The sequence below is a fragment of the Frigidibacter sp. genome, assembly GCF_030695035.1.
Classification (GTDB): Bacteria; Pseudomonadota; Alphaproteobacteria; order Rhodobacterales; family Rhodobacteraceae; genus Frigidibacter.
Map to the genome: position 1 here is coordinate 1 of NZ_JAUYTT010000015.1, position 54,521 is coordinate 54,521.

The 54,521-nt window shown below is 67.9% G+C and carries 54 protein-coding genes, 1 tRNA gene, 1 pseudogene and 1 riboswitch (1 of these 57 running past the window's edge); of the genes and pseudogenes, 35 read left to right on the forward strand and 21 right to left on the reverse strand.

The window, feature by feature from the left end; translation table 11 throughout:
- Positions 1-456: 456 nt before the first annotated feature.
- The 4 genes from mtgA (at position 457) to Q8S30_RS15420 (ending at position 3,268) form a co-directional block, all read left to right on the forward strand.
- Positions 457-1,197 (forward strand): monofunctional biosynthetic peptidoglycan transglycosylase, encoded by a 741-nt coding sequence (mtgA, locus tag Q8S30_RS15405; protein ID WP_371135533.1) that lies wholly within the window; start codon positions 457-459, stop codon positions 1,195-1,197.
- A gap of 53 nt (positions 1,198-1,250) precedes the next feature.
- The gene (locus Q8S30_RS15410) at positions 1,251-1,916 is read left to right on the forward strand and encodes a glutathione S-transferase family protein (RefSeq protein ID WP_305666915.1); all 666 of its coding nucleotides are present in this window, start codon (positions 1,251-1,253) and stop codon (positions 1,914-1,916) included.
- Positions 1,897-2,958, forward strand: coding sequence for a tRNA epoxyqueuosine(34) reductase QueG (queG, locus tag Q8S30_RS15415; RefSeq protein WP_305666916.1), 1,062 nt, complete (start codon positions 1,897-1,899; stop codon positions 2,956-2,958). The genes Q8S30_RS15410 and queG overlap by 20 nt, the downstream gene beginning before the upstream one ends.
- 112 nt (positions 2,959-3,070) lie before the next feature.
- Positions 3,071-3,268 (forward strand): hypothetical protein, encoded by a 198-nt coding sequence (locus Q8S30_RS15420; protein ID WP_305666917.1) that lies wholly within the window; start codon positions 3,071-3,073, stop codon positions 3,266-3,268.
- On the opposite strand, the gene Q8S30_RS15425 is transcribed toward Q8S30_RS15420, so the two are convergent.
- Complete coding sequence (locus Q8S30_RS15425; protein ID WP_305666918.1) at positions 3,259-3,708, reverse strand: MarR family winged helix-turn-helix transcriptional regulator; 450 nt, start codon at positions 3,706-3,708, stop codon at positions 3,259-3,261. The two genes, Q8S30_RS15420 and Q8S30_RS15425, sit on opposite strands and share 10 nt — an antisense overlap.
- Positions 3,709-3,810: 102 nt before the next feature.
- Between Q8S30_RS15425 and Q8S30_RS15430 the strand changes: the two genes are divergently transcribed.
- Positions 3,811-4,239 carry an organic hydroperoxide resistance protein gene (locus Q8S30_RS15430; RefSeq protein WP_305666919.1) on the forward strand — a complete coding sequence of 143 codons (429 nt, stop codon included), beginning with the start codon at positions 3,811-3,813 and terminating at the stop codon, positions 4,237-4,239.
- Between the two features lie 61 nt (positions 4,240-4,300).
- On the opposite strand, the gene Q8S30_RS15435 is transcribed toward Q8S30_RS15430, so the two are convergent.
- Positions 4,301-5,170 (reverse strand): branched-chain amino acid aminotransferase, encoded by an 870-nt coding sequence (locus tag Q8S30_RS15435; RefSeq protein ID WP_305666920.1) that lies wholly within the window; start codon positions 5,168-5,170, stop codon positions 4,301-4,303.
- A 173-nt stretch (positions 5,171-5,343) separates the two neighbouring features.
- On the opposite strand from Q8S30_RS15435, the gene Q8S30_RS15440 reads away from it, so the two are divergent.
- The 6 genes from Q8S30_RS15440 to Q8S30_RS15465 all read left to right on the forward strand — a co-directional run bounded on the left by Q8S30_RS15440 (position 5,344) and on the right by Q8S30_RS15465 (position 11,130).
- Positions 5,344-5,856, forward strand: coding sequence for a MarR family winged helix-turn-helix transcriptional regulator (locus tag Q8S30_RS15440; RefSeq protein ID WP_305666921.1), 513 nt, complete (start codon positions 5,344-5,346; stop codon positions 5,854-5,856).
- Positions 5,853-6,569 (forward strand): response regulator, encoded by a 717-nt coding sequence (locus tag Q8S30_RS15445; RefSeq protein WP_305666922.1) that lies wholly within the window; start codon positions 5,853-5,855, stop codon positions 6,567-6,569. The genes Q8S30_RS15440 and Q8S30_RS15445 overlap by 4 nt, the downstream gene beginning before the upstream one ends.
- Before the next feature lie 164 nt (positions 6,570-6,733).
- A complete protein-coding gene (locus Q8S30_RS15450) occupies positions 6,734-6,970 on the forward strand; it encodes an exodeoxyribonuclease VII small subunit (RefSeq protein WP_161346409.1) in 237 nt (78 codons plus the stop codon).
- The gene (locus Q8S30_RS15455; RefSeq protein ID WP_305666923.1) at positions 6,971-7,837 is read left to right on the forward strand and encodes a polyprenyl synthetase family protein; all 867 of its coding nucleotides are present in this window, start codon (positions 6,971-6,973) and stop codon (positions 7,835-7,837) included.
- A gap of 56 nt (positions 7,838-7,893) precedes the next feature.
- A complete protein-coding gene (dxs, locus tag Q8S30_RS15460; RefSeq protein WP_305666924.1) occupies positions 7,894-9,813 on the forward strand; it encodes a 1-deoxy-D-xylulose-5-phosphate synthase in 1,920 nt (639 codons plus the stop codon).
- A gap of 102 nt (positions 9,814-9,915) precedes the next feature.
- Positions 9,916-11,130: an MFS transporter gene (locus Q8S30_RS15465; RefSeq protein ID WP_305666925.1), complete on the forward strand. Its 1,215-nt coding sequence runs from the start codon at positions 9,916-9,918 to the stop codon at positions 11,128-11,130.
- A gap of 61 nt (positions 11,131-11,191) precedes the next feature.
- Here Q8S30_RS15465 and Q8S30_RS15470 read toward each other — a convergent pair whose 3' ends face one another.
- Together Q8S30_RS15470 and Q8S30_RS15475 are read right to left on the reverse strand one after the other, a co-directional pair.
- On the reverse strand, positions 11,192-12,058 hold the full coding sequence (locus tag Q8S30_RS15470; protein WP_305666926.1) for an SDR family oxidoreductase: 867 nt from the start codon (positions 12,056-12,058) through the stop codon (positions 11,192-11,194).
- A 69-nt stretch (positions 12,059-12,127) separates the two neighbouring features.
- Positions 12,128-12,448, reverse strand: coding sequence for a SelT/SelW/SelH family protein (locus Q8S30_RS15475; RefSeq protein ID WP_305666927.1), 321 nt, complete (start codon positions 12,446-12,448; stop codon positions 12,128-12,130).
- A 177-nt stretch (positions 12,449-12,625) separates the two neighbouring features.
- Here Q8S30_RS15475 and ade point away from each other — a divergent pair, with 177 nt between their 5' ends.
- From ade to Q8S30_RS15495, 4 genes are all read left to right on the forward strand, one after another.
- On the forward strand, positions 12,626-14,431 hold the full coding sequence (gene ade / locus Q8S30_RS15480) for an adenine deaminase (RefSeq protein WP_305666928.1): 1,806 nt from the start codon (positions 12,626-12,628) through the stop codon (positions 14,429-14,431).
- Complete coding sequence (locus Q8S30_RS15485; protein WP_305666929.1) at positions 14,428-15,912, forward strand: AMP nucleosidase; 1,485 nt, start codon at positions 14,428-14,430, stop codon at positions 15,910-15,912. The genes ade and Q8S30_RS15485 overlap by 4 nt, the downstream gene beginning before the upstream one ends.
- 127 nt (positions 15,913-16,039) lie before the next feature.
- On the forward strand, positions 16,040-16,327 hold the full coding sequence (locus tag Q8S30_RS15490) for an HU family DNA-binding protein (protein ID WP_161346423.1): 288 nt from the start codon (positions 16,040-16,042) through the stop codon (positions 16,325-16,327).
- A gap of 121 nt (positions 16,328-16,448) precedes the next feature.
- The gene (locus Q8S30_RS15495; RefSeq protein WP_305666930.1) at positions 16,449-17,330 is read left to right on the forward strand and encodes a DMT family transporter; all 882 of its coding nucleotides are present in this window, start codon (positions 16,449-16,451) and stop codon (positions 17,328-17,330) included.
- Between the two features lie 24 nt (positions 17,331-17,354).
- Here Q8S30_RS15495 and Q8S30_RS15500 read toward each other — a convergent pair whose 3' ends face one another.
- Complete coding sequence (locus Q8S30_RS15500; RefSeq protein ID WP_305666931.1) at positions 17,355-17,969, reverse strand: glutathione S-transferase family protein; 615 nt, start codon at positions 17,967-17,969, stop codon at positions 17,355-17,357.
- Positions 17,970-18,033: 64 nt separating this feature from the next.
- Here Q8S30_RS15500 and Q8S30_RS15505 point away from each other — a divergent pair, with 64 nt between their 5' ends.
- Positions 18,034-18,726 (forward strand): YafY family protein, encoded by a 693-nt coding sequence (locus Q8S30_RS15505; RefSeq protein ID WP_305666932.1) that lies wholly within the window; start codon positions 18,034-18,036, stop codon positions 18,724-18,726.
- Here Q8S30_RS15505 and aroC read toward each other — a convergent pair.
- Positions 18,723-19,826: a chorismate synthase gene (gene aroC / locus Q8S30_RS15510; RefSeq protein ID WP_305666933.1), complete on the reverse strand. Its 1,104-nt coding sequence runs from the start codon at positions 19,824-19,826 to the stop codon at positions 18,723-18,725. The two genes, Q8S30_RS15505 and aroC, sit on opposite strands and share 4 nt — an antisense overlap.
- 91 nt (positions 19,827-19,917) lie before the next feature.
- A riboswitch (TPP riboswitch) is annotated at positions 19,918-20,020 on the forward strand.
- Between the two features lie 39 nt (positions 20,021-20,059).
- Here aroC and Q8S30_RS15515 point away from each other — a divergent pair.
- The 4 genes from Q8S30_RS15515 to Q8S30_RS15530 are packed head-to-tail and all read left to right on the forward strand — an operon-like array spanning position 20,060 to position 24,267.
- On the forward strand, positions 20,060-21,058 hold the full coding sequence (locus Q8S30_RS15515; protein ID WP_305666934.1) for a thiamine ABC transporter substrate binding subunit: 999 nt from the start codon (positions 20,060-20,062) through the stop codon (positions 21,056-21,058).
- Entirely contained in the window at positions 21,055-22,041 is a 987-nt protein-coding gene (gene thiB, locus Q8S30_RS15520; protein ID WP_305666935.1) for a thiamine ABC transporter substrate binding subunit, read from the forward strand. Before Q8S30_RS15515 ends, thiB begins: the two co-directional genes overlap by 4 nt.
- Positions 22,017-23,585, forward strand: coding sequence for a thiamine/thiamine pyrophosphate ABC transporter permease ThiP (locus Q8S30_RS15525; protein ID WP_305666936.1), 1,569 nt, complete (start codon positions 22,017-22,019; stop codon positions 23,583-23,585). The genes thiB and Q8S30_RS15525 overlap by 25 nt, the downstream gene beginning before the upstream one ends.
- Positions 23,572-24,267, forward strand: a complete 696-nt coding sequence (locus tag Q8S30_RS15530; RefSeq protein WP_305666937.1) for an ATP-binding cassette domain-containing protein — start codon at positions 23,572-23,574, stop codon at positions 24,265-24,267. Before Q8S30_RS15525 ends, Q8S30_RS15530 begins: the two co-directional genes overlap by 14 nt.
- Positions 24,268-24,366: 99 nt before the next feature.
- On the opposite strand, the gene Q8S30_RS15535 is transcribed toward Q8S30_RS15530, so the two are convergent.
- From Q8S30_RS15535 to dapF, 6 genes are all read right to left on the reverse strand, one after another.
- Positions 24,367-25,170, reverse strand: coding sequence for a cytochrome c1 (locus Q8S30_RS15535; RefSeq protein WP_305666938.1), 804 nt, complete (start codon positions 25,168-25,170; stop codon positions 24,367-24,369).
- 17 nt (positions 25,171-25,187) lie between these two features.
- Complete coding sequence (petB, locus tag Q8S30_RS15540) at positions 25,188-26,525, reverse strand: cytochrome b (protein ID WP_305666939.1); 1,338 nt, start codon at positions 26,523-26,525, stop codon at positions 25,188-25,190.
- 11 nt (positions 26,526-26,536) lie between these two features.
- Positions 26,537-27,103 carry a ubiquinol-cytochrome c reductase iron-sulfur subunit gene (petA, locus tag Q8S30_RS15545; RefSeq protein WP_305666940.1) on the reverse strand — a complete coding sequence of 189 codons (567 nt, stop codon included), beginning with the start codon at positions 27,101-27,103 and terminating at the stop codon, positions 26,537-26,539.
- A 179-nt stretch (positions 27,104-27,282) separates the two neighbouring features.
- Positions 27,283-27,894 carry a glutathione S-transferase gene (locus tag Q8S30_RS15550; protein WP_305666941.1) on the reverse strand — a complete coding sequence of 204 codons (612 nt, stop codon included), beginning with the start codon at positions 27,892-27,894 and terminating at the stop codon, positions 27,283-27,285.
- Between the two features lie 188 nt (positions 27,895-28,082).
- The gene (gene mtaB / locus Q8S30_RS15555) at positions 28,083-29,336 is read right to left on the reverse strand and encodes a tRNA (N(6)-L-threonylcarbamoyladenosine(37)-C(2))-methylthiotransferase MtaB (protein ID WP_305666942.1); all 1,254 of its coding nucleotides are present in this window, start codon (positions 29,334-29,336) and stop codon (positions 28,083-28,085) included.
- The gene (gene dapF, locus Q8S30_RS15560; RefSeq protein WP_305666943.1) at positions 29,333-30,172 is read right to left on the reverse strand and encodes a diaminopimelate epimerase; all 840 of its coding nucleotides are present in this window, start codon (positions 30,170-30,172) and stop codon (positions 29,333-29,335) included. Before dapF ends, mtaB begins: the two co-directional genes overlap by 4 nt.
- A 205-nt stretch (positions 30,173-30,377) precedes the next feature.
- On the opposite strand from dapF, the gene Q8S30_RS15565 reads away from it, so the two are divergent.
- Positions 30,378-30,454: transfer RNA gene (locus Q8S30_RS15565), tRNA-Lys, on the forward strand.
- A 40-nt stretch (positions 30,455-30,494) separates the two neighbouring features.
- On the opposite strand, the gene Q8S30_RS15570 is transcribed toward Q8S30_RS15565, so the two are convergent.
- The 3 genes from Q8S30_RS15570 to Q8S30_RS15580 form a co-directional block, all read right to left on the reverse strand.
- Positions 30,495-30,806, reverse strand: coding sequence for a DUF1992 domain-containing protein (locus Q8S30_RS15570; protein WP_305666944.1), 312 nt, complete (start codon positions 30,804-30,806; stop codon positions 30,495-30,497).
- Between the two features lie 97 nt (positions 30,807-30,903).
- The gene (locus Q8S30_RS15575; RefSeq protein WP_305666945.1) at positions 30,904-31,296 is read right to left on the reverse strand and encodes a RidA family protein; all 393 of its coding nucleotides are present in this window, start codon (positions 31,294-31,296) and stop codon (positions 30,904-30,906) included.
- Positions 31,297-31,349: 53 nt separating this feature from the next.
- Positions 31,350-31,742: a VOC family protein gene (locus Q8S30_RS15580; protein WP_305666946.1), complete on the reverse strand. Its 393-nt coding sequence runs from the start codon at positions 31,740-31,742 to the stop codon at positions 31,350-31,352.
- A 248-nt stretch (positions 31,743-31,990) separates the two neighbouring features.
- On the opposite strand from Q8S30_RS15580, the gene Q8S30_RS15585 reads away from it, so the two are divergent.
- Positions 31,991-32,419: a carboxymuconolactone decarboxylase family protein gene (locus Q8S30_RS15585; RefSeq protein ID WP_305666947.1), complete on the forward strand. Its 429-nt coding sequence runs from the start codon at positions 31,991-31,993 to the stop codon at positions 32,417-32,419.
- A complete protein-coding gene (locus Q8S30_RS15590) occupies positions 32,416-33,399 on the forward strand; it encodes a quinone oxidoreductase (protein WP_305666948.1) in 984 nt (327 codons plus the stop codon). Before Q8S30_RS15585 ends, Q8S30_RS15590 begins: the two co-directional genes overlap by 4 nt.
- A gap of 3 nt (positions 33,400-33,402) precedes the next feature.
- On the opposite strand, the gene Q8S30_RS15595 is transcribed toward Q8S30_RS15590, so the two are convergent.
- A complete protein-coding gene (locus Q8S30_RS15595; protein WP_305666949.1) occupies positions 33,403-33,972 on the reverse strand; it encodes a TetR/AcrR family transcriptional regulator in 570 nt (189 codons plus the stop codon).
- 112 nt (positions 33,973-34,084) lie between these two features.
- On the opposite strand from Q8S30_RS15595, the gene Q8S30_RS15600 reads away from it, so the two are divergent.
- The 8 genes from Q8S30_RS15600 (at position 34,085) to Q8S30_RS15635 (ending at position 45,476) form a co-directional block, all read left to right on the forward strand.
- On the forward strand, positions 34,085-35,254 hold the full coding sequence (locus tag Q8S30_RS15600) for an efflux RND transporter periplasmic adaptor subunit (RefSeq protein ID WP_305666950.1): 1,170 nt from the start codon (positions 34,085-34,087) through the stop codon (positions 35,252-35,254).
- A gap of 10 nt (positions 35,255-35,264) precedes the next feature.
- Positions 35,265-38,345 carry an efflux RND transporter permease subunit gene (locus tag Q8S30_RS15605; protein WP_305666951.1) on the forward strand — a complete coding sequence of 1,027 codons (3,081 nt, stop codon included), beginning with the start codon at positions 35,265-35,267 and terminating at the stop codon, positions 38,343-38,345.
- Positions 38,346-38,497: 152 nt separating this feature from the next.
- The gene (locus tag Q8S30_RS15610; protein WP_305666952.1) at positions 38,498-39,349 is read left to right on the forward strand and encodes a flagellar motor protein MotB; all 852 of its coding nucleotides are present in this window, start codon (positions 38,498-38,500) and stop codon (positions 39,347-39,349) included.
- 85 nt (positions 39,350-39,434) lie between these two features.
- Complete coding sequence (locus Q8S30_RS15615; protein ID WP_305666953.1) at positions 39,435-40,739, forward strand: flagellar hook protein FlgE; 1,305 nt, start codon at positions 39,435-39,437, stop codon at positions 40,737-40,739.
- Positions 40,740-40,836: 97 nt separating this feature from the next.
- Complete coding sequence (gene flgK / locus Q8S30_RS15620; protein ID WP_305666954.1) at positions 40,837-42,291, forward strand: flagellar hook-associated protein FlgK; 1,455 nt, start codon at positions 40,837-40,839, stop codon at positions 42,289-42,291.
- A gap of 3 nt (positions 42,292-42,294) precedes the next feature.
- Positions 42,295-43,308: a flagellin gene (locus tag Q8S30_RS15625; protein WP_305666955.1), complete on the forward strand. Its 1,014-nt coding sequence runs from the start codon at positions 42,295-42,297 to the stop codon at positions 43,306-43,308.
- Positions 43,308-44,408 carry a flagellar basal body P-ring protein FlgI gene (locus Q8S30_RS15630; protein WP_305666956.1) on the forward strand — a complete coding sequence of 367 codons (1,101 nt, stop codon included), beginning with the start codon at positions 43,308-43,310 and terminating at the stop codon, positions 44,406-44,408. Before Q8S30_RS15625 ends, Q8S30_RS15630 begins: the two co-directional genes overlap by 1 nt.
- A gap of 669 nt (positions 44,409-45,077) precedes the next feature.
- Positions 45,078-45,476, forward strand: a complete 399-nt coding sequence (locus Q8S30_RS15635; RefSeq protein WP_305666957.1) for a DUF2177 family protein — start codon at positions 45,078-45,080, stop codon at positions 45,474-45,476.
- Positions 45,477-45,527: 51 nt separating this feature from the next.
- Here the strand turns inward: Q8S30_RS15635 and Q8S30_RS15640 are convergent.
- The 3 genes and pseudogenes from Q8S30_RS15640 to ubiA all read right to left on the reverse strand — a co-directional run.
- Positions 45,528-45,860 (reverse strand): annotated as a pseudogene (locus tag Q8S30_RS15640) (hypothetical protein); the annotation flags it as partial.
- A 68-nt stretch (positions 45,861-45,928) separates the two neighbouring features.
- The gene (locus tag Q8S30_RS15645) at positions 45,929-48,190 is read right to left on the reverse strand and encodes an OmpA family protein (protein WP_305666958.1); all 2,262 of its coding nucleotides are present in this window, start codon (positions 48,188-48,190) and stop codon (positions 45,929-45,931) included.
- Between the two features lie 61 nt (positions 48,191-48,251).
- Positions 48,252-49,232: a 4-hydroxybenzoate octaprenyltransferase gene (gene ubiA, locus Q8S30_RS15650; protein ID WP_305666959.1), complete on the reverse strand. Its 981-nt coding sequence runs from the start codon at positions 49,230-49,232 to the stop codon at positions 48,252-48,254.
- Between the two features lie 12 nt (positions 49,233-49,244).
- On the opposite strand from ubiA, the gene Q8S30_RS15655 reads away from it, so the two are divergent.
- The 4 genes from Q8S30_RS15655 to Q8S30_RS15670 are packed head-to-tail and all read left to right on the forward strand — an operon-like array spanning position 49,245 to position 52,742.
- Positions 49,245-49,970 (forward strand): 16S rRNA (uracil(1498)-N(3))-methyltransferase, encoded by a 726-nt coding sequence (locus Q8S30_RS15655; RefSeq protein ID WP_305666960.1) that lies wholly within the window; start codon positions 49,245-49,247, stop codon positions 49,968-49,970.
- Positions 49,967-50,824, forward strand: a complete 858-nt coding sequence (locus Q8S30_RS15660; RefSeq protein ID WP_305666961.1) for a GNAT family N-acetyltransferase — start codon at positions 49,967-49,969, stop codon at positions 50,822-50,824. Before Q8S30_RS15655 ends, Q8S30_RS15660 begins: the two co-directional genes overlap by 4 nt.
- Positions 50,821-51,339 (forward strand): hypothetical protein, encoded by a 519-nt coding sequence (locus Q8S30_RS15665; RefSeq protein WP_305666962.1) that lies wholly within the window; start codon positions 50,821-50,823, stop codon positions 51,337-51,339. The genes Q8S30_RS15660 and Q8S30_RS15665 overlap by 4 nt, the downstream gene beginning before the upstream one ends.
- Before the next feature lie 56 nt (positions 51,340-51,395).
- Positions 51,396-52,742: a glutamate--cysteine ligase gene (locus tag Q8S30_RS15670; protein WP_305666963.1), complete on the forward strand. Its 1,347-nt coding sequence runs from the start codon at positions 51,396-51,398 to the stop codon at positions 52,740-52,742.
- Positions 52,743-52,754: 12 nt separating this feature from the next.
- Here Q8S30_RS15670 and plsY read toward each other — a convergent pair whose 3' ends face one another.
- Entirely contained in the window at positions 52,755-53,363 is a 609-nt protein-coding gene (plsY, locus tag Q8S30_RS15675; protein ID WP_305667035.1) for a glycerol-3-phosphate 1-O-acyltransferase PlsY, read from the reverse strand.
- Positions 53,363-54,521: the 3' portion of a dihydroorotase gene (gene pyrC, locus Q8S30_RS15680; protein WP_305666964.1), read on the reverse strand. It continues 134 nt past the right edge of the window; the window shows 1,159 of its 1,293 coding nt (coding positions 135-1,293); its start codon lies off the right edge, out of view; its stop codon occupies positions 53,363-53,365. Before pyrC ends, plsY begins: the two co-directional genes overlap by 1 nt.

Here is a 54,521-nt window from a genome sequence, read left to right on the forward strand (position 1 = left end):
CCTGACCAACTGGGCCGAGGAGCGGGCGAATTTCGTGCAGATCTGCCCGCGCGAGATGCTGGCGCGCTTGCCGCACCCGCTGTCGGACGAGCTGCAGGCGATGCCGGCGGAGTGAGTCTGCGGGGGTGACGGGAGGGGCCCTGCCGGGGACGGCGGGGCCTTTGCCTTCGCACCCGTCTCCTTGGCGAAGGCCATCGCCTTCGCCACGCGGTCCATGTGCATCTTGCACCGGACGGGCCCCCAAAGGGCCCGGCCAGCGCCCGCCCCGCCCCCGGCGGGCGCTGTCCTCATCCGGTCTCTCGCTGTGGGGGCACCGGGTGACATGTCCCGCACGGGCGGGGCGAGGCAGTGCCTCGCCTTTTTCCGCCCGAACTAAGCGGTGACAGGTTTGCTGGGGTAGGGACAGCGGGCGGGTTGACCGGCCACAGCAGCCTGTGACTTATGCGAAGGATGGCAATGGCACCCGGATCCAGATCAGCGCCGAAGCCCGGCACGGGGCGCGGCAAGCGGCGCGCGGCGCCGCAGCCGCTGCGGGCCCGTGCGCTGCGCTTCGCTCTGCGCTGGCTGGGGCGGGCGGGGATGGCGCTTGCGGCGCTGGTGGTGGCCTTCACCATCATAAACCCGATCTGGACGCCCTACATGATCTCGGAACGTCTGCGGCTGGGAAGCCTGCAGCGCGACTGGGTCAGCATGGAGGGCATCGCGCCGGTGATGGCGCGGGCGGCGGTGGCGGCAGAGGACGCGAATTTCTGCCTGCACTGGGGCTTTGACATGGCCGCGATCCGCAAGGCGCTGGACGAGGGGCGCCAGCGCGGCGCCTCGACCATCAGCCAGCAGACCACCAAGAACGTGTTCCTGTGGCAGGGCCGCAGCTGGCCGCGCAAGGCCGCAGAGGCGGTGCTGACCCCGGCGGTGGAGCTGGTCTGGTCGAAGCGGCGGATCCTCGAGGTCTATCTGAACGTCGCCGAGATGGGCGAGGGCATCTTTGGGGTGGAGGCGGCGGCGCAGGCCTATTTCGGCGTGGCGGCGGCGGATCTGACGGCGGTGCAGGCGGCGCGGCTGGCGGCGGTGCTGCCCAATCCCAAGGCCCGCGACGCCTCGGCCCTGCCGCAGGGGCTGCGGCAGCGGGCGGCGGGAATCGCCGATGGGGCGGCGACGATCGGCGCGGACGGGCGCGCGGACTGTTTCGAGGATTGAACCCAAGGTCCCCGGGGTCTATCACCCGGGGACCCACAATTCAGAGTATCCCTATGGTCCGCCTCTATCATGTTGCGCTGTCGCCCTTTTGCCGCAAGGTCCGCCTGACGCTTGCCGAGAAGAAGATCGAGGTGGAGCTGGTCGAGGAACGCTATTGGGAGCAGGGGCCGGATTTCCTGCGCCGCAACCCGGCGGGCAAGGTCCCTGTGATGAAGTGGGACAACCGCACCATGTCGGAAAGCCAGGCGATCTGCGAATGGCTGGACGAGACGATCCCGCAGCCGCAGCTGGTGCCGCGCGATCCCGATGCAAGGTACGAGGTGCGGCGGCTCTGTGCGTGGTTCGACGACAAGTTCCATGGCGAGGTGACGACCAAGCTGCTCTATGAGCGGGTGAACAAGAAGATCATGGGTCTGGGCTACCCCGACTCCAAGGCCGTGAAGGCCGGGGCGACGCGGATCAAGTATCACCTCGATTACATGGGCTGGCTGCTGGAGCAGCGGCGCTGGCTGGCTGGCGATGCGATGACGCTGGCCGATTTCGCGGCGGCGGCGCATCTGAGCTGCCTCGACTACAACTCCGATGTCGACTGGAACCGTTCTGCGGCGGTGAAGGAGTGGTACGCCAAGATCAAGTCGCGCCCCTCGTTCCGGTCGCTGCTGGCCGATCAGGTGCCCGGCTTCCCGCCGCCGGCGCATTATGCCGATCTCGACTTCTGACCACCCCGGCGCTGCGCTGAAAGCGCGGTTGCAGGCGCAGGCGCTGGCCGAGGGCTTCGCCAAAATGGGTGTCTGTGCGCCCGATGCGGTGCCAGAGGCTGCGGGGCGGCTGGCGGCTTTCGTGGCCGAGGGGCGGCATGGGCAGATGGGCTGGATGGCCGAGCGGATGGGCTGGCGCGGCGACCCGGCGGCGCTGTGGCCCGAGGCGCGGTCTGTCGTGATGCTGGCCGAGGTCTATACGCCCGGCCATGACCCGCTGGCGGTGCTGGAGCGGCCGGAGCGCGGGGCGGTCAGTGTCTATGCGCAGGGCAAGGATTACCATGATCTGGTGAAGCGGCGCCTGAAGCGGGTCGGGCGCTGGCTGCTGGATCAGGGCAGCGAGGGCGAGGCGATCAAGGTCTTCGTCGATACCGCGCCGGTGATGGAAAAGCCGCTGGCACAGGCGGCGGGGCTTGGCTGGCAGGGCAAGCACACCAATGTTCTGGGCCGTGATCTGGGCAGTTGGTTTTTTCTGGGTGCGATCTTCACGACGGTCGACCTGCCCAAGGATGCGGCCGAGGCGGAGCGTTGCGGCAGTTGCACCGCCTGCCTCGACATCTGCCCGACGCGGGCCTTTCCGGCCCCCTTCCAGCTCGACGCGCGGCGCTGCATTTCTTACCTGACGATTGAACACCGGGGCCCGGTGGACCCTGAATTGCGGGCGCTGATGGGCAACCGGATCTATGGCTGTGACGATTGCCTTGCCGTCTGCCCTTGGAACAAGTTTGCCCAGGGGGCCACCGAGATGGGCTATGCGCCGCGCGAGGCAGAGCCGCCGCTGCTGGCTGATCTGGCGGCGCTGGACGATGCGGCGTTCCGCGCGCGCTTTGCCGGCAGCCCGATCAAGCGCATCGGGCGGGACCGGATGGTGCGCAACGTGCTCTATGCCATTGGAAATTCGGGCGATGTTGGCCTTGTGCCGGTGGCGGCGGGGCTGACCGGGGATGCCGATGAGGCGGTGGCGGATGCTGCGCGGTGGGCGCTGGCGCGGCTTGGTGCATAGCGGCCATAACCTGCCGATCGTGGCAATCGGGCAGGCAGGCCTAGGCACGAAGGCGATTCGGCCCCATCTTCGGGATGTGGCCGATCCGGCTGCGAGCCCAAAGGAAAAGACCATGACCCGTCATATCGCCGATCACCGCAGCCCGCCCGAAGCGGGCCGGACCAAGAAATTCATCGAGCTTGCGCGCCGCGAAGGCAACGAAGGCTCGCATCCCTCCACGCAGGCCCTGCTGCGCCGCCCGCGGCTTGGCGGCGAGACTGCCCGGCGCGTGAAGGAATTCCTGCGCATCGAGCGCGGCCATCAGGCCTGACCGTTCTCGCCCTCGCGCAGGATATCGCGCAGGGTGACGATGCTGGCGCGCAGGGCGTCCAGCGCCTCGCTCGTCATTTTGGTTTTCTCGCCGATGACGCGGGAGAACCCTGCCGTTTCCAGCCGTAGCGCACTCCCCGCCTCGGTGAGCGTCAGACGCACCTGACGCTCGTCTTCCGGGTCGCGGTTGCGCACCACAAGGCCCGCAGCCTCCATCCGCTTGAGCATGGGCGTCAGCGTGTTGCTTTCCAGATGCAGCGCGGCGCCGATCCTGCTCATCGTCTGATCGTCCTCGGCCCAAAGGAGGGTCAGGACGAGGAATTGCGGATAGGTGAGCCCCGCGGCGTCCAGCATGGGCTTGTACGCCGCCTGCATGGCGTGATTGGCCGAATAGAGCGCAAAGCACAGCATCTGCGGCAGGGGGGGCGGGGTGTCTTTCATCTTGCCAAGATAGATCGCTCACGATTCTTTCGCAAGGGATTGACTCACCGACGCCCATCTATATCGTGCACGATACAATCGCAGACGATAAGGAGACATCACATGGTCAAGGACGTGGTTTACCGTACGGTGGCGGAAGCGAAGGGTGGCGGGCGCAATGGCACATCGGCGACGCTGGATGGCGCACTGGCCGTCACGCTGAGCGTGCCGGTGGAAATGGGCGGCGACGGCAAGGGCAACAATCCCGAGCAGCTGTTCGCGGTGGGCTATGCCGCCTGCTACATGGGCGCGATGCGCTTTGCCGCCAGCAGCGAGAAGATCGGCGAGGTTCCGGCCGATGCCACGGTGCAGGCGCAGGTCGGCATCGGCCCGCGCGCCGAGGGCGGCTTTGGCATTGCGGTGACGCTGAAGGTCAGCCTGCCGGGCGTGGACCGGGCGGTGGCCGAGCGCATGGTGGAACGCGGGCATTTCATCTGCCCCTATTCCAACGCGATCAGCGGCAATGTGCATGTGGTGACCATTCTGGAATGACCAGAACGACACAGGCCCGGATCCTTGCGGAGCCGGGCCTGCTGTTGTTCTGGAAAGGCCCTCAGGCGCGGACCAGCTTCTCGTAGCTTGCCGCAACGTCCAGCGTCAGCGCCCCGACCTCGAAGCTGAAATCGCCGATCTGGCCAACGGGGGTAACTTCCGCCGCGGTGCCGGTCAGCCAGCACTGCTCGAACCCTTCAAGCTCCTCGGGCATGATGTGGCGTTCGTGGACGGTGACGCCTTTCTCCTTCAGCATCCCGATCACGGTCTGGCGGGTCAGGCCGTTCAGGAAGCAATCGGCCAGCGGAGTGTGAACCTCGCCATCCTTCACGAAGAAGATGTTGGCGCCGGTCGCCTCGGCCACGTAGCCGCGATAGTCGAACATCATCGCATCCGAGCAGCCCTTGGCCTCGGCTGCGTGCTTGGACATGGTGCAGATCATGTAGAGCCCGGCAGCCTTGGCGGCACTGGGGATGGTCTCGGGCGAGGGGCGCTTCCACTTGGCGATGTCGAGCTTGGCGCCCTTGGTCTTGGCGTCGCCGTAGTAGTTGCCCCATTCCCAGCCGGCGATGGCCAGGCGGACTGGGTTGCGCTTGGCCGAGACGCCCATATCCTCGCCCGAGCCGCGCCAGGCGACTGCGCGGACATAGGCGTCGGTCCAGCCATTGGCCTTCAGCATCGCGTATTTGGCGGCCTCGATCTCCTCGACCGAGAACGGGATCTCCATGTCGAGAAGTTCAGCGGATCGGCGCAGGCGCTTGCTGTGCTCCACCCCCAGGAAGATGCGGCCATTGTAGCAGCGCTCGCCCTCGAACACCGAAGAGGCGTAGTGCAGCGCGTGGGTCAGGACGTGGACGGTGGCGTCGCGCCACTCGACCATCTTGCCGTCCATCCAGATCTTGCCGTCGCGGTCATCATAGGCCCCGGCCATGTCGAACCCTCCTTGCGGCACCTGCCGCTTTGTCGAATGTTGCGTGCGCAAGGTCCGCTTCGGACATAAAGTTGCGCAAATTGCCGGGTTGAGCTACCAATTGATTCTTGGAAAGTCAACAAGGCTGACTTAAAACAGAGGCAATCAGAAAAAACGTGAACCGGAGGAGCGTGATGGCGGAAGGTGGAGGCGCGGCCAGCCCGGGCGGCGAGAGCCTGCTGTTCCTGACCGACGAGCAGCTGCGCAAGGGCATCGAGGCGATGTTCTTCGCCTATCGCGGCTTCACGGCCGATCCGGACCGGATTCTGGAAACCCGCGGCTATGGGCGCGCGCATCACCGCGCCATCCATTTCATCAACCGCCAGCAGGGCCAGACCGTCAACACGCTGCTGGCGATGCTGGGGGTGACGAAGCAGAGCCTGAACCGGGTGCTGCGCACGCTGATCGAGGACGGGCTGGTGGAAAGCCGGGTCGGCCGCAAGGACAAGCGCGAGCGGCACCTGTTCCTGACCGAGGATGGCAAGGCGCTGGAACGCTCGCTCTCCGAGGCGCAGCGGGTGCGGATGCGCGCCGCCTACCGCGCGGCGGGGCCGGCGGCGGTGGCGGGGTTCCGGCAGGTGCTGGAGGCGATGATGGACCCGGATCTGCGGCGGCATTACCAGGCGATGAAGGATAGCGGGACATGAATGCTGGGAATCCCCCCGACGCCCATCTGCTGATCGTCGATGACGACGAGCGCATCCGCGGGCTGTTGCAGAAGTTCCTGGCGCGGAACGGCTTTCTGGTGACGGCGGCGCGGGATGCCGCCCATGCGCGGCGGCTGCTCTCGGGGCTCGACTTTGACATGATCGTGCTTGACGTGATGATGCCGGGCGAGGACGGGATCAGCCTGACCCGCGACCTGCGGCGCAAGATGACCGTGCCTATCCTGCTGCTGACCGCCAAGGGCGAGACGGCGGAGCGGATCGAGGGGCTGGAGGCGGGGGCGGATGACTACCTTGCCAAGCCATTCGAGCCCAAGGAGCTGCTGCTGCGGATCAACGCGATCCTGCGCCGCGCGCCGCAGGTGCAGGGCAAGGGGCCGAAGTTCATCCATCTGGGCCCGGTGCGCTATGACCTTGACCGGGGCGAGCTGTGGCAGGGGGATGCGCTGGTGCGGCTGACCGCGACCGAGGCGGCCCTGATGCGAATCTTTGCCGGGCGGGCCGGCGAGCCGATCTCGCGCCAGACGCTGGTCGAGGAGCTGGGGCGCGACAAGGGCGGCGCGGCCGAGCAGGCGCAGGAACGGGCGGTGGATGTGCAGATCACCCGGTTGCGGCGCAAGATCGAGGGCGACCCGAAGGAGCCGCGCTATCTGCAGACGGTGCGGGGCGCGGGATACATGCTGATGCCGGAGTAGGGGCTGCCGGAGCAGGGGGCGCGGCCCACGAGGGTAGAATGGGGGCTCCGCCCCCGCCCGCCTTTGGCGGACTCCCCCGGGATATTCGGAAAAGGCAAAGGGGCAGGTGGCCCTGCGGGGGGCGGGGCGCTATATCGGGGCGGCATGAGGTAAGGAGCGGCGGCATGGGCGAGATTGCAGCGATGAGCTTCGAGGAAGCGATGAAGGAGCTTGAGGCAGTGGTCGGCAAGCTGGAGCGGGGCGATGTGCCGCTGGAGGATTCGATCAAGCTTTATGAGCGCGGCGCGGCGCTGAAGGCGCATTGCGATGCGCGGCTGAAGGCGGCGGAAGAGAAGGTGGCGCGGATCACCCTTGGCGCCGATGGCCAGCCTGCGGGGCTGACGCCGGTCGAAGGGCTGTAAGTGTTTCCGGAGCGGCTGGCACAGGCGGCGGCAGAGATCGGCGCGGCGCTGGAGGCTGCGCTGGCGGGCAAGGCCGACCAGCCGGTGGTGGAGGCGATGCGCTATGCCCTGCGCGGCGGCAAACGGCTGCGGGGGTTCCTGGTGCTGGAAAGCGCGGCGCTGCACGGCATCAGCCGCGCGGCGGCGATGCCAGCGGCGGCGGCGGTCGAGGCGCTGCATGCCTACAGTCTGGTGCATGACGATCTGCCCTGCATGGATGACGATGACCTGCGCCGAGGCCATCCCACGGTGCATGTGAAATGGGACGAGGCGACGGCGGTGCTGGCCGGGGATGCGCTGCAGACGCTGGCCTTCGAGCTGTGCTGTGACCCGGTGCTTGGCCCGGCCGAGCGGCGGGTGGCGCTGGTGGCGGCGCTGGCGCGGGCCTCCGGTGCCGAAGGCATGGTGTTGGGGCAGGCGCTGGACATTGCCGCCGAAAGCGCCGCCGCGCCGCTGACGCTGGAGGAGATCACCGCCCTGCAGGCCGGCAAGACCGGCGCGCTGATTGGTTTTGCGTCCGAGGCGGGGGCGATCCTCGCGGGGGCGGACCGGGGGCCGCTGCGCGCCTATGCCGAGGCCTTCGGACTTGCCTTTCAGATCGCCGACGACATCTTGGATGTGGAGGGCGACCCCGAGGCGGCAGGCAAGCGGCTTGGCAAGGATGCCGGCGCGGGCAAGGCTACCTTCGTATCGCTGCTGGGGCTGGAGGGTGCGAAGGCCCGCGCTAAGGACCTGGTAACCATGGCCGAGCTAGCCTTGGAGCCCTATGGTGCGGCAGCGGAGACCTTGCGGGACGCGGCGCGCTTCGCTATCGCCCGGCAAAGCTAGATCCCTACCCGCCGGCGGAGGCCGGCAACGCTGAGACCTCGCGTGAAAGGGCCGTGATGACCGACCGACCGAAGACCCCGATGCTGGACCGCGTGCATGTGCCCAGCGACCTCAAGGTGCTGTCCGACCGGGAGCTGCGGCAACTGGCCGATGAGCTGCGGGCCGAGACCATCTCGGCCGTGTCGGTGACGGGCGGGCATCTGGGCGCGGGGCTGGGGGTGGTGGAGCTGACCGTGGCGATCCACGCGGTGTTCGACACGCCGCGCGACAAGCTGATCTGGGACGTGGGCCACCAGTGCTATCCGCACAAGATCCTGACCGGGCGGCGCGAGCGGATCCGGACGCTGCGGATGAAGGACGGGCTGTCGGGCTTCACCAAGCGGTCGGAATCGGCCTTCGATCCGTTCGGGGCGGCGCATTCCTCCACCTCGATCAGCGCGGCGCTTGGCTTTGCGGCGGCCCGCGATCTGGGCGGGGATGCCGGCGACGCCATCGCGGTGATCGGCGATGGCGCGATGAGCGCGGGCATGGCCTATGAGGCGATGAACAACGCGGGGCATTTGAAGAAGCGGCTGTTCGTGGTGCTGAACGACAATGAGATGTCGATTGCCCCGCCGGTGGGGGCCATGTCGGCCTACCTGACGCGGCTTTACTCCGGGGCGCCGTTCCAGGAGCTGAAGGCGGTGGCCAAGGGCGCCGTCAGCCTGCTGCCCGAGCCTTTGCAGGAAGGCGCGCGGCGGGCGAAGGAGATGCTGAAGGGCATTGCCGTGGGCGGCACCCTCTTTGAGGAACTGGGCTTCAGCTATGTCGGCCCGATCGACGGGCATGATCTGGACCAGTTGCTGCCCTTGCTGCGCGCGGTGAAGGCGCGGGCGACGGGGCCGATGCTGATCCATGTCATCACCCGCAAGGGCAAGGGCTATGCCCCCGCCGAGCGCGCTGCCGACAAGGGCCATGCGACCGCCAAGTTCGATGTGGTGACCGGGGCGCAGGTCAAGGCGGCGTCGAATGCGCCGGGCTATACCAAGGTCTTCGCGCAATCGCTGGTCCGCGAGGCGGAAGCGGATGCCCGCATCGTGGCGGTGACCGCGGCGATGCCGGATGGCACCGGGCTGAACCTCTTCGCCGAGCGCTTCCCGCGGCGCTGCTTTGACGTGGGGATCGCCGAGCAGCATGCGGTGACCTTCGCGGCGGGGATGGCAGCGGGCGGGATGAAACCGTTCTGCGCGCTCTATTCCACCTTCCTGCAGCGCGGCTACGATCAGGTCGTGCATGACGTGGCGATCCAGCGCCTGCCGGTGCGCTTTGCCATCGACCGCGCGGGGCTTGTGGGCGCGGATGGCGCCACCCATGCCGGGGCCTTCGACGTGGCCTTCCTGGCCAACCTGCCCGGCTTCGTGGTGATGGCCGCGGCGGATGAGGCGGAGCTGGTGCATATGGTGGCGACGGCGGCGGCGCATGACGCGGGCCCCATCGCCTTCCGCTATCCGCGCGGCGATGGCACCGGGGTCGAGATGCCGGAGCGCGGCGTGCCGCTGGAGATCGGCCGCGGCCGGATCATCGCGGAAGGCGGGCGCGTGGCGATCCTGTCCTTCGGCACGCGGCTGACAGAGGTGATGGCGGCGCGCGAGGCGCTGGCGGCGCGGGGGCTTGCGCCCACGGTCGCCGATGCCCGCTTTGCCAAGCCGCTCGACCGTGAGCTGATCTTGCGGCTGGCGGCCGAGCATGAGGCGCTGATCTGTGTCGAGGAGGGCGCGGTGGGCGGCTTTGGCAGCCATGTCGCGCAGCTGCTGGCCGAAGAGGGCGTGTTCGACCGCGGCCTCAAGTTCCGCTCGATGGTGCTTCCCGACACCTTCATCGACCAGATGAGCCCCGAGGACATGTATGCCGTCGCCGGCATGAACGCCCCGCAGATCGAGGCAAAGGTTCTGGAAGTGCTGGGGGTTGCTGTGGCGGGCGCGCGCAGCCGCGCCTGAAACCCGCATCCGGGATGTTGCATTCCGCCGCGCGCCGGGCCACATCTGCCGCGGGGAGGGACCGGGTGCGCGATGCCGTATCCGCCGCAAGGAGCATCCGACTTGGCCGATCCGACCTGCCCCACCCTCGACGAGGCCCTGAGTGCTGCGCCCACCGTCAATCCCCGCATCGTGCTGTTCGCGCTCGCCATGGGCGGCTTCACCATCGGCACCACCGAGTTTGCGGCGATGGCGCTGGTGCCCTATTTCTCCGCCGGGCTTGGCATTGACGAGCCGACGGCCAGCCATGTGATCAGCGCCTATGCGCTTGGCGTCGTGGTCGGCGCGCCGCTGATCGCGGTGTTCGGCGCAAGGGTGGCGAGGCGCAGCCTGCTGATCGGGCTGATGGTGATCTTTGGCCTGTTCAACCTGATGGCGGCGATGGCGCCGACCTATGGCACGATGCTGGCGGCGCGGTTCCTGGCCGGGCTGCCGCATGGCGCCTATTTCGGGGTGGCGGCGCTGGTCGCGGCCTCGGTCGTGCGGCCGAACCAGCGGGCGCAGGCGGTGGCGCGGATCATGGTCGGGCTGACGGTGGCGACGGTGATCGGGGTGCCCTTCGCAAGTTTCCTTGGCCAGACAGTGGGTTGGCGCTGGGGCTTTGCGCTGGTGGGGGTGCTGGCGGCGACGACGGCGGTGCTGATCTGGGTCTATGCGCCGCGCGATGCGGGTGATCCGGGCGCGCGCCCGATGCGCGAGCTGTCGGCGCTTGGCAATCGGCAGGTCTGGCTGATGCTGGCGGTGGGGGCGGTCGGGTTCGGCGGCTTCTTTGCGATCTACACCTATACCGCCTCGACGATCCTCGAGGTGACGCAGGCCAGCCCGGTGATGGTGCCGGTGGCGCTGGCGGTGTTCGGGGTGGGGATGACGCTGGGAACGCTGGCGGCCGGTTGGGCCGCAGACCGCGCGCCGGTCAGGACCGGGTTTTTCCTGCTGCTGTCGAGCGCGGCGCTGGCGGCGATCTATCCGCTGACGACGGGCTCGCTGGCGACCCTGCTGCCGATGCTGTTCCTGATCGGGATGACCGGCAGCCTTGGCACGGTGATCCAGACCCGGCTGATGGATGTGGCGGGGGATGCGCAGACGCTGGCGGCTGCGCTGAACCATTCGGCCTTCAACGTGGCGAATGCGCTTGGCCCCTGGCTCGCGGCGCAGGTGCTGCTGGCGGGCTATGGGTTGCCGGCCACCGGCTATGTCGGCGTGGTGCTGTCACTGGCTGGGGCGCTGATCTTCGCCGCCGCGGTGCTCGACGCGCGGCGCGGCAAGGGCTGGGGCTAACTCCTTTCCCTCTTTGCCTTTTTCAAATATCCTCGGGGGTGCGGGGGCAGAAGGCCCCCGCTTATCCCTCGGCCGCCAGCAATGCCGCCAGCCCCTCGCGGTAGCCCGGATAGAGCAGCTTCACCCCCAGCCCCTCCTTGATCCGGTCGTTCCGCACCCGTTTGGACTCGGCATAGAAACTGCGGGCCATCGCCGTCATCTCGGCCTCGTCATAGCGCAGGGCCGGGGGCAGGGGCAGGCCGAGGAGGGTGGCGGCATGGGCGATCACATCCTCGGGCGGGGCGGGGTCGTTGTCGCAGACATTGTAGGCGGTGCCGGGAGCGGGACGCGCGATGGAGGCGGCGAGGACCTGGGCTATGTCATCCACATGGATGCGGCTGAACACCTGCCCGGGCTTGATGATGCGGCGGGCGGTGCCGTCGCGGACCTTGGCGAAGGGACCGCGGCCGGGGCCGTAGATGCCGGCGAGGCGGAAGATGTGCAGCGGCAGGCCGGAGGCGGCGGCGAGCGCCTGCCACTCGGATTCGGCCAGAACGCGGGCCTTGCCGCGGCGGGTGGTGGGGGCGAGCACGCAATCCTCATCGACCCAGCCGCCGGCATGGTCGCCGTAAACCCCTGTCGTGGATAGATAACCTGCCCAGGTGATGTTCCGGGCGGCGGCGATTTCGCCCCTGTGCGCGGCCAGAACCGGGTCGCCGTCTTCCTCCGGCGCGATGGAGGTCAGGAGGTGAGTCGCCTCTGCCAGCGCGGGCGCGAGGGGGGTGCCGGGCCAGATCAGCGGCTCGACGCCGGTGGCGCGCAGGGCCTCGGCCTTGGCGGCAGAGCGGGTGGTGCCGATGATGCGCCAGCCTTGCGGCAGCAGCAGGCGGGCGAGGGCCTGCGCCGAATAGCCGTGGCCGAGGGAAAGGAGGGTGCCGGAGGCAGTCATGGATACACCCGGGGGACGCTGGAAAAGTCTAGGTTGGTCAATGCTCTGTCCCCTGTTGCTGCGCTTAGCCTACGCCTCTGTGGCGCTGCGGTCGAGATGGCCAAGGTCACGGTCCGGTGCTATCACGTCGCGGACACGTTGTTTCAGGGCGCGGGCATCGGGGAAGCCGCCGTCGCGCTTGCGCTCCCACACAAGGGTGCCGTCCACGTGAATCTCGAACATGCCGCCGGTGCCGGGGATGAGGGCGACGGAGCCGAGATCATGACCGAAGGTTTGCAGCAGTTCCTGTGCCATCCACCCGGCGCGGAGCAGCCAGTTGCACCGGGTGCAGTAGGTGATGGTGACAGCTGGGCGGGGGGCTTCGGGCATCGGCAGGGCTATCCGTTCCATGGGCCTGCCGGGGCGTTGTTGCTGTTCGGCGGCGATATGGAAACCATGCAGAACCCATACAGATGTCATATGTAAAGAAAATCTGTCGGGCTTTGGCCGGCCGGTCCCTTGGCCGCACGCTGCGTCCGTCGTCAGATCGTCACTTGCAAGCCTTGCTGCGGTGAGAGAGGTTTCGTCATGGAACAATCGAACTTTCCCCTGAAGAGCTGGGCCGACGCCGCCCCCCGCCTGATCGCCATTGCTGCCGGACGCGAGGCCGCCGATCTGGTGGTGCGCGGCGGGCAATGGGTCAATGTCCACAGCCGCGAGGTGCTGCCCGGCCATGACATCGCGATGGCCGATGGGCGCATCGCCTATGTCGGCCCGGATGCCAGCCATTGCATCGGGCCCGAGACCGAGGTGATCGAGGCGGAAGGGCGCTTCATGATCCCGGGCCTGTGCGACGGGCACATGCATATCGAGAGCGGGATGCTGACGCCGGCGGAGTTTGCGGCGGCGGTGATCCCGCATGGCACAACGACCATGTTCACCGACCCGCATGAGATTGCGAATGTGCTGGGACTGGCCGGTGTGCGGATGATGCATGACGAGGCGCAGATGCAGCCGGTGAACATCTTCACCCAGATGCCAAGCTGCGCGCCCTCGGCGCCGGGGCTGGAGACGACGGGCTTCGAGATCACCGCCGATGATGTGTCGGAGGCGATGCAATGGCCGGGCATCATCGGGCTGGGCGAGATGATGAACTTTCCGGGCGTGATCGCCGGCGACCGCAAGATGCTGTCGGAGCTGAGCGTGACCCAGCGGGCGGGCAAGACGGTGGGCGGGCATTATGCCAGCCCCGACCTTGGCAATGCCTTCTCGGCCTATGTCGCGGGCGGCGCGGCGGATGACCATGAGGGCACATCCGAGGCGGATGCGATTGCGCGGGTGCGGCAGGGGATGCGGGCGATGCTGCGGCTGGGATCGGCCTGGTATGACGTGGAAAGCCAGATCACGGCGATTACCCAGAAGGGGCTGGACCCGCGGAACTTCATCCTGTGCACCGACGATTGCCATTCGGGCACGCTGGTGAATGAGGGGCACATGAACCGGGTGGTCCGCCATGCCATCGCCTGCGGCTGTGACCCGCTGATCGCGCTGCAGATGGCGACGATCAATACCGCGACCCATTTCGGGCTGGAGCGGGATCTGGGCAGCCTGACGCCGGGGCGGCGGGCGGATATCATCCTGACCTCGGACCTGACCACGTTGCCGATCGAGCGGGTGATCGCCCGCGGGCGCACCGTGGCGATGGATGGCAAGCTGCTGGTGGAATGCCCGCATTACGACTGGCCGGATGAGGCGCGGGCGACGGTGAGGCTGGGCAAGGCGCTGGAGGCGGCGGATTTCGCGATTGCGGCGCCCGAGGGGGCGAACACCGTCACCGCCAAGGTGATCGGCGTGGTGGAGAATCAGGCGCCGACCAAGGCGCTGACGGCCGAGCTTGCAGTGGTGGACGGCTATGCGCAGCCCGATGAGGGCAAGGGCGTGGCGCAGATCGCGCTGGTCGAGCGGCACCGGGGCACGGGCAAGGTGGTGAACGGGTTCGTGTCGGGCTTTGGCTATACGGGGCGGATGGCGATTGGCTCGACCGTTGCGCATGACAGCCACCACATGATCGTGGTTGGCACCGATGCCGAGATGATGGCGGCGGCGGCGAACCGGCTGGGCGAGATCGGTGGCGGGATCACCGTCTGGAAGGACGGGGCAGAGATCGCGCAGGTGCCGCTGCCGATTGCGGGCCTGATGAGCGACAGCCCCGCGGCGGAGGTTGCGGCCAAGGCGGGACGGATGGTCGAGGCGATGGCGACGTGCGGCTGCACGCTGAACAACGCCTATATGCAGCATTCGCTGCTGGCGCTGGTGGTGATCCCCGAGCTGCGAATCTCCGACCTTGGCCTTGTGGATGTGACGAAATTCGAGCTGACGGGGCTGTTTGAATGACCGCGCTGGACCCGACCCTTCCCGTCGAAACCGCCCCGGTGCGCGCGGCCGAGAAGTTCACCGACCCCGAGGCGGCGGTGGCGCGGCTGGAGGAGCTTTATGCAGAGGCGACGGCGTTCCTGCTGGACGGGTTCAACCGCACGCTGACCGGCGGGCGGCCGGGGGCGCGGATGCGGGCCTTCTACCCGGAGGTGCGGATCACCACCTCGAGCCATATGAAGGCCGACAGCCGGCTGAGCTTTGGCCATGTGGCGGTGCCGGGGACCTATTCGGCGACGATCACGCGGCCCGATCTGTTCCGCAACTATCTGGTGCAGCAGCTTGGGCTGTTGATCCGCAATCACGGGGTGCCGGTGAGCATCGGCCCTTCGACCACCGCGATCCCGGTGCATTTTGCGGTGGCGGGGAACCCGTCGGTCGCGGTGCCGCAGGAAGGGGTGCTGAGCTTCTCGCTGCGCGATGTGTTCGACGTGCCGGATCTGGCGACGATGGATGATGACATCGTGAATGGCACCAACCTGTCGCATCCTGACGGGTCGGGCCATCTGGCGCCGTTCACGGCGCAGCGGGTGGATTACTCGCTGGCGCGGCTGTCGCATTACACCGCGACCACGCCCGAGCATTTCCAGAACCACGTGCTGTTCACCAACTACCAGTTCTATGTCGACGAGTTCGAGGCTTTTGCCCGGTCGGTACTGGCCGACCCGGACAGCGGCTATGAAGCCTTTGTCGGTCCCGGCAACATCTCTGTCACCACGCCGGGCGGGGCGATGCCGCTGCTGCCGAAGATGCCGCAGATGCCGGCCTATCACCTGAAGCGCAAGGACGGGCAGGGGATCACGCTGGTGAATATCGGCGTCGGCCCCTCGAACGCCAAGACGGCGACCGACCATATCGCGGTGCTGCGGCCCCATGCCTGGCTGATGGTCGGCCACTGCGCCGGGCTGCGCAACAGCCAGAGCCTGGGCGATTTCGTGCTGGCCCATGCCTATCTGCGCGAGGATCATGTGCTGGATGCCGATCTGCCGGTCTGGGTGCCGATCCCGGCGCTGGCGGAAATCCAGATCGCGCTGCAGGAGGCGGTGGCCGAGGTGACCGAGCTGGACGGGTATGAGCTGAAGCGGATCATGCGCACCGGCACCGTCGCCACCATCGACAACCGCAACTGGGAGCTGCGGGACCAGTCGGGCCCGGTGCAGCGGCTGAGCCAGTCTCGCGCCATTGCGCTGGACATGGAAAGCGCGACCATCGCCGCCAACGGATTCCGGTTTCGCGTGCCCTATGGCACCTTGCTCTGCGTCAGCGACAAGCCGCTGCATGGCGAGCTGAAGCTGCCGGGGATGGCGACGGAGTTCTACCGCACGCAGGTCAGCCGGCATCTGCTGATCGGGGTGCGGGCGATGGAGCGGCTGCGCGAAATGCCTCTGGAACGCATCCATAGCCGCAAGTTGCGCAGTTTCGAGGAAACTGCGTTCCTGTGACGCCGGGAAAACTGGGCAAACAGGGCGAAAAACGCTTGCCTTGCTGGCCGAAAACCTGTGTAGCAGCCGAATATGCCGAATAAGGCGCAGATGACCCTGAAATCGGGGCGCATGTGAGGAGATTCAAATGTCGAAACCGATGACGAAAGCGCAGCTGGTTGCCGCTGTGGCCGAGGCTATGGGCTCGGACAAGAAAACCGCCACCGCCGCGCTGGACGCGATCGGAACGGTTGTTGCCGCTGAAGTGACCAATGGTGGCGCCGTGACCATTCCGGGCATTGGCAAGGTGGTCTGCAAGGCCCGCCCCGAGCGCCAGGTGCGCAACCCGGCCACCGGCGAGACCATGACCAAGCCGGCCGACAAGGTCGTCAAGGTGACCATCGCCAAGTCGCTGAAAGACATCGTGAACGGCTAAGCCGTTTGCCGAAGGTTATGTGAACGGCTGAGCCGTTCATTGCGGGGCTTGCGGCCCCGCACGCATTGGATAGGGTCGCGGTCCGGTCGGATTCGCGGCCTTTTCCGTTTGAGGTGCAGGCATGGATATCCGCGCGATCCTGATGGGGCTGGCCTTTGCCTTCATGTGGTCCTCGGCCTTCACCTCGGCGCGGATGATCGTGGCGGATGCGCCGCCGCTGACCGCGCTGGCGGCGCGGTTCCTGCTGTCGGGCGTGATCGCCTGCGGGCTCGCGCTGGCGATGGGGCAAAGCTGGCGGCTGAGCCGGGCGCAGTGGCGGGCGGTGGTGATCTTCGGGATCTGCCAGAACGCGCTGTATCTGGGCCTCAACTTCGTGGCGATGCAATGGGTGGAGGCGTCGCTGGCGGCGATCATCGCCTCTTCCATGCCGCTGCTGGTCGCGGGCTTCGGCTGGGCGCTGTTCGGCGACCGGGTGCGCCCGCTGGGGATCGCCGGGCTGGTGGCCGGGATGGCCGGGGTGGCGCTGATCATGGGATCGCGCCTGTCGGGCGGCACCGATCTGGGCGGGGTGGCTTTGTGCCTGCTGGGATCGCTGGCGCTGACCGTTGCCACGCTGTCGATGCGCGGGGCGACGGGCGGCGGCGGCAATGTGATGATGGTGGTGGGGCTGCAGATGTTCGTGGGATCGGCCGCGCTGGCCGTGGTGGCACTGGCGACGGAGCCCTTCGTGGTGAACTGGACGCCGCGGCTGGGGTGGGCGTTCCTTTACACGACGCTGGTGCCGGGTGTGCTGGCAACCTGGGTCTGGTTCCTGCTGGTGGGGCGGATCGGGACGGTCCGCGCCTCGACCTTCCATTTCCTCAACCCGTTCTTCGGCGTCGCCGTGGCGGCGGTGCTGCTGGGGGAACGGCTTGGCTGGGCCGATGTGATCGGCGTGCTGGTGATCGCGGGCGGCATTCTGGCGGTGCAGCTGTCGCGGCAGGCGGACAGGCCGGCCGCGTAGCCTGCCCGCCAGAACCGATCCCGATCAGGCCGCTTCGTGCAGGGCCGCTGCGTCAGAGGTCTTTGTCCGCGCCGCCGCCGGGCGGGCCATACAGCGCGCGACCCAGTCGCGGATCAGCGGATCGTCGGGCGTCGCCTCCTGAAACCAGGCATAGGGTGAGTGGCACAGCAGATCGGCGGCGCTGTAGCTGTCCCCCAGCAGCCACGGGCCCCGTTCCAGCGCGGCGCGCAGCCGGGCCACAACCTCGGGATGGCCGCGAAAGGTGGCATGCAGATGCGGATGGCTGAGGCCCGCGGCCTGCAGCACCAGCACCGGCTCCATCACGTTTCCATACCAGAACAGCCAGGTCAGGTAGGTGCCATAGCGCGGATCGTCGGCCTTGGGGGCCAGCCCCGCCTCGGGGAACAGGGTGGTCAGGTAGAGGATGATCGCGGCGGTTTCGGTGATGAGCGTGCCATCGTGCATGAGGGCGGGCACCTTGGCTTCGGGATGCGGGTTGGCGGCATCCGGCATGCCGCTGCCATCCATGCGCGGGATGGTGACGGTGTGGATCTTCACCCGGTCCTGCAGGCCCATCTCGTCAATCAGCGTGACAAGGCGGGAGGAGCGGGACTGGGGCGCGTGGAACAAGGTGAGCATCTGGGTTCTCCATGGTTGAGGCCCATGGTATGGCTGGGTCCTCCTGTCAGAACCTGTCAGCATCATGTCCCGATCCGACCGCCTGTTCCGCCTGCTCGATGCCCTGCGCCGGCTGCCCGCGCCGGTGACGGGCGCACGGTTGGCCGAGGAGACCGAGGTGTCGCCCCGCACGCTCTACCGCGACATCGCGGCGCTGCGGGCGGGCGGGGCGCTGATCGACGGGGCGGCGGGGGTTGGCTACAGGCTGACCGAAGACCCGGCTTTGCCGCCGCAGATGTTCACGCGGCTGGAGGTCGAGGCGCTGGTGCTGGGGCTGGCCGAGGTGCGGATGGCGGGCGATCCGGCGCTGGTGCGGGCGGCGGAACTGGCGCAGGCCAAGATCATCGCCACGCTGCCCGAGCGGGTGCAGCGGCAGGCGCTGCATGCCGTGCAGCAGATCTACCGCTTCGAGCGGCGGGCGGTGCCGCCGCCGCATCTGGCCCTGATCCGCGAGGCCTGCTGGGAGGAGCGGGCGCTGGACATCCGCTATACTGATCGGGAGGGCGGCGTCACCGCCCGTCGTATCCTGCCGCTGTCGGTGGTGTTCCTCGACCGCAGCCTGATGCTGCTGGCCTGGTGCTGCCTGCGCGAGGATTTCCGGCGTTTTCACATCGGGATGATGGCGGAGGTCACGCCGACCAGTGAGAGCTTCCGCCCGCGCAGGGTGCCGATGCTGCGCGATTTTCACGCGCAGCTGCGGCAGGGGCCGCGCGTTTAGCCGATCTGGCCGCGCACTCCGCCGGTCTGGCCGCGGTCGAGCAGCAGGTGGTCGAGCAGCACGCAGGCCATCATCGCCTCGCCCACCGGAACGGCGCGGATGCCGACGCAGGGATCGTGGCGGCCCTTGGTGATGAGGTCGGTTTCCTTGCCCTCCACCGTGATCGTGCGGCGGGGGGTGAGGATCGAGGAGGTCGGCTTGACGGCGAAGCGCACCACGACCTCCTGCCCGGTGGAGATGCCGCCAAGGATGCCGCCGGCGTGGTTCGACAGGAACAGCGGCTTGCCATCGTTGCCCATGCGGATCTCGTCGGCGTTATCCACGCCGGTCAGCATCGCGGCGGCCATGCCGTCGCCGATCTCGACTCCCTTGACCGCGTTGATCGACATCATCGCGGCGGCAAGGTCGGTATCCAGCTTGCCATAGACCGGGGCGCCAAGACCGGCGGGAACGCCGCTGGCCACCACCTCGATGATGGCGCCGACGGAGTTGCCGGATTTGCGCAGCCCGTCGAGATAGGTGGCCCATTCGGTCGCCGCCTGCGCGTCGGGCACCCAGAACGGGTTCTGCGCGATCTGGGTGGCGTCGAACCGGGCGCGGTCGATCCGGTGCGGGCCGATCTGCACCATGTAGCCGGTGATCGCCAGATCCGGCACAAGCGCTGCCAGTGCCGCGCGCGCCACGCCGCCCGCCGCCACCCGCGCCGCGGTTTCCCGCGCGCTGGAGCGGCCGCCGCCGCGATAGTCGCGCAGCCCGTATTTCTGGTGATAGGTGATGTCGGCATGGCCGGGGCGGAAGGCCTGCGCGATCTCGCCATAATCCTTGGACCGCTGGTCGGTATTCTCGATCATCAGCTGGATCGGGGTGCCGGTGGTCAGCCCGTTGAAGACGCCCGACAGGATGCGCACCTGATCGGGCTCCTGCCGCTGGGTGGTGTACTTGTTCTGGCCGGGTTTGCGCCGGTCGAGCCAGTGTTGGAGCATGCCTTCATCAATCGCCACGCCGGGGGGGCAGCCATCGACCGTGGCGCCAAGTGCGGGCCCGTGGCTTTCGCCCCAGGTGGTGACGCGGAACAGGTGGCCGAAGGTGTTGAGGCTCATGATGCGGGCTCCCTTTGCCCGGGGCATAGCGGGGCGGGGGAATCGGCTCAAGACATTTCGGCTTGCGCGGCGGGCGGGCGTGGCTATGGTTGCCCCCACCTCGGGGTGCCCTGCGTGCAGGGCTGAGATGCGCAAGCGAACCCGTCGAACCTGAACCGGTTAAGACCGGCGGAGGGAAGGTGGATGATATGTCTCCTGTCCTTGCTCCGCCCGCCTGGCCCTTGGAGGATGACATGAGACATTTTCTGATTGCCGCGGGTATCCTTTCGGCCAGCCTCGCGGCTGCCGATGATGCCCCCGCAACGACCAAACCCGTGCTTGTTGTGTACGCCCCTGACTACTTCGGCTCCGAATGGGGCCCCGGCCCGCAGATCGAGGCGGATTTCGAGGCGATCTGCGCGTGCGATCTGCAGTTTTCCACCGGCGATGTGCTGGGACGGCTGATGATCGAGGGCGCCGCGACCGAGGCGGATGCGATCATCGGGCTGAACACCGATGCCACCGCACGCGCCCGGGCAACGGGCCTGTTCGTGCCGCATGGGCAGGACACGTCGGACCTGACGATGCCGGTGGCGTGGCAGGACGAGGTGTTCCTGCCCTTCAACTGGGGCGAGACGGCCTTCGTCTATGACGAGAGCCGCCTGCCCAACCCGCCCGCCAGTTTCGAGGCGCTGCTCGATGCGCCCGAAAGCCTGAAGATCGTGATCCAGGACCCGCGCAGTTCCGGCTCCGGCCTCGCGCTGCTGCTGTGGGTGAAGGCGGTCTATGGCGATGAGGCGCCCGAGGTTTGGGCGCGTCTGAAGCCGAAGATCCTGACCGTGACCAAGGGCTGGTCGGAAAGCTATGGCATGTTCACCGCCGGTGAGGCGGATATGGTGATGTCCTACACCACCTCGCCCGCCTATCACCTGATCGCGGAAGAGGACGCCACCAAGAAGGCCGCGATCTTCCCCGAGGGGCATTACTTCATGGTCGAGCTGGCGGCGCAGCTGGCGGGCAGCGATCAGCCCGAACTGGCGCAAGCGTTCATGGATTTCATCCTGTCGGACACGTTCCAGTCGAAGATTGCCACCGGGAACTGGTCCTACCCCGCGAGGCTTGACCCTGCGCGGCTGCCCGAAGGGTTTGCGGCGCTGCCGCGGCCCGGGAAGACGCTGTTCTACACGGAAACCGAGGCCGAGGCGCTGCGCGCGCCAGCCCTCGCCGAATGGCTGGAGGTGATGAGCCAATGAAACGTTCCCTGATCGCATTGGCGCTTGTCGCCACCCCCGTCGCCGCGCAGGACCGCCCGGTGCTGACCGTCTACACCTATGACAGCTTCACCGCCGAATGGGGCCCGGGCCCGCAGGTGGAGACCGCCTTCGAGGCGATCTGCGAGTGCGACCTGCGCCTCATCGCCGCCGGCGATGGTGCGGAACTGCTCTCGCGCCTGCGGCTGGAGGGGGAGCAGACCGAAGCCGATATCGTGCTGGGGTTGGATACCAACCTGACGGCGGCTGCGGCGGAAACCGGGCTCTTCACCAACCATGCGCTTGGTGAGCGGGATTATGACCTGCCGGTGATCTGGGACGATCCGATGTTCGTGCCCTATGACTGGGGCTATTTCGCCTTCGTCTATGACAAGACCCGCCTGCCGGAGCCGCCTGCGAGTTTCGAGGCGCTGGCGGCGAGCGACATCAGCATCGTCATCCAGGACCCCCGCGCCTCTACCCCCGGCCTCGGGCTGTTGCTGTGGGTGAAGGCTGCCTACCCGGACCGTGCGGGCGAGATCTGGGAGGCGCTGGCCGACAATATCCTGACCGTCACCCCCGGCTGGACCGAGGCCTATGCGCTGTTCATCGAGGGCGAGGCGGATATGGTGCTGTCCTACACCACCTCACCCGCCTATCACCTGATCGCGGAGGGCGATGACAGCAAGGCCGCCGCCTCCTTCACCGAAGGCCATTACCTGCAGGTGGAGGTCGCGGCCCGGCTTGCCTCGACCGATGAGCCGGATCTGGCGGACCGCTTCCTGGCCTTCATGGTCAGCGAGGAGTTCCAGAAGGTGATTCCCGAAACCAACTGGATGTATCCGGCGGTAACGCCGCCCGGCGGGCTGCCCGCAGGGTTCGACACCCTGATCACGCCGGAACGGGCGCTGATCTACCCGGCGGGCGAGGCGGCGCTGATCCGGGGTGAGGCGCTGGCCGAATGGCAGACCGCGCTGTCGCGCTGAGCGGGCGTTTTGGCACGGCGCTTGGCCTCGCGGTGGCGGGGCTGGTGCTGTGCCTGACGCTGGGAACGCTGGCAGCCGTCGCCTGGCGGGCCGAGGCGGCAAGCGGGCTTGGCCCGGCCGATTGGGCGGCGGTGCGCTTTACCCTGTTGCAGGCGGCGCTGTCGGCGACGATTTCCGTGGTGCTGGCGGTGCCGGTGGCGCGGGCCTTTGCGCGGCGGCGGTTCCGGGGGCGCAGCGTGCTGATTGCGCTGCTGGGGGCGCCGTTCATCCTGCCGGTGATCGTGGCGGTGCTGGGGCTGCTGGCGGTGTTCGGCAGGTCGGGCCTGCTGAATGACGCCCTGCGCGCGGTGGGGCTGCCCGAGGTCAGCATCTACGGGTTGCAGGGCGTGCTGGTGGCGCATGTGTTCTTCAACCTGCCGCTGGCGACGCGGCTGATCCTGCAAGGCTGGGCGGCGATCCCGGCGGAACGCTTTCGGCTGGCGGCGAGCCTTGGGCTTGGCGCGGGCGAGGTGGGCCGGTTCCTGGAGCGCCCGATGCTGCGCGCTGTGCTGCCGGGGGCCTGGGTGGCGGTGTTCGTGGTGTGCCTGACCAGCTTTGCCGTGGCGCTGACGCTGGGCGGCGGGCCGGCCGCGACCACGGTGGAGCTGGCGATCTATCAGGCCTTCCGCTTCGACTTCGACCTGTCGCGCGCGGCGCTGCTGGCGGCGGTGCAGTTCGCGCTGTGCCTTGCCGCGGGCGGGTTGGCGGCCCGGGTGGCGCGCCCGGCGGGGTTCGGCGCGGGGTTGGACCGGCCGGCGGATCGCTGGGACGGAGCCAGCGGCTGGCTGAAGGCTCAGGACGTGGGGGTGATCGCGCTGGTGTCGGTCTTCCTGCTGCTGCCGCTGGCGCTGGTGCTGCTGCGCGGGGTGCCGCAGGTGGGGGCGCTGCCGGGGTCCGTCTGGGCGGCGGCGGTGCGGTCGGTTGCGGTGGCGCTGGCCTCCACCGCGCTGTGCGTGGCCCTGGCACTGCCGCTCGCCATCGCGGCCACCGGGCGCGGCGGGCGGTGGATCGAGGCGGCGGGGATGCTGGGCCTTGCCACCTCGTCACTGGTGCTGGGAACGGGCCTGTTCCTGCTGCTGCGCCCCTGGGTGCGGCCCGGCGATCTGGCGCTGCCGGTGACGGTGCTGGTCAATGCGGTGATGGCCCTCCCCTTCGTGCTGCGCGCCCTGCTGCCGGCGCTGCGCGATCTGCAGGCGGGCTATGGGCGGCTGTCTGCCTCGCTGGGGCTGCAGGGCTTCGCGCGGCTGCGGCTGCTGACCCTGCCGCGGCTGCGCGCGCCGCTGGGGTTCGGCGCGGGGCTGGCGGCGGCGCTGTCGATGGGCGATCTGGGGGTGATCGCGCTTTTTGCCGATCAGGGGACCGAGACGCTGCCCTTGCAGCTCTACCGGCTGATGGGCGCCTACCGGATGGACGATGCGGCCGGGGCGGCAGTGCTGCTGCTGGGGCTGAGCCTCGGGCTGTTCTGGGTGTTTGACAGGGGAGGGCGCGGCCATGCTGGTCTTTGAACGCGCGCGGATCGTGCAGGGTGATTTCTCGATGGCGGCCGATTTCGCGGTGCCGGAGGGCGCGCGGGTGGCGGTGATTGGGCCATCCGGCGCGGGGAAATCGACCTTGCTGGCGGCGGTGGCGGGGTTCATCCCGCTGACCGAGGGGCGCATCCTCTGGGAGGGGCAGAATCTGGCACCGCTGGCTCCGGGGGCGCGGCCGCTGTCGATCCTGTTTCAGGACCAGAACCTGTTCCCGCATCTGACGGTGCTGCAGAATGTCGGCCTTGGCCTTCGCCCCGATCTGCGGCTGGACCGCGAACAGCAGGCCCAGGTTGCGGCAGCGCTGGAGCGGGTGGGGCTCGATGGCCTCGGCGCGCGCCGCCCCGCCCAGCTGTCGGGCGGCCAGCAGGGCCGCGTGGCACTGGCGCGGGCCCTGCTGCGCGCCCGGCCCCTGCTGCTGCTGGACGAGCCCTTCGCGGCGCTTGGGCCCGCGCTGAAGGCCGAGATGCTGGACCTCGTGGCCGAGATCGCCGCCGAAACCGCCTCCACAGTGCTGATGGTCAGCCACGAGCCCGCCGATGCCCGCCGCTTCGCGCCGCTGTCGGTGCTGGTGGCGGACGGGCGGGCGGAGCCGCCTTTGCCGACCGGCGCGCTGCTGGACAATCCGCCGCCCGCCCTCGCCGCCTATCTCGGCCAATGAAAAGCCGCCCGGCGGCATCCCGCGGGCGGCTTTCCCATTCTTGCTGGCCTAAATGTCCCGGGGGTCCGAGGGCAGCGCCCCCGGCCTCTCCCCCGGCGATCAGGCCAGTTTCTTGCCCTTGACGTTTGCCCAGATGCGCTTGTTCGTCAGGTACAGCAGCACCGACAGCAGACCCAGGAACAGCACGGCGACGAAGCCGACCTGCTTGCGCGCCATCATCTTCGGCTCCGCCGTCCACATCAGGAAGGCGGCCAGATCCTCGGCCATGTGATGCGCGGTCGCCTCATGCCCGTCGGCGTAGGTCACCAGATCGTCCGACAGCGGCGGCGGCATCGAGATCCAGCCACCCGGGAAGGCGGTGTTCTCGTAGAACAGGGTGCCGGCTTCCTCTTTTTCGTTGCCGGTATAGCCGGTGAGGACCGCGACGATGTATTCCGGGCCGCCGATGCCGTTCAGCAGCTGGCTGATCCCGGTGCCATAGGGCCCGTGGAACCCGGCGCGGGCCTTGGCCATCAGCGACAGGTCCGGGCCCATGCCCATGCCGGTGACGGTGGGGAAGTGGTCCGTCGGCTTGCGCGGGCGGGTGTCGTCCAGCTCGGCATCGAAGATGTCGAACTGTTCGGCATAGGCGCGGACCTGATCTTCGGGCAGGTTGGGCCCGCCCTCATCGGCCAGCGACCGGATCGGCACGAACTTCATCCCGTGGCAGGCAGAGCAGACCTCGGTATAGACCTGAAGGCCGCGCTGCAGCTGGAACTCGTCGAAAGTGCCGAACGGCCCCTCGAAGCTGAACGAGGTGTCTTCCATATGGCCTTCGGCGCCGGCGGCAAGGGCCGCGCCGCCGAACAAGGTGCCCGAGAGCGCCAGGGCCGAGAGGGCGGAGAGTGCGAGTTTCCTCATCATCTTGGCTGTCCTTTCCCTCATTCGGCCGCGACGGTCTTGGTGCCGCCGGTGTTCGGAGAGTAGTGGGCGTTGAAGTCTTCCTCGATCGTCGCGGGCGGCGTCAGCGGCTTTTCGATCACCCCCAGCAGTGGCAGAAGCACGAGGAAATAGGCGAACCAGTAGGTCGAGCCGATCAGCGAGATCCAGGGATAGATCCCCTCGGTCGGCATCGAGCCGACCCAGGTCAGCACCACGAAGTCGATCACCAGCAGCGCGAACCACCACTTGAACATCGGGCGATAGCGGCCCGAACGCACCGAGGAGGTATCGAGCCAGGGCGCCAGCGCCATGACCGCGATGGCCCCGAACATCGCCACCACGCCGAAGAACTTGGCGTCGACGATGCCGAAGGTGACGAACTGCACCAGCTGCACCAGCCAGACATCGGCGGTGAAGGCGCGCAGGATCGCGTAGAAGGGCAGGAAGTACCATTCAGGCACGATATGCGCCGGGGTCGAGAGCGGGTTCGCCTCGATGTAGTTGTCGGGGTGGCCGAGGTAGTTGGGCATGAAGCCGACGATGGCGAAGAAGACCATCAGGATCACGGCCAGCGCGAAGAGATCCTTCATCACGAAGTAGGGCCAGAACGGAACCGTGTCCTTCTCGGCTTCGGCCTTCGAGGTGCGGCGCACGTCAACCCCGGTCGGGTTGTTGTTGCCGGTGGTGTGGAAGGCCCAGATGTGGACGGCGACCAGCGCCGCGATCACGAAGGGCAGCAGGTAATGCAGCGAGAAGAAACGGTTGAGCGTGGCGTTGTCGACCGCCGGGCCACCCAGCAGCCAGGTTTGCAGCGGCTCGCCGATGCCCGGGATGGCGCCGAAGAGGCCGGTGATGACGGTAGCGCCCCAGAAGGACATCTGGCCCCAGGGCAGAACGTAGCCGAGGAAACCGGTCGCCATCATCAGCAGGTAGATGATCATGCCGATGATCCACGTCACCTCGCGCGGGGCCTTGTAGCTGCCGTAGAACAGGCCACGGAAGATGTGCAGGTAGACGGCGATGAAGAACAGCGAGGCGCCGTTGGCATGGATGTAGCGCAGCATGTAGCCGCCGTTCACGTCGCGCATGATATGCTCGACCGAGGCGAAGGCCATGTTCACATGCGGGGTGTAGTGCATCACCAGCACGATGCCGGTCACGATCTGCAGGACGAGGCAGAAGGTCAGCACGATGCCCCAGATCCACATCCAGTTCAGGTTCTTGGGCGTGGGGATCATGATGGTGTCATAGAGCAGCCCGACGATCGGCAGGCGCTTGTGAAGCCATTTCTCGGGGCCCGACTTGGGCTCGTAGTGGTCGTGCGGGATACCAGCCATAGGTGCGCTCCTCAGCCCAGCAGAATAGTGGTTTCGTCGGAAAACTGCGCGGTCGGGACCGGCAGGTTCTCTGGCGCGGGACCTTTGCGGATACGGCCGGAGGTGTCGTAATGCGAGCCGTGGCAGGGGCAGAACCAGCCGCCGAAGTCGCCGGCGCCGTTGCCGATCGGCACACAGCCGAGGTGGGTGCAAACCCCCATCATCACCAGCCATTCGCCGGCTTCGTCCATCGAGCGGTTCACGTCCGAGGCATCGGCATCGGCGGGCGCGTTGGCGTTGCGGGCAAGGCGGTCGATCATGTCGGGGGCAGTGTCTTCCGACCGGGCACGTTCAATTTCCTCGGGCGTGCGGCGGCGGATGAACACCGGCTTGCCGCGCCATTTGACGGTCAGCTGGGTGCCGGTCTCGACACCGCTGATATCGACGAAGATCGAGGACAGGGCCTGAACGTCGGCAGAGGGGTTCATCTGGTTCACCAGCGTCCAGCCCGCCGCGCCCGTGGCGATGGCTCCGGCGCCGGCCGTGGCGTAGTAGAGAAAATCTCTGCGGGTGCCTGCGTGGTCTTCTGCGTGGGACACGTGTGTTCTCCCTTCCCTGGCCGCGGACAGGGCCAAATACGGTGATTGGGCCACGGTTTGCGCAGCCTTATGGGCCGGTGTTTAGCGGCCAATCCGGGGCCAGTCCAGCGGACAATCAGGCGCAGGCAGGCAGCGCGGCGCGGCTGTTGCAAGTGGATGACTCCCGGGCGGGGAGCGGGTCAGGCGGGCGGCTGTGTTGCCTGCATCGATGCGCGCGTCTCGAAAGCCGCGTACCAGCCGGCGAGGGTTTCGCGGCCGGCGCGCCAGTCGCGGGGGGCGTGGCGGAAGTCGAGATAGGACAGCGCGCAGGCGACAGCGATCTGGCCCATGTCCAGCGCCGGGCTTTCCAGATGCGCCATCCAGCGGTCTTGCAGCGTGTCGAGGGCGCGGGCGATCTTGGTCCATTGGCCATCGTCCCACGGGGCGAAGCGCTTGTCTTCAGGGCGAATTTTCTCTTCATACACCATCAGGATCGCCGCATCGAGGATGCCGTCGGCGGTGGCTTCCAGTACCAGCGTGTCCCACAGACGCTCGCCTTCCTGGTAGAGGCCGGCGTTGGCGCGGGTATCCAGATACCGGCAGATCACCCGGCTGTCATAGAGGGCGCGGCCGTCCGCCAGCTCCAGCGCCGGGATCTTGCCAAGCGGGTTGTGCATCAGGGGCATGGAGCCGGGATCGACGGGATTGCCAGAGGCGGGGATCAGCGTCACGTCGGCGGATTGGCCGGTTTCGAGCAGCAGGACCATGACCTTGCGGACATAGGGCGAGGTGGGGGAGTGGAAGAGGCGCATGGGGGATCCGTTCGCGGGAGGGATTGCGGACGGATGCTAGGGGCGCGGGGCGGGCGTGTCCATCGCTGGTGGGATGGGATGGGCGAAACGGGGTGCAAGCCTTTGGGAAGGCTAGATTTCAGGATACAGAAATCATGCAGAACCCGTATGTATGTTATGCATACGATTTGCGGCCGCGCCTCGCCGCCTCAGGCCAGAAGCTGCGTGCCGTTCTGGCCGGTGATCGCGGCCGTGAGGATGGTGCCTTCGGGCTGGTCCGCGCTGAAGGCGACCTCGGTGAACTGTTCGGTACGGCCCATGCGGGGGCCTTCGGTGAGGATGAGGTGGCGGCGGCCTTGCTGGGCCTGCAGGTGCCCGGCGAGGCGCGCTTGCCCCGCCGCGCGCAGGCGGGCGGCGCGGTCCTTGATCGCCGGGCCGCGGACCTGCGGCATCCGGGCGGCGGGGGTGCCGTTCCGGGGGCTGAAGGGGAAGACGTGCAGGAAGGTCAGCCCGCAATCTTCCACCAGCTTCAGCGAGTTCTCGAACATCGCCTCGGTCTCGGTCGGGAAGCCGGCGATGATGTCGGCGCCGAAGACCATGTCGGGGCGCAGGCGCCGGGCCTCTTCGCAGAAGCGGATCGCGTCGTCGCGCAGGTGGCGGCGCTTCATGCGCTTCAGGATCATGTCATCCCCGGCCTGCAGCGACAGGTGCAGATGCGGCATCAGCCGGGATTCGGTGGCGACGGCGAGCATCAGGTTGTCGTCCGCCTCGATAGAGTCGATGGAGCTGATCCGCAGGCGGGGCAGGTCCGGCACCAGCCGCAGGATGCGCATCACCAGATCGCCGAGGCGCGGCGTGCCGGGCAGGTCGGCGCCCCAGCTGGTGAGGTCGACGCCGGTCAGCACCACCTCGTTGAAGCCGCGGCCCACAAGGCGCTTGATCTGCTCGATCACCACGCCGGCGGGGACTGAGCGGGAATTGCCCCGGCCGAAGGGGATGATGCAGAAGGTGCAGCGATGATCGCAGCCGTTCTGGACCTGCACATAGGCGCGATGGCGTCCGAAACCGTCGATCAGGTGGCCGGCGGTTTCCTTGACCGACATGATGTCATCGACGCGGATCTTCTCGGTGTCGCCGATCAGGTCGGGGGCGCGAAGGTTTGCCCAGGTGCTCGCCTGCATCTTTTCGGTATTGCCGATGACGCGGGCGACCTCGGGCATGGCGGCGAAGGTTTCGGGCTCTGTCTGCGCGGCGCAGCCGGTGACGATGATGGTGGCGCCGGGATGGGCGCGGGACAGGCGGCGGATTTCCTGCTTGGCCTTGCGCACCGCCTCTGCCGTCACGGCGCAGGTGTTGACCACGACCGCGTTTTCCACGCCTGCGGCGGCCGACAGCTCTTTCATCGCTTCGGTTTCATAGGCGTTGAGGCGGCAGCCGAGGGTGGCAAAGACGGGCGGGTTCATGCGTGGCGGGCCAGAAAGTCCGGCGTCAGCCAGCCGTCGAAGACATGGGCGGTGGGGCCGGTCATCCAGACGCCATCCTCGCGCCAGTCGATCTCCAGCGTGCCGCCATCGACATGCACGGTGACGCAGCGGCCGGTGAGGCCGCGGCGGGCGGCGGCCACGGCAGCGGCGCAGGAGCAGGAGCCGGAGGCGAGGGTGATGCCGGTGCCCCGTTCCCAGATGCGCAGGCGGATGGCATCGTGGGAGAGGACCTGCACGAACTCGACATTGGTGCGCTGCGGGAAGAGCGGGTGATGCTCGAAGGCCGGGCCTTGGGCGGCAAGGTCAACGGCTTCGGCATCGGCCACGAAGAAGGTGCAATGCGGGTTGCCCATGCCGGTGCCGACCGGATCGCCGGGAATCGGCAGGTGCAGGGTGTCTGTCGGCGCGGCCAGTGGGATCTGGTCCCAGTCCAGCATCGGCGCGCCCATGTTGACGCGGGTGAGGCCGCCCCCGGCATCCTCGGCCGTCAGCAGGCCACGCTCGGTGCGCAGGGTCAGGGCGGGGAGCGCGGTTTCGTCCATCAGGTAGCGGGCGATGCAGCGGGTGGCATTGCCGCAGGCGGCCGAGAGCGAGCCATCGGCGTTGTAGAAGGTCAGGCGTACATCGGCGGTATCATCAGTCTCGATCACCGCAAGCTGGTCGAAGCCGACGCCCATGTGACGGTCGCCAAGTGCGCGCGCCAGCGCTGCCGTCACCGGCAAAGTGCGGCGGCGGGCGTCGATCACCACAAAATCGTTGCCTAGCCCGTGCATCTTCATGAACGGCAGGCCCTGCGGGGCGGATGAGTCCTTCATGGCGCGCGATATACGCGGGCGCCGGGGTTTTTGCCAGTGCCGCGATGTTTGCGCGGATTTTCCGCTTGACCGCACCGGGCGAGCTTTCTAAGTAGGCGCCCTGTCGGGCCTGTCGCCCGGTCGGGGTTCCGGCCGTGCTGCAGGGGTTTTGCCAAGGGTCAAGTGATTGGCCCGGCTGGGGAAACAGCCCGTATCGGGACGGTGAGGGCGGGTAGCTCAGTTGGTTAGAGCACGTGACTTTTAATCATGGGGTCGAGGGTTCGAATCCCTCCCCGCTCACCAGTCTCGGATAGGTTCAATCAGATCATAGGGGTGGACGCCCTCAGCTGCCCTGAAAGCGGCGCCGGGCTTCTTGCTCGATGGCGAGTCGCAGCTGCAGGTCGGCGAGTTTGGCCAGTTCAGGGGCGCGGGCGTCGCCAGTCAGGCCTTGCAGGATGCGCATCTGTTCCTCGATGGCCTTGCGCAGCTGGATCTCGCGCGGCAGGGCGCCCGCCTCGGCCATGATGCGGAAGCCGACGGCTTCGGTGCTGGCATCTGCGCTGGCCAGCGGCTTGCCGGCGCCCTTGAGATTGTCCAGTTGCCCCTCGGCCTGAGCCTTCAGGATCTGCCGTTCCGCAAGGGTTGAGAAGCGCATGGGCCTGTCCTTTCGCGGGCGGTCGTGGCGGCCGCTGTGGAGGGATATAATCACCGGCTGTTGCGGTGCAAGGAAGGCGGGGGCTGATGGCCTTCGGTCAGTCACCGATCGCTGCAATCACCCTGATCTCGACCAGCGCACCTTCCCGGCGCAGGCCGGCGACCTCGACCGCCGTCCAGGCCGGGAAAGGGTCTGTGACGTAGTTGGACCGGACTGCGCAGAAGCTGTCGAAATGGGTGCCCAGGCCGATATGGTAGCTGGTCATCTCGACGATGGAGTCGAAGCCGAGCCCAGCCTCGCGCAGCACCGCGCCGATCTTGTCGAAGGCCTGGCGGAACTGGTCTTCGGGGTTGGCGGGCATGGTGCCGTCGGGGCTGCTGCCGGTCATGCCGGTCACGAAGACATGGGTGCCGGAGAGGATGCCGGGTGACAGCCTGAGCTGGTCCGCCGTGGTGCGGTTCCCGCCGGGAAAGAGTGCTGTCCGCGCCATGTGCCCCTCGCAGGTTTGGTGAGGGGTCAGAATGTCCGGGCGGGGTGGGCGCGTCAATCGGCCTCTGGCGCGTGGCAGCAGATGCAGAGCTTGTTGCCGGAAGGATCGCGGACATAGGCGCCGTAATAGGCCGGGTGGTAGTGGGGGCGCAGGGCCGGGGCGCCCTCGTCCGTTCCGCCGGTGGCGAGGGCGGCGGTGTAGGCTTGGTCCACGAGCGCGCGCGTGGGGGCGGCAAAGGCGAGCATCTGGCCATTGCCGGGGGCGGCGGGCTGGCCGTCGAAGGGCGCGGTGACGATGAAGAGCGGGCGGTCGGCGGTGGCGGGTTTCCAGCCGGCCCAGTGTTGGTCCGCGAATTTGCGGTGATGGCCGAGGAGGGACAGCACCGCGTCGTAGAAGGCGAGGCTGGCGGGCAGGTCATCGGTGCCGAGGGTGGTGTGGGAGAACATGGGGTGGCCTTGTGGGGTGTGCAGAGCAGGAGGCTAGACGGGTCTTTTGGCGGGGGCCAGAGGCGGCGCTGTGGACGCAACACCCATCGGCGCGAGCGGGGCTGGCGCCGGGGGTTTTCCACCCCCGGACCCCCGGAGGATATTTGGACCAAAACGATTGGGGAGGGGGCGGCGTGCGGGACTGCGTGGTCTTGACGCCGCCCCGCGCGCTGGCATTGTCGGGCGCGTGACATGCGGAGGAGGACGCCATGCCCACAGTCAGCCCGCCTGCCGAGCCCGAGGCCGACCCGCGCGTGAGGGCGGTGTTCGACGATATCAGGGCGACGCGGGGCAGCGATTTCATCAACAACTTCTGGCTCTATCTGGCCTTCGACGCCGATCTGCTGGCGGCGACATGGGCCGAGGTGAAGGGGGTCATGGCGGCACCTTCGGCGCTGGACCCGAAGGTGAAGGAGATGATCTATGCCGCGGTGTCGGCGGCGAATGCCTGTGACTACTGCGTGCATTCGCATCTGGCGGCGGCGCGGGCCAAGGGGATGACCACGGCGGAGCAGGCGGACCTGTTCCGGGTGGTGGCGCTGGCCGGAAAGACCAACCATCTTGCCAATGCAATCCGTCCGCCGGTGGACCCCGTATTCGTGCAAGGGATCGATACCAAGAGGGAGAGAGACGAATGACAGACCACGCCTATGCGATGGCGGCGCGGGCGCCCGGGGGCAGCGACATGTTCCACAAGGTGGCGATCACCCTGCCGGAGCCGGGGCCGGGGCAGGTGCGGATCCGCCATACCGCGGTCGGGGTGAACTTCCTCGACGTCTATTACCGCGGCGGCAGCTATCCTTGGCCGGTGGAGGCGGATCTGGTCACAGGCTCCGAAGGCGCGGGCGTGGTCGAGGCGGTGGGCGAAGGCGTCACCGAGTTCGCGGTGGGGCAGCGGGTCGCCTATACCACGCCGAACGGGGCCTATGCCACGCACCGGCTGCTGGACGCGGCGCTGCTGGTGCCGCTGCCGGATGACATCCCGGACGAGATCGCGGCGGCGGTGATGCTGAAGGGGCTGACGGCGCAGTATTTGCTGCACCATTCGTTCCCGGTGGAGCCGGGGCAGACGGTGCTGGTTCATGCCGCGGCAGGGGGCGTGGGCCTGATCGCCGGGCAATGGCTGGCGGCGAAGGGCGTGCGCGCCATCGGCACCGCAGGCGGGCCCGAGAAATGCGCGCTTGCCTTGCAGAACGGCTATGATGCGGTGATCGACTACCGCGCGCAGGATTTCGTGACCGAGGTCGGCACGCTGACCGATGGCAAGGGTGTGGCGGTGGTCTATGACAGCGTGGGCCGCGACACGATCATGGGCTCGCTGGATGTGCTGCAGCGCTTTGGCACGCTGGTGAGCTTCGGACAATCGTCGGGCGCGCCGGACCAACTGAAGATCAAGGATCTGACCAAGGGGTCCTACCGGCTGACGCGGCCGACGCTGTTCCACCATGTCGCGCGGCGGGGCTGGCTGCTGCAGGCCTCGGCGGATCTATTCGGGATGATCCGGTCGGGCAAGATCGTGATCCGCATCGACCGGACCCTGCCGCTGACAGAGGTGGCCGAGGCGCATGACGGACTGGAGGGGCGGCGCACCACCGGCTCGACGGTGCTGATCCCGTAGGGCTCAGCCCGGCTCCTCGCCGGTCAGCAAGACCTTCAGATCGCGCAGCACCGCCTGATTGCCTGCGGGATCGCGGCGGGGGTTGGTCAGTTTTTCATGGACCAACCCCTCGCAGGCCACAAACACGATGGCGCCGCGCCGCGGATCGGGGCAGCGGGCAAAGAGGGCGCGGAGTTCGGCGCGGAAGGCCAGCACCGGCTCCATGAAGGCGGGGTCTTCGAGCATGGCGGCGAAGATGCCACTGGCGCCGGCGGGGGGCGTGCAGATCTCGTCGCTGAGAACATCCAGATAGCAGCAGGCGGCGGGCAGCGCGGGCGCGGAGCCCGCCAGCGCGCCGGGGGCGCGCGCCTCCAGTTCGGCCCGCACCCGGGCGACATTCTCGGTGACCAGCGCCCGCAGCAGCGCATCGCGGGACGGGAAGTGATAGAGCAGGCCGCCCTTGGACACGCCGGCCCGCGCCGCAACCGCATCGAGCGAGAGGCTTGATGCGCCCTCGTCACAGGCTAGGTCCCCGGCGGCGTCCAGCAGGCGCTGGCGTGTGGCCGCTGGGTTGCGGGTGCGTGGTTTTGTCACTGGAGTCGATCCTCCCCGATTGACTTTACCGTCTGGACGGTACAGTTGTTGCCGCGAAATTGAAAGACTCAACTGCGACGCATCTTTGCCGCCGGGTTCTCAGGAGACTAGAATGGTTAAGCGCATCGTCATCGCCGTGATCCTGCTGGGCCTGATTGTTGGCGGGATCGTCGGGTTCAATCTGTTCCGTGACAAGATGATTACCCAGTTCTTCGCCGGGATGACCCCGGCCCCGGTGGCCGTGTCGGTGACCGAGGCCGAGCCGATCACCTGGACCCCTGGGCTGGAGGCGGTGGGCACCGCGCTGGCCGCGCAGGGGGTGGACCTGTCGGTGGAGGCTGCGGGCGTGGTGCGCGAGGTGCTGTTCACGCCGAACCAGCAAATCAGCGCTGGCGACCAGCTGGTCCAGATCGACGACCGGATCGAGCAGGCCGACCTTGCCGCGGCGATTGCCGGGCAAGAACTGGCCGAGACCGAGCTGACGCGCAGCCGCACCTTGCAGGAGCGCGGCGTGAGCACGGCGAACACGCTGGATACGGCGGAGGCGACGGCGACCGAGGCCCGCAGCCGGGTGCAAAGCCTGCGCGCGGTGCTGGAGCAGAAGCAATCGGTTGCGCCCTTTGACGGGGTGATCGGGATCCCGCGGATCGAGGCGGGGGAATATGTGACCCCGGGCACGATCTATGCGACGCTGCAGGATCTGGACAGCATGAAGGTCGATTTCTCGCTGCCCGAACAGGAAGCGGGGATCGTGCAGATCGGGATGCCGGTGACGGTGTCCTCCGAGGTGGGCGGCGTGACCGCGATGGGGAAGGTGATCGGCATAGAGCCGAAGATCGACCCCAACTCGCGGCTGGTGACAGTGCGGGCCGAGGTCGAGAACCCCGAGGGACAGATCACCCCCGGCCAGTTCCTGCGGGTGCGGGTCGAGCTGCCGGTCGAGGAGGGCGTGATCGCCCTGCCGCAGACTGCCGTCAGCTCCAACCTCTATGGCGATTCGGTGTTTATCGTGCGCGCGGCAACGGCTGCGGATGAGCCCGAGCGGGTGGAGCAGGTGTTCGTGACGCTGGGTCGGCGGACGGGCAGCGTGATCGAGATCCGCGATGGCGTGAAGGCGGGCGACCGCGTGGTGAATGCCGGGCAGAACCGGCTGAGCGGCAATGCTGCGGTGACCATCGACAATACCGTGGCGCCGGTGGCTGCCGTGGATCCGGCGCCGGGCGAAGGCGCCGCGGCCGAGAGCGACGCGGCGGCCGAAGCCGCGCCTGCGGCAAGCGAGTGAGGACAGAGCGGTGAACTTTTCCGAGATCTTCATCCGGCGGCCCGTGCTGTCCACGGTGCTGGCGGCCTTCATCCTGTTGCTGGGGTTCCAGGGGCTGCTGAGCCTGCCGGTGCGGCAATATCCCGAGGTCGAGGAAACCGTGGTGACCATCACCACGATCTATGCCGGGGCCTCGTCTGACCTGATCCAGGGCTTTGTGACGGCGCCGATTGCGGCAGCTGTCGCCACCACCGAGAATATCGACTACATCAGCAGCCAGTCCACGCCCTCGGCCTCGGTCGTGTCGGTGCATATGCAGCTGGGGGCCGACCCGGATGTGGCGCTGACCGACGTGCTGTCGAAGGTGCAATCGGTGCGCGGGCAATTGCCCGAGGATGCCGATGACCCGGTCATCGTGAAGGGCACGGGGCAGCAGTTTGCGCTGATGTATCTGGCGGCGATCAACCCGAACATGACCGCCGAGCAGCTGACCGAATATCTGGAACGGGTGATCCGGCCGCGGATGTCGACCATCGAGGGCGTGGCCGAGATCGAGGTGATCGGGGCCGCGAACTATGCGATGCGGGTCTGGATTGACCCGCTGAAGCTGGCGGCGCGCGGGGTAACCGCCTCGGAAGTGGCGCAGGCGATCCAGGCGTCGAACTTCCTGGCGGCGCCGGGCAAGACTGAGAACGAATTTTTCGCCCATGCGATCACCCTGCAATCCACATTGCAGACGCCCGAGGCCTTTGGCGCGCTGCCGCTGTCTGGCAGCGGCGATCAGGTGGTGCGGCTGCGAGATGTGGCCGAGATCGAGCTGGCTTCGGAGGACGGGGCCGAGATCGTGACGTTCAATGGTCAGTCGGGCACCTTCATCGGCGTCTATCCGACGCCGGCGGCCAACCCGCTGGATACCGCCGCGGCGGTAATAGACGAATTGCCCGCGATCAACGATGCGCTGCCCGAGGGCATGACCATCGAGATGGTCTACGATTCGACCGAGACGATCAGCGCTTCGATCAAGGAAGTGTTCAAGACCATCGCCGAGGCGGTTGCCATCGTGGTGGTGGTGATCTTGCTGTTCCTCGGCTCTTTCCGGTCGGTGCTGATGCCGATTGTGACGATCCCGCTGTCACTGATCGGGGTGGGCGCCGTGCTGATGGCGCTGGGCTATTCGATCAACCTGCTGTCGCTGCTGGCGATGGTGCTGGCCATCGGTCTGGTGGTCGATGACGCCATCGTCGTGGTCGAGAACATCCACCGGCACATCGAGGATGGCATGACGCCCAAGCGCGCCGCCATCAAGGGGATGGAGGAGATCACCGGGCCGGTCATCGCCATGACGATCACGCTGGCCGCCGTGCTGGCGCCGCTGGCCTTTACCGGCGGGCTCACCGGGGCGCTGTTCACCGAATTTGCCTTCACGCTGGCCGGGTCGGTGATCCTGTCGGGGGTGATCGCGCTGACGATCACGCCGATGATGGCGGCGCGGCTGCTGAAGCACGGGCAGACCAGCAAGTTCCAGCGGATCGTGGATGGCTCCTCGGACCGGCTGGCGAACTGGTATGAGCGGCGGGTGTCGTCCTCGCTGAACTACCGGCCGGTGACGCTGCTGATGGTGGTGGCGCTGGTGGGCGCGACGGCGTTCATGTTCACCAAAACCTCCAGCGAGCTGGCCCCGGATGAGGATCAGGGCGCGATGTTCGCCTTCCTCAACGGGCCGCGCTACGCGACCAAGGAGTATACCGCGCTTTATACCGACCAGATTTCGGGCCTGACCTCGGAGATCCCCGAGGTGAATACCGAATTCTCGATTGCCGGCTTTGGCGGGCAGAGCAACACGGGCATTTATATCTGGGTGCTGGATGACTGGGCCGACCGCGACCGCAGCCAGGCCGAGGTGCAGGCCGAGATTCAAGGCAAACTGGACGGGGTGGCCGGGATCCAGGGCTTTGTCTTTGCGCCGCCGACGCTGCCGGGGACCGGGGGCGGGCTGCCGATTTCGATGGTGATCCAGTCGATCCACGCGCCCGAGCGGGTGGTGGAGGTCGCCGAAGAGATCAAGGCCAAGGCGCAGGCCAGCGGCAAGTTCATCGTGGTGCAGAACTCGCTGGCCTTCGATGCGCCGCAAGTGCGGGTGACGATTGACCGCGAGCGGGCGGCGAGCCTGAATGTGCCGATCTCGGAAATCGGTTCGACACTGGGGCTGCTGGTCGGGGGCGGCGCGATCTCGCAGTTCGACCGCGATTCCAACAGCTATGACATCATCACCCAGGTGCCGCGTGAATACCGCGAGAACCCGGCCAGCCTTGGCCAGTTCTTCGTGCGGGCGGCGGATGGGGCGATGGTGCCGCTGTCCTCGGTGGTGACGATCTCGACCGGGGTGACGGCTGCGTCCATCGAGCAGTTCAACCAGCTGAACTCTGCCACCATCACCGCGCTGCCGCTGCCGGGGGTGTCCACCGGCGAGGGGCTGCAGGAGATTGTCGCGGTGGCCGAGGCGGCGCTGCCGGACGGGTTCTTCATCGAGTATTCCGGCCAGTCGCGGTTGGAAGTGGCGCAGGGAAACACCATCGTGATCGCCTTCGCGGCGGCGCTGGTGGTGATCTACCTTGTGCTGGCGGCGCAGTTCGAGAGCTTCCGCGACCCGTTCATCATCCTGATGTCGGTGCCGCTGTCGATCTTTGGGGCGATCCTGCCGCTGAACCTCGGGCTCGGCACGCTGAATATCTACACGCAGGTGGGCCTGATCACGCTGATCGGGCTGATTACCAAGCACGGCATCTTGCTGGTAGAGTTCGCCAATCAGCAGCGTGAGGAGCACGGGCTGACCAGGCGGCAGGCGATCATTGCGGCCGCCAAGGTCCGGTTGCGACCGATCCTGATGACCACCGCCGCGATGGCGCTGGCCGTGGTGCCGCTGATCCTCGCCGAGGGCGCCGGGGCGGCGGCGCGGCAGGCGATGGGGATCGTGATCTTCTCGGGCCTGATCATGGGCACGATGTTCACGCTGTTCGTGGTGCCGATGTTCTACACGCTGATCTCACGCTCTGACGGCGCTTTCGCGCTGGAGAAGCTGCAGCACGAGGCCGAGGCGCAAGGCCGCGCCTGAGCAAGGCCGATCTGCGAAACCGCCGCGGGCCCAAGCCGGGTGCGCGGCGGTTTTGCGTTCTGGGCGGGCCGAATAGGTGCAATTGCGGCGGTTAAGGCGCGGGTAAGCGCGCGCTGCTATCCCTTGCCTCGGGTGAATATGTGGGTGGCGGGATGAGCGCGGTTAAAAACGCGGCACCAGTCATCATCAAACGGAAGAAGGTCGTGGTTGGCGGGGGCCACCACGGGGGCGCGTGGAAGGTGGCTTACGCCGACTTCGTGACCGCGATGATGGCCTTCTTCCTGTTGATGTGGCTGCTGAATGCGACGACGGAAAAGCAACGCAAGGGCATTGCGGATTATTTCAATCCGACGATTCCGATCAACCGGATTTCCGGCGGGGGCGAGGGTGCCTTTGGCGGGGACTCTGTGTTCTCGGAGCAGGAGATCGCGCAGAACGGCACCGGCGCGTCGGGCTTCAAGCCGACCGAGGAGCGCCAGGCGATGGGCCAGACCGGAACCACGGTGCAGAACGAGGCCGAGGCGGAAGCCGAGTCCCGCAAGATGTCTGAGATGGAATCGATGCTGAAGGGCTTCGGCGGCGAGAGCATGGTGACAGAGAACCTGGCGCGCCACATTGTCACCCGGCTGACCGACGAAGGGCTGATCGTGGAGTTCTTTGATCTGGAGGACGAACCGCTGTTTGCCGAAGGCAGCGCCGAGCCGATGCCGGTGACGCGCGACCTTGCCGGGATGATCGCCCGGGTGTTCGGCCTGGTGGAAAATCACGTGGCCGTGCAAGGGCATATCAGCGCCCCGCCCGAGGTGCTGCGCAAGGATCCGTCCTGGGACCTGTCCACCGCCCGGGCGCAGGCGCTGCGGGTGCTCATCGAAGAGGCGGGGTTCACCCCGCGCCGGGTGCAGCGGGTGACTGGCTTTGCCGACCGTATCCCGGCGGTGCGCAACCCGATGGCAGTGCGCAACAACCGGGTGGAGGTGATCTTGCTGCGCTCGAATCGCGTGTAGGGGCGGGCGTTAGCCGGATGTTAAGTGGCGGTGCGGCAGGGTGTGTCCGATCGAGGGACGCAGCAGCAGAAAGGCGCTAACCCGCATGTCCATCTCCTCCTCGCTGAATTCCGGCGTGGCCGGCCTTGCGGCCAATGCCACCCGGCTTGCGACCATTTCCGATAACATCGCCAATTCCAGCACCTATGGCTACAAGCGCGCCGAGGCCGATTTCGAAAGCCTAGTGATCACCAGCTCCACCGGGTCGGGCGCCTATTCGGCGGGCGGGGTGCGGGCAACCACATCGCGCCTGGTGGAGCAAAAGGGGGCACTCGTCTCGACATCGAACGCGCTCGACGTTGCAATTTCCGGGCGCGGAATGTTGCCGGTGACGACCGAGGTGTCGCTGAACACGCTTGGCGACAAGCCGATGATGATGACGACGACGGGCTCGTTCCACACCGATGCGGACGGCGTGCTGAAGACCAATTCCGGGCTGGTGCTTCTGGGCTGGCCGGCCAATGCCGATGGCACGATCCCGACCTATCCGCGCGACACGATGGCTGGGCTGACGCCGGTGGTGATCAACGCCAACCAGACCGCGGGCGATCCGACCACGCAGATGAACCTCGGCGTGAACCTGCCCGCGACCGAGACGGAGACGGGGGCGAGCGGCGATGCGCTGCCACTGTCGGTGGAGTATTTCGGCAACCTCGGCACCTCTGAGACGCTGGACATCACCTTCACGCCCACGGTTCCGGTGACCGGATCCTCGAATGAATGGACGATGGTGATCCGGGATTCTGCGCAGGCCAGCGCGGTGATCGGGGAATATACGCTGGTCTTTGACGACAGCCGCGGGTCGGGCGGCACGCTGGCCTCGGTGACGGTGGTGTCGGGTGGTGCCTATAACGCCACGGCCGGCACGCTTGACCTGACGGTGGCCGGCGGGCCGATGACGCTGACCATCGGGGCAATCGGCGATACCAACGGGCTGACCCAGCTGTCCGACAGCTTCGCGCCGACGGCGATCACCAAGGATGGCTCTCCCGTGGGGAACCTGACCGCCGTTGAGATCGACGAGAACGGCTATATCACCGCCACCTATGATACCGGGTTCACCCGCCGGATCTATCAGATCCCGCTGATCGATGTGCCCAATCCGAACGGGCTGACCGTGCTGAACAACCAGACCTTCCAGGTATCGGTCAATTCGGGATCGTTCTTCTTGTGGGACGCGGGCGACGGGCCCACCGGCGCCGTGGTCGGCTATGCGCGCGAAGGCTCCACCACCGATGTGGCGGCAGAGCTGACCTCGCTGATCCAGACGCAGCGGGCCTATTCCTCGAATGCGAAGGTGATCCAGACGGTGGACGAGATGCTGCAGGAAACGACGAACATCAAACGCTGATCGCGGAAGGCGCTGGCTGAGGCACTGAAGACGGTCATGGGCCGGGCCGGAAGGTCGCGGCGGACCAAGGCATCGGAAACGCGGGCGGAGGACGGACATGAGCATTTCCAGCGCATTGTCGAGCGCCCTGTCAGGGCTGACCGCCAATGCCCGCGCGGCCGAGGTCGTGTCGAGCAACGTCGCCAATGCGCTGACCGAGGGCTATGCAAGGCGCGAGCTTGGCCTGTCGACCCGCAGCCTGGGCGGCGAGGGCGCCGGGGTAAAGATCGAAGGGGTAAGCCGCGTTCTGAACCGCAGCGTGCTGGCCGACCGCCGCCTGGCCGACGCGGCCGCAGGCAATGCGGCCCTGCGCCAGCAGTTCTACACCAGGCTGGAGCAGTCGATCGGTACCGCCGATCAGCCGGGATCGCTGACCGCGCGGATGGATGATCTGGAATCGGCCCTCATCTCGGCCGCAAGCCGCCCTGACAGCGAAGCGCGGCTGCAAGAGGTGCTGGACAGTGCGACCGGGCTTGCCGGTACGATCAACGCCGTGTCGGATGACCTGCAGGCGACGCGGATGGCCGCCGATCAGGAGATTGCGGCGCAGGTTGCGGCGCTGAACGACGCGCTGACGCGGATCGACGAGCTGAACGCGACGATCCTCACGCAGCGCGGGGTCGGCAGCGATGCGACCGCGCTGATGGATCAGCGCCAGCTGCTGGTGGACCGGGTTTCCGCCATTGTGCCGGTGCGCGAGGTGATGCGCGACAAGGACCAGATCTCGCTCTACACCACCGGCGGCGCGGTGCTGCTGGAGGGCAACCCGGCGCGGATCGGCTTTTCGGCGGTGGGCGTGATCACCCCCGACATGACCCAGACATCGGGCGCGCTGTCGGGGCTGACGTTGAACGAGGTGCCGATCCGCAGCACCGAGGATGGCGTTCTGGGCGGTGGCACGCTGGCCGCGCTGTTCGCAGTGCGGGACGAGCTGGCGGTCAGCGCGCAGTCGCAGCTGGATGCCGTGGCGCGCGATCTGATCGGCCGTTTTGCCGCGCCGGGGGTGGACCCGACGCTGGCGCCCGGCGCACCGGGCCTGTTCACCGATTCTGGTGCGGCCTTCGACCCGCTGGATGAGGTTGGCCTCGGGGCACGGCTGGAGGTGAGTGCGCTGGCCGACCCGGCGCAGGGCGGCGCGCTGTGGCGGCTGCGCGACGGGCTTGGCGCCGCCGCCCCCGGCGATGTCGGCAGCGCGGCGATCTTGCAGGCGCTGGCCGGCGCGATGGGGGCGCCGCAGGTTCCGGCCTCGGGCAGCTTTCTGGGTGCGGCCCGCTCTGCCTCGGGCCTGGCCGCGGATCTGCTGTCGCAGGTCTCTGCCGCGCGGCAAAGCGCGGATGACAGCAGCGCCTTTACCGGCGCCCGGCAGGCGACGCTGGCCGTCGCTCTGGCCTCGGACGGGGTGGATACCGATGCCGAACTGCAAAACATGCTGCTGATCGAGCAATCCTTTGCCGCCAATGCGCGGGTGATCACGGCGCTGGACGAGATGATCCAGCAGATTCTGGGGATGTAGGCCATGAATTTCACCTCTATCGGCGATCTGGCAATGGGATTGCAGGCCCGGCAGCAGAACCAGCAGCTGAAAGACCATGTGACACGCCTGTCCTATGAGGTGATTTCCGGCCTGCGGCAGGATGTGGGCAAGGCCGTCTCGGGCGATTTCGTGGCGCTGTCGGGGATTGAGCGCGGGCTGCGCACGCTGGAGGCCTACAAGCTGTCAACCGACGAGGCGGCGGTGTTCACCAGCACCTTGCAGACAGCGTTGACGCAGGTGGCCGAGGCTGGGGCCGGGCTTGGTGCATCGTTGCTGTCGGCCGCCACCTCGGCCAGTTCGGTGCAGGTGGATACGCTGGCCCAGACCGCGCGCCAGCAGTTCGGTGCGATGGTCAGCGCGCTGAACCTGCGCGTGGCGGATCGCTATGCCCTGTCAGGCTCTGCGACCGACACGCCGCCGCTGGCCCAGGCCGAGACGATCCTGTCGGCCCTGCAGGGCGCGGTGGCCGGCGCCGTGTCGGTCAGCGATATCGCCGATGCGGTGACCGACTGGTTCGACGCGCCGGCGGGCGGCGGCGGGTTTCTTGATGTGGCCTATCAAGGGGCGCCGGACGCGCTGTCGCCCTTCTTGCTGGGCGAGGGCGAGAGCACGGACATGACCCTGACCGCCGCCGACCCGCGGTTGCGCGCAGCGATGGCGGGCGTGGCGCTGGCGGCCCTGATGGATACCGGGCTACGGGCCGGCGATACCGCGGGGCGCGGCCTGATCGCCGAGCGTGCCGGAACCTGGATCCTGAACGCTGAGCCGGGGCTGACCGCCCTGCGCGCCGGAATCGGTGCCAGCGAGGCCCGGATCGACGAAGCCGCAACGCGCAATTCGGCGGAGGCCTCGGCGCTGAAGATCGCCCGCAACACGCTGATCGGCGCTGATCCCTACGAGTCTGCCGCCGAGCTGGAGACAGTGCAGACCCAGCTGGAAACGCTTTACACCCTGACTGCGCGCATCGCGCAGCTGTCATTCGCGGATTACCTGTGATGCTCCGTCTGATTGCGCTGACCCTGTGCCTGCTGTTGCCTGCGCCGCTGGGGGCCGCGCCGATCCGCATCAAGGATCTGGTGGAGTTCGACGGGGTGCGCGGCAACGATCTGGTGGGATATGGGCTGGTCGTGGGTCTGAACGGCAGCGGCGATGGCATCCGCAACGCGCCTTTCACCGAAGAGATCATGGCCAATATCCTTGAGCGGCTGGGGGTGAACGTCTCGGGTGAGGAGTTCCGGCCCAAGAACGTGGCGGCGGTGCTGGTGACGGCGGCGCTGCCGCCCTTCGCGCGGGCCGGCGGGCGGATCGACGTGACGGTGTCGGCCATCGGCGATGCGAAAAGCCTGTTGGGGGGCACGCTGGTGATGACGCCGCTGAATGCCGCCGACGGGCAGATCTATGCGGTGGCGCAGGGCACGATCATTGCCGGCGGGGCCGCAGCCGAAGGGGCGGGCGCGCAGGTGGTGCAGGGCGTGCCGACCTCGGGCTCCATCCCCTCGGGCGCGCGGGTGGAGCGGGAGCTGGACTTCGACTTCGCCGGCCTGAACGCGCTGCGGCTGGCGCTGCGCAGCCCGGATTTCACCACGGCGGCCCGGATCGAGGCGGTGATCAACCGTGAATTTGGCCGCGCGGTGGCGGTGATGACCGATTCGGGGACGGTGGCGCTGGATATCGCGGCGACGCGGATGGCCTCGCCCGCGCATGTGCTCTCGCGCGTTGAGAACCTGACGGTGGAGCCGGAGGGGCGGGCACGGGTGGTCGTCGATCAGCGGTCCGGCACCATCGTGATGGGCGCCGATGTGCGGATCAGCCGGGTCGCCGTCAGCCAGGGCAACCTGACGCTGCGGATCGAGGAGGCGCCGCTGGTGGTGCAGCCGAGCCCCTTTGCCGAAGGCCAGACGGTTGTGGTGCCGCGGACCGAGGCCGAGATCATCGAAGAGCCGGGCATCGGCATGGCAGAGGTGACGGGCGGCAGCAGCCTGTCGGAGGTGGTGGCGGGGCTGAACGCGCTTGGCGTCAGCCCGCGCGACATGATCGACATCCTGAAGAGTATCAACGCCGCTGGGGCGCTGCATGCGGAGTTTCTGGTGCATTGAGGGGCGGCGGGCGGATGTGAGGGCGTACCAAATGGTCAGGATGTGCTCTTCCTCGACTTGCCAGCGGAGGTTTGGGTCAGCCGCCGTCGGTTGAGCATGGGCCAGAGTGTCAGCGCTGGTCGTAAGGGCCTCGTGCTTTTGACGGACGGGTGAGGGTAAGGGTCGCTGTTGCGGACATTTCGTCGGAGCGGCGTGCCGGGCCCCCACCTGCCTGGCGGCAGAGGGTTATATCCGGCTCGCCCTGACCGGATGCGCTTGACTGGCATGGCCGGCTCTCGGCCGTCCTGGCCGTTGGTAGGGTTGGCGGCGCAGGCGGTGCAGGGAGAGTCCTTTTCCTCCTCGGTAGCTGGCTCGCAAGAAGCAGTCTCGAAGGCGGGTTTGGCATACGGGTACGTTCGCGTCTCTGTCACGGCGGTCATACCGGGGCCTGCCCCGGCAGTGGCGGATGCTGGGGGCGGCTCCGCCCGGTCGTCTGCCACGGAGCAATACGAGGCCCTGCACAATTCCATTCGGCGCGGTTGCAGCCGGACCGGGAGCCGTCGATATCGCCCGCGCCGATTGGCAGTGCCGATGCGGCCCGGGTCATATTACGGGTCAGTCCTCCCGCGCCGCGCACTGGTCTCTGCCCTCGGGCGCTCTATCTGGTAGCGCCCAACCTCGGAGCCCTTCATGCAGATCGTCCTCCTCTACATCTCGACCGCAGTCATCTTCCTTGCGCTGGATGCGCTGATGCTGACCCGAGTGATCCGTCCGCTGTTTGAACGGCACATCGGCGAGATGCTGTTGCCCGATCTGCGGCTGGGGGCTGCGGCGGCGTTCTATCTGGCCTATGTTGGTGCGCTGGTCTGGCTGGTGTCGCTGCCGGCGCTGCGGGCGGGGGCGCCGCTGCAGGCGCTTGGCACCGGGGCGCTGGTCGGGGCGATGGCTTATGGCACCTATGAGTTCACCAACTACGCCACGCTGAAGGGCTGGCATCCGGCGATGGTGGCGACCGATCTGGCCTGGGGCACGGTGCTGACGGCTGTGTCGGCCTGGGCCGGGGTGACGATCACCGCGGCGCTGCGCTGAGCCGTTCGGAGCATTGATTCTGGTGCACAGACGGCGTCCGGTGCGTCCCCCTCAGCCCCTGTTGTTCACCCGCTCGATATAGCTGCGCAGTTCCTCGGCCTCTTGCCGCGCGTCGCGCAGGCCTTCCATGGCGGCGCGCAGTTCGGCCTCGGTCTGGTTCAGCTGGCTGACCAGTTCCTGCTCGCGCTGTTCGATGTAGGCCAGCGCCTGATCGCGGGTTTCCTCGGCCTCATGCAGGGCCTGGGCCATCTGGTCCAGCTCGCCCATTTCGGCCTGGGTGACGCGGGTCAGGCGGTGCAGCAGCCAGGACGCGAACCAGCCAAGGCCGAAGGCGACAAAGAGAATGATCGCCGTGGCGATGATGAATTCGGTTCTGTTCATGTGGTGTCCCCGTCGCCTGTCCCGTGTTCATTTGCCGTGGCGGGTTGGATCCCGCCCCAGCCTATCCCGGCCTAGTCTGCCGTGTCGCCCGCGGCTGCCTCGGCCGCGCGCGCTTCGATGTCCGCAGGGCGCACCAGTGGTTTGATGGTGCCCTCGCCGGGGGTCTGCACCTCAACCGGGGCCACCTCAAGGACCGCTTCCGGCGAGCCGACGGCCGGCGCGCCCTCGGTGCCGGCGTCGCGCTGCGCTTCGGTTGCGGCGTCGGTCATGGTCTCTGCCGCCGCTCCCTCTGCGGTGACAGGTTCAGCGTCTGCGGTTGCCGCCGCGGGCGCCTCGTCGCCGCTTCCTTCGTCTCCGCTGCCCTCATCCCCGCTGCCGGCTTCTGCCAGCACGGTGTCTTCCGGGCGCGGTTCCGGCCGGCCGGCCTCAGGCACCGCGACAAGCTCTGCGGCATCGGGGATCTCTGCGCCTTCTGCCAGAGGGGCATCGGCGGGCAACTCGGGCTCCTCCTCGCCCTCCAGGAGGGTGAACTCGATCCGCCGGTTGGCCTCGCGGCCTTCTTCGGTGTCATTGTCGGCGACCGGGCGGCTTTCGCCGTAGCCGGTGGCGTGAAGGTTGCCGGTCAGGATCCGCCGTTCCATCAACGAGGCGACGACGGCCTCGGCGCGGTCTTCGGACAGGGCAAGGTTCATCTCGTCGCCACCCTGGCTGTCGGTGTGGCCGGCAACCTCGATCGGGTAATCGGCGCAGTCCTTCAGCGCCTCGGCGATCTGGTCCAGCAGCGGCCGGGCCGAGGGCGAGAGCGTGGCGGAGCCGGGTTCAAAGGCGATCTGGCCCTCATCCAGCACGGCGGCGATGTCGGCCACGCATTCCTCGGCCGTGGGCAGCCCCAGAACCGGGTCGAGCTTGGGTTCATAGCGCACGCGGATGTCGAATTCCTGCCCTTCGCCGAGTTTCGCAGACAGAAGTCGCGCGATCTCGGCCGCGGTTTCGGTGCTGCCGGTCACGCCCTGCACGCGCACGAGGTCAGGGCGCACCAGCACATTGCCTTCGACCAAGGCGTCGAGGGCCTCAAGCGCGGCCAGCGCGCGGACCGGCCAGCCTTCGGGCAGGGCCGGGTCGATGCGGGTGGCGATATAGACCTTGCCGATGCTGAAGCGGGCGCGGGCGAAGTTCTCCACCGCGCTCCGGGTCAGCGCATCGGGCAGGCGGCCACGGACCTGAACGCGGCCTTCGTCCGACAGGGTGGCGGTGAACTCGGGCGGGCCTTGGTTGGCGGTGGCCTCCGGCTTGGGTGTCAGCACCGCGGTCAGCGAGAACACCTCGGGCAGGGCGGTGTCGAGCTCGCCCACCACGCGGTCGAAATCGGCTTGGGTCACACTGTCGGCGGCGATCAGCGAGACATCGGCATCGGACAGGGTGACCGAACCGGCACCAAGCTCTGCCATTGCGGCGATGGCGGCCTCGGAGGCGTCGGCCCAGGCGGGGGAGGGCACGCCCATGCCGATGGTGCAATCGACCGCCGCCGCCCCGGCGGCGCGGGCGGCGGCAAGGATACGGCCGCGGGCCTTTTCGGTATCGGCAGAGCAGGCGTCGAAGCGGGGGCCCTCGGCGTCGATCAGGAAGCGCAGCGTGAAGGGGGTGATGACCGGGCGCGGGGCCGAGATGTCCAGCGTCAGGATGGTGCCGGCCGGCACGTCTCGGCGCAGCGCAGCCTCGAGCCGCGCCTTCTGGTCAGCGCTGTCGGTGATGGCGGTGATCGCCACCCGCGCCGCGCCGATGGAGATCTTGGAACGGGGCAGGTCGGCCAGCGCATCGAGGCCGAAGTCCAGCGCCTCGTCCCACCCATCGGGCGCGGGGTGGCTGGCGGTTTCCAGCATGTCGGTGACGGTGCCGCCGCGGGCCAGCGAGGTGATGCGGGTCACGATATCGTCGCGCCCTTCGGAGGCGGGGACGAGCCCGATCAGCGAGATGCCGTCATCGTTGCGCAGAACCTCGACCGAGAAGTCGGGCGCCTTGATCGCGGCCGGATCGGGCACCGTCATCGCGTCGATCACCCGTCCGGCATCGACAACCGATCCCGCGGCGCCAAGGGCGCGGAAGCGCGTCGCCTCGGTCGGCGCCTCGCCGGTCAGGGTGATGCTGAGCCCGTCGGCATGCACGCCGGCCCAGGAGTGCCCCTCTTCGGTCAGCGCGCGGCGGACGGTGGTGGCCGAAACATCCTCGATGGCCGAGGCCGCCCAGGTGGCGGCAAAGAACGACAGCGCTGCAGCCAGGCCGAAGGCGATGAGGCCGATGGTTTGGATGCCGAGGAGTTTCGGGGCAAGACGCATTCGGGCGGCCTTTGTCTGTTGCAGGATGGGCCTTGCATAAGGGCAGGCCGGGGGGAGTCAATCAGACGAGGGCGGCAGCGGCAAGAAACAGCGTAGTGATCAGCCCGGCATCGCGGTTGGACCGGAAGAGATGCAGGCAGCGGGCGGGGTCGTCGATATCCAGCCGCCGCATCTGCCACAGCAGGTGCCAGCCCATCCCCCAGGCGGCCGCCAGCCCCAGCCCCAGTGCCAGCGGCCCGGCCTGTGGCAGCAGGGCGATCAGCACCGCCAGCCCGATCAGAGACACCGTCAGCACCATGAACAGCGCCAGCCAGCGGGGCGTGTTCGTGCCGAACAGGCGCGCCGTGGATTTCACGCCGATCAGCGCGTCATCCTCTTTGTCCTGATGGGCGTAGATGGTGTCATAAAACAGCGTCCAGGCGATGCCTGCGACATACAGAAGCACCGGCGGCCAGGAGAGGCTGCCGGTATGCGCGGCCCATCCCAGCAGCGCGCCCCAGTTGAAGGCGAGGCCGAGGAACACCTGCGGCCACCAGGTGAAGCGCTTGGCGAAGGGGTAGATCGCCACCGGGATCAGCGCGGCGATGCCGAGGACGATGGCGAAGCCGTTGAAGGTGAAGAGGACCGCCGCCGCGACCAGCGCCTGCAGCACCATCCAGACGGCGGCGCCCTTGGCGGTGACCTGCCCCGAGGGGATGGGGCGCGACCGGGTGCGCGCCACCGACCCGTCGATATGCCGGTCGGTGATGTCGTTCCAGGTGCAGCCGGCACCGCGCATCAGGAAGGCCCCCATGGCGCAGGCCAGCGCGATCCACAGGTCGGACCAGCGCGGCGCATCGGCGGCGGCGGCGAGAGCGAGGCCCCAAAAGCAGGGGATCAGCAGCAGCCAGGTGCCCGCAGGCCGGTCGGCGCGGGCCAGCCGCAGCCAGGGGCGCGACCAGGCGGGGGCGGTGTGGTCCACCCAGTTGCCGCTGACCGCGTCGGCGACCTGCCCCGCGGTTTCGGGCATTTCAGGCTCTGGCATTCCGGTGGGCGCGGTCATAGGTTCGGCCTCATGGCAGCGGCAAAGATCAGGCTTTGTGTAGACCACCCGCTTGGTCAGGGGCAATCGCTTCCCCTGACCGAGGCGCAGGCGCATTACCTGTTCGGGGTGATGCGGCTGGCCGTTGGTGCGCCTCTGCTGCTGTTCAACGGGCGCGATGGGGAATGGCTGGCGCGTGTGGCCGAGGCTGGCAAGCGGGGCGGCACGCTTGTGTGCGAGGCGCAGACCGCGCCGCAGCGGATGCCGCCCGACCTGTGGCTGCTGTTCGCGCCGATCAAGAAGGCGCGCACCGATTTCATCGTGGAGAAGGCGGCGGAGCTTGGCGCGGCCCGGATCCTGCCGGTGCAGACAGAGTTCACCAATGCCGACCGCATCCGCCAGGACCGCCTGCAGGCCCATGCGCTGGAGGCGGCAGAGCAATGCGGCGGCACCTTCGTGCCCGAGGTCGCCGAACTGGCGCCGCTGGCCCGGGTGCTGGCGGGCTGGGACGCGGGGCGCCGCATCCTCTGGGCCGATGAATCGCTGGTGGGCGCAGCCGAGACTCTGGCGGGCGAGGCGCCTGGCCCCTGGGCGGTGCTGATCGGGCCCGAGGGCGGGTTTTCCGAAGCCGAGCGCACAAGGCTGCGGGCGCTGCCCTTCGTGCGGCCGGTCTCGCTTGGCCCGCGGATCCTGCGCGCCGATACTGCAGCAGTGGCGGCAATCACGCTATGGCAGGCGGCCTTGGGGGATTGGCGATGATCCGTGCTGCGGTTGCGGCCGATGCCCCGGCGCTGGAGGCGTTTCTGGCGCGGCATCCCGAAACCTCGATGTTCCTGCGGCAGAACTTGGCGGCGCATGGTGCCGAGGGCGGCACCCACGCCCATGCGGCGCGGTTCTGGTGGTTGGAGGGCGGGGGCGAGGTGGCCGGTGTCGTGGCGCTGACCACGCAAGGGATGCTGCTGATGCAGGTGCCGGGGGTTGAGGCGCTGTCACCCGTGCGGCAGGCACTGGCGGGAGAGCGCATCACCGGGATGAACGGCGAGGCGGGGCAGGTGGCTCGGCTGCGTGCGGCGCTCGGGCTGGCGGAGACGGCTTGCAGCCTCGACCGGACGGAGCCGCTCTACCGGATGGCGCTGGCGGATCTGCGGGTGCCGGGGGCAGGCGATCTGGAGTTGCGGGCAGCAACGACCGCCGATGCCGGGCTGCTGACCGGCTGGCGCGCGGAGTATCTGGTGGAGACGCTGGGGGCGGTTCAGGGGCCGCGGACCGAGGCGGATGCGGCGGTGCAGGTTTCGGCGCTGACGGCACAGGACCGGCTGCGGGTGCTGGAGCAGGCGGGCACCCCGGTGGCGATGACCAGCTTCAACGCGGTGCTGCCCGATATCGTGCAGATCGGCGGGGTGTTCACGCCCCCCGCCCGGCGCGGCCTCGGCCATGCCCGCGACGCGGTGGCGCTGCATCTGGCCGAGGCGCGTGCGGAGGGGGCAAGCGAGGCGATCCTCTTCGCCTCGGGCCCGCCGGCGATGCGCGCTTATGAGGGGATCGGGTTTCAGCGCATCGGGGGCTATCAGCTCGTGTTCTTCACCAAACCCGCCGAGGTGCCCGCGCCATGATCCGCCCCGAACTTGCCGCCGCCCTGCACCGCTGGCGTGAACCGCTGATCGCCGCCTGCGTGGCGCTGGTGGGGATCTGGGTGGCCACGCGCGGCGGTTGGTTGCTGGGGCCGATCGGCCTGATCTTCGCTGCACTTGGGGCGGGCCTTGGCCTGTCGGCCTTCCGCCGCGTGCGCTTTGCCCGGCAGGTCGGCGCGCCGGGGGTGGTGGAGCTGGACGAGGGGCAGGTGGCCTATCTGGGCCCGGCCTCTGGCGGGTTCCTGTCGCTGCGCGAACTGGCCGAGATAAGGCTGATTGCGGTGCAAGGGCAGCGGCACTGGCGGTTGAAGCAGGCCGACGGGCAGGCCCTCATCATTCCGGTGGATGCCGCGGGGGCGGATGCCCTTTATGATGCCTTTGCCGCGCTGCCGGGCGTTGATATGGGGCGATTTTTGGCGGCGATGGAGGCGGATGCCCTTCCGCAAGACCTCGCGCCGCCGCTGTGGCGCAGCAATACCCCTCTTGCGCGGCCTTGACTTGGGGCGCGCGCCGCTCCACCTCTGGCACCGCGAAAAGAACGAACGAGGGGCCAATGTCCATTCCACAAAGCGGCGGCGGCCCGATCGAGCATTTCGATGCCCTGGCCGCCTATGTCGCCAGCGGCGAGAAGCCGAGGGCTGACTGGCGCATCGGCACCGAGCACGAGAAATTCGGCTTCACCACCGGCGATCTGCTGCCGCTGCCCTATGAGGGCGCCGCCTCGATCCGCGCCATGCTGGAGGGGATGCAGGCCCGCTTTGGCTGGACCCCGATCTTCGAGCAGGACAAGATCATCGGCCTGACCCGCGATGGCGCGAACGTCAGCCTGGAGCCGGGCGGGCAGCTGGAACTGTCGGGTGCGCCGCTGGAGACGCTGCACCAGACGGCGGCGGAACTCGACAGCCACCTGCAAGAGGTGGCCGAGATTGCCGGGCCGATGGGCGTGGGCTTCCTTGGCATCGGCGCCGCGCCGGTCTGGACGCACCAGCAGATGCCGATGATGCCCAAGGGCCGCTACCGGCTGATGACCGATTACATGGGCCGTGTCGGCACGCTGGGAACCCAGATGATGTACCGGACCTGCACCGTGCAGGTGAACCTCGATTTCGCCTCTGAAGCCGACATGGTGCAGAAGATGCGCGTCGCGCTGTCCTTGCAGCCGGTTGCGACGGCGCTCTGCGCGTCCTCGCCGTTCCTGGAGGGCAAGCCGAACGCGCATAAAAGCTGGCGCAGCCGGATCTGGCGCGATCTGGACGGCGCGCGCACCGGGATGCTGCCCTTCATGTTCGAGGATGGCGCGGGGTATGAGCGTTGGGTGGACTACGTGCTCGATGTGCCGATGTACTTCGTCTACCGCGACGGGAATTATATCAACGCCCTTGGCCAGTCGTTCCGCGATTTCCTGAACGGCAGGCTGCCCGCGCTGCCCGGCGAGGTGCCGACCCTGTCGGACTGGGCGGACCATATGACGACGGTGTTCCCCGAGGCGCGGGTGAAGAAATATATCGAGATGCGCGGTGCCGATGCAGGCTCGCGCGACCAGATGGTGGCGTTGCCGGCGCTGTGGGTGGGGCTGACATATGATCAGGGCGCGCTGGATGCCGCGACCGATCTGGTGAAGGGCTGGACCCATGAAACCCGCGAGGGGCTGCGCAAGGCGGCTTCCATCGCTGGCCTGCAGGGCGAGGCGGGCGGGGTGCGGCTGCAAGAGCTGGCAGGCCGGGTGCTGGAGATTTCGGCGGCCGGGCTGGCGGCGCGAGGCCGTGGCGAGGAAGTCCTGCTCGACCCGTTCCGCGAGAGCGTGGCCAGCGGCAAGGTTCCTGCGGACCGGCTGCTGGACGCCTTCCACGGCGAATGGCAGGGCGATCTGGGCAATGTCTATGAGGCGACGCGGCTGTAACGCCGCGCGCCCCTAGCCCTTCTTGCCGATCTTGGGCTCGGTCCCGGCGCGCAGGCGCTGGATGTTGGCCCAGTGGCGCTGGTAGACCAGCGCCGTCAGGATCATCCCCAGCAGGATCATGCTGCTATTGCCGGTCAGCTGCATCCACAGCACCGAAGTTGCCGCCGCGACCAGCGCCGACAGCGAGGAGTAGCGGCTGGTGATCGCCACTACGAGCCATGTGGCGCAGCACAGCGCCCCCACCGGCCAGGCCAGCGCCAGCATCGTGCCAAGGAAGGTCGCAACCCCCTTGCCGCCCTTGAAGCCCAGCCAGACCGGGTAGAGGTGGCCCAGGAACGCCGCAAGCCCCGCCAGCTGTGCTGCATCCGGCCCGACCAGAGCGCGCGCCAGCAGCACCGCCACTGCACCCTTGCCGCCGTCAAGTATCAGTGTCGCCGCCGCCGCGCCCTTGTTGCCGGTGCGCAGCACGTTGGTGGCGCCGATATTGCCCGACCCGATGGCGCGCAGATCGCCAAGGCCCAGCATGCGGGTGATCAGCACGCCGAAGGGCACAGACCCCAGCAGATAGGCCAGCCCCGCCGTCAGCAGCAGCGCCAGCGCGCCAGACTCGAATACCGGCATCATGCGGCCTCTCCCTGATCCGGCCCGAAGACCTGTTCCCCGCCCACGAAAGTTGCCAGCACCTTGCCCTCCATCCGCTGCCCGTCAAAGGGGGTGTTCTTGGATTTCGAGCGCAGGGTGAAGCGGTCGAGTACGAAGGGCGCATCGGGATCGAACAGCACCAGATCGGCCGGGGCGCCTTCTGCAAGGCGGCCCTGCGGCAGGCCGAGGCGCTTGGCCGGGTTCAGCGACATGGCGCGGAACAGCTGCGGCAGGTCGATATGGCCGGACTGGTAGAGCCGCATCGCCGCGGGCAGCAGCGTCTGCAATGCCACCGCGCCGCTGGCCGCATCCTCATAGGGCAGGCGCTTGCTTTCCTCATCCTGCGGGGTGTGCATCGAGCTGATGATGTCGATCAGCCCGCTCGCCACCGCCTCGACCACCGCCAGTCGGTCCTGCTCATCGCGCAGCGGCGGCTTGACCTTGAAGAAGGTGCGATAGTCCCCGACATCAAGGTCATTCAGCGTCAGGTGATGGATGGAAACGCCCGCGGTAACATCGAGGCCGTTGGCCTTGGCGCGCTCCAGCGGCGGCAGGCTGCGGGCGCAGGTGATCTGGTCGGCATGCCAGCGCACCCCCGTCATCTCCACCAGCGCCAGATCGCGGTCGAGGCACATTCGCTCAGCCATCGGTGACACGCCGGGCAGCCCGCGCAGGCTGGCGAACTTGCCGGTGGTGACGGCGGCGCCGGCGGACAGGCCCGGATCCTGCGGGTGGCCGATCACCAGCGCGCCAAGGCTGCGGGCATAGGTCAGCGCGCGCGACAGCACCTTGGTATCGGTGACGACATGGTCGCAATCGGTGAAGGCGACGGCGCCTGCGTCCAGCAGGAAGCCAATCTCGGTCATCTCGCGGCCCGCGCGGCCCTTGGTCAGCGCGGCCATGTGGCGGATGCGCACCGGGCTGGCGCTGGCGGCGCGGCGGGTGACGAATTCCAGCATCTCGGGGGTGTCGAGCGCCGGGTCGGTATCGGGGCGCACGATCATGGTGGTGACGCCGCCCGCCGCCGCAGCAAGACCGGCAGAGCGGAAGCTTTCCTTGTGCCGCTCGCCCGGCTCACCCACCTTCACGCCGATATCGACGATGCCGGGGGCGAGGCATTTGCCGGCGCAGTCGATG

Bases quoted from the DNA above. Each gene is read 5' to 3' on its own strand.
- mtgA (WP_371135533.1), top strand. From the start codon at position 457: ATGGCACCCGGATCCAGATCAGCGCCGAAGCCCGGCACGGGGCGCGGC.
- Q8S30_RS15410 (WP_305666915.1), top strand. From the start codon at position 1,251: ATGGTCCGCCTCTATCATGTTGCGCTGTCGCCCTTTTGCCGCAAGGTC.
- queG (WP_305666916.1), top strand. From the start codon at position 1,897: ATGCCGATCTCGACTTCTGACCACCCCGGCGCTGCGCTGAAAGCGCGG.
- Q8S30_RS15420 (WP_305666917.1), top strand. From the start codon at position 3,071: ATGACCCGTCATATCGCCGATCACCGCAGCCCGCCCGAAGCGGGCCGG.
- Q8S30_RS15425 (WP_305666918.1), bottom strand. From the start codon at position 3,708: ATGAAAGACACCCCGCCCCCCCTGCCGCAGATGCTGTGCTTTGCGCTC.
- Q8S30_RS15430 (WP_305666919.1), top strand. From the start codon at position 3,811: ATGGTCAAGGACGTGGTTTACCGTACGGTGGCGGAAGCGAAGGGTGGC.
- Q8S30_RS15435 (WP_305666920.1), bottom strand. From the start codon at position 5,170: ATGGCCGGGGCCTATGATGACCGCGACGGCAAGATCTGGATGGACGGC.
- Q8S30_RS15440 (WP_305666921.1), top strand. From the start codon at position 5,344: ATGGCGGAAGGTGGAGGCGCGGCCAGCCCGGGCGGCGAGAGCCTGCTG.
- Q8S30_RS15445 (WP_305666922.1), top strand. From the start codon at position 5,853: ATGAATGCTGGGAATCCCCCCGACGCCCATCTGCTGATCGTCGATGAC.
- Q8S30_RS15450 (WP_161346409.1), top strand. From the start codon at position 6,734: ATGGGCGAGATTGCAGCGATGAGCTTCGAGGAAGCGATGAAGGAGCTT.
- dxs (WP_305666924.1), top strand. From the start codon at position 7,894: ATGACCGACCGACCGAAGACCCCGATGCTGGACCGCGTGCATGTGCCC.
- Q8S30_RS15470 (WP_305666926.1), bottom strand. From the start codon at position 12,058: ATGACTGCCTCCGGCACCCTCCTTTCCCTCGGCCACGGCTATTCGGCG.
- Q8S30_RS15475 (WP_305666927.1), bottom strand. From the start codon at position 12,448: ATGGAACGGATAGCCCTGCCGATGCCCGAAGCCCCCCGCCCAGCTGTC.
- ade (WP_305666928.1), top strand. From the start codon at position 12,626: ATGGAACAATCGAACTTTCCCCTGAAGAGCTGGGCCGACGCCGCCCCC.
- Q8S30_RS15485 (WP_305666929.1), top strand. From the start codon at position 14,428: ATGACCGCGCTGGACCCGACCCTTCCCGTCGAAACCGCCCCGGTGCGC.
- Q8S30_RS15490 (WP_161346423.1), top strand. From the start codon at position 16,040: ATGTCGAAACCGATGACGAAAGCGCAGCTGGTTGCCGCTGTGGCCGAG.
- Q8S30_RS15495 (WP_305666930.1), top strand. From the start codon at position 16,449: ATGGATATCCGCGCGATCCTGATGGGGCTGGCCTTTGCCTTCATGTGG.
- Q8S30_RS15500 (WP_305666931.1), bottom strand. From the start codon at position 17,969: ATGCTCACCTTGTTCCACGCGCCCCAGTCCCGCTCCTCCCGCCTTGTC.
- Q8S30_RS15505 (WP_305666932.1), top strand. From the start codon at position 18,034: ATGTCCCGATCCGACCGCCTGTTCCGCCTGCTCGATGCCCTGCGCCGG.
- aroC (WP_305666933.1), bottom strand. From the start codon at position 19,826: ATGAGCCTCAACACCTTCGGCCACCTGTTCCGCGTCACCACCTGGGGC.
- Q8S30_RS15515 (WP_305666934.1), top strand. From the start codon at position 20,060: ATGAGACATTTTCTGATTGCCGCGGGTATCCTTTCGGCCAGCCTCGCG.
- thiB (WP_305666935.1), top strand. From the start codon at position 21,055: ATGAAACGTTCCCTGATCGCATTGGCGCTTGTCGCCACCCCCGTCGCC.
- Q8S30_RS15525 (WP_305666936.1), top strand. From the start codon at position 22,017: ATGGCAGACCGCGCTGTCGCGCTGAGCGGGCGTTTTGGCACGGCGCTT.
- Q8S30_RS15530 (WP_305666937.1), top strand. From the start codon at position 23,572: ATGCTGGTCTTTGAACGCGCGCGGATCGTGCAGGGTGATTTCTCGATG.
- Q8S30_RS15535 (WP_305666938.1), bottom strand. From the start codon at position 25,170: ATGATGAGGAAACTCGCACTCTCCGCCCTCTCGGCCCTGGCGCTCTCG.
- petB (WP_305666939.1), bottom strand. From the start codon at position 26,525: ATGGCTGGTATCCCGCACGACCACTACGAGCCCAAGTCGGGCCCCGAG.
- Q8S30_RS15550 (WP_305666941.1), bottom strand. From the start codon at position 27,894: ATGCGCCTCTTCCACTCCCCCACCTCGCCCTATGTCCGCAAGGTCATG.
- mtaB (WP_305666942.1), bottom strand. From the start codon at position 29,336: ATGAACCCGCCCGTCTTTGCCACCCTCGGCTGCCGCCTCAACGCCTAT.
- dapF (WP_305666943.1), bottom strand. From the start codon at position 30,172: ATGAAGGACTCATCCGCCCCGCAGGGCCTGCCGTTCATGAAGATGCAC.
- Q8S30_RS15570 (WP_305666944.1), bottom strand. From the start codon at position 30,806: ATGCGCTTCTCAACCCTTGCGGAACGGCAGATCCTGAAGGCTCAGGCC.
- Q8S30_RS15575 (WP_305666945.1), bottom strand. From the start codon at position 31,296: ATGGCGCGGACAGCACTCTTTCCCGGCGGGAACCGCACCACGGCGGAC.
- Q8S30_RS15580 (WP_305666946.1), bottom strand. From the start codon at position 31,742: ATGTTCTCCCACACCACCCTCGGCACCGATGACCTGCCCGCCAGCCTC.
- Q8S30_RS15585 (WP_305666947.1), top strand. From the start codon at position 31,991: ATGCCCACAGTCAGCCCGCCTGCCGAGCCCGAGGCCGACCCGCGCGTG.
- Q8S30_RS15590 (WP_305666948.1), top strand. From the start codon at position 32,416: ATGACAGACCACGCCTATGCGATGGCGGCGCGGGCGCCCGGGGGCAGC.
- Q8S30_RS15600 (WP_305666950.1), top strand. From the start codon at position 34,085: ATGGTTAAGCGCATCGTCATCGCCGTGATCCTGCTGGGCCTGATTGTT.
- Q8S30_RS15610 (WP_305666952.1), top strand. From the start codon at position 38,498: ATGAGCGCGGTTAAAAACGCGGCACCAGTCATCATCAAACGGAAGAAG.
- Q8S30_RS15615 (WP_305666953.1), top strand. From the start codon at position 39,435: ATGTCCATCTCCTCCTCGCTGAATTCCGGCGTGGCCGGCCTTGCGGCC.
- flgK (WP_305666954.1), top strand. From the start codon at position 40,837: ATGAGCATTTCCAGCGCATTGTCGAGCGCCCTGTCAGGGCTGACCGCC.
- Q8S30_RS15625 (WP_305666955.1), top strand. From the start codon at position 42,295: ATGAATTTCACCTCTATCGGCGATCTGGCAATGGGATTGCAGGCCCGG.
- Q8S30_RS15630 (WP_305666956.1), top strand. From the start codon at position 43,308: ATGCTCCGTCTGATTGCGCTGACCCTGTGCCTGCTGTTGCCTGCGCCG.
- Q8S30_RS15635 (WP_305666957.1), top strand. From the start codon at position 45,078: ATGCAGATCGTCCTCCTCTACATCTCGACCGCAGTCATCTTCCTTGCG.
- Q8S30_RS15645 (WP_305666958.1), bottom strand. From the start codon at position 48,190: ATGCGTCTTGCCCCGAAACTCCTCGGCATCCAAACCATCGGCCTCATC.
- ubiA (WP_305666959.1), bottom strand. From the start codon at position 49,232: ATGACCGCGCCCACCGGAATGCCAGAGCCTGAAATGCCCGAAACCGCG.
- Q8S30_RS15655 (WP_305666960.1), top strand. From the start codon at position 49,245: ATGGCAGCGGCAAAGATCAGGCTTTGTGTAGACCACCCGCTTGGTCAG.
- Q8S30_RS15660 (WP_305666961.1), top strand. From the start codon at position 49,967: ATGATCCGTGCTGCGGTTGCGGCCGATGCCCCGGCGCTGGAGGCGTTT.
- Q8S30_RS15665 (WP_305666962.1), top strand. From the start codon at position 50,821: ATGATCCGCCCCGAACTTGCCGCCGCCCTGCACCGCTGGCGTGAACCG.
- Q8S30_RS15670 (WP_305666963.1), top strand. From the start codon at position 51,396: ATGTCCATTCCACAAAGCGGCGGCGGCCCGATCGAGCATTTCGATGCC.
- plsY (WP_305667035.1), bottom strand. From the start codon at position 53,363: ATGCCGGTATTCGAGTCTGGCGCGCTGGCGCTGCTGCTGACGGCGGGG.